The organism is Thiomonas sp. X19 (assembly GCF_900089495.1).
Classification (GTDB): Bacteria; Pseudomonadota; Gammaproteobacteria; order Burkholderiales; family Burkholderiaceae_C; genus Thiomonas_A.
Genome location: NZ_LT605203.1, coordinates 573,296 through 630,966, shown reverse-complemented (window position 1 = coordinate 630,966; position 57,671 = coordinate 573,296). Strand labels below are relative to the sequence as shown.

Below are 57,671 nucleotides of genomic sequence, written 5' to 3'. Positions count from 1 at the left end.
GAGGAAGGTCAGGCGCTTCTGGTTCTCGCGAATGGCGACAAAGATATGGCCGAGCGGCGAGTTCAGCACGATCCACAGCACCGCCGCACCCACGCCGAAACACAGCAGCACGAGGTAGTAGAAGCCGGTCGAGCCCAGTGTCCAACTCACCCCGGGCAGGATGGGAATGGCGTGGCGCGAAAAACCGGTGAGCCCGTCGTACCCGCCCGTCACCGTTTGCCAGCGGATGGCGATGAAGTAGAACAACTGGCCGATGGCAATCGTGATCATGGCGAAATAAATGCCCTTGCGCCGCACCGCAATGGGGGCCAGCACCGTCGCCACCAAGCCGCCGAGCAAGGTCCCGCACAGCAGCGCCAGCGGCACGTTGTGCGTGGCGTACTTGAGCATCAAGCCCACGCCATAGGCACCCAGACCAAAGTAGGCGGCATGGCCGAACGACAAGCCGCCGGTGAAGCCGAGCAGCAGGTTCAGGCCCATTGCCGCCAGGGCGTAGATGAGCACCCGCGAGGCGATGTCGTTGTAGCCGCCGACATAAGGCAGCCATGCTGGCGCGCTCAGCAGCAACACGGCGAGCAGCAAGGTGCCAAGGTGGACATTGCGGCGAACGGCTGGGCCCGATGGCGCGGCTGGCGCGGCTGGCGCCGCCAGTGTGGAAGTCATGTCGTCCTTCATTCCAGCAACCCCTCTTGGCCCATCAAGCCGCGCGGCCGCACCACGAGCATCAGGCCCATGATGAGGTAGATCACCGCCTCGCTGGCGGACGGGAAATAGGCCGTCGTCACGCCGGAGGCAACGCCGATCAGCAAGCCGCCCATCAGCGAGCCGAGCAGCGAGCCGACGCCGCCGACGACGATGGCGACGAAGGCCGGCATCAGCAGGCTGTCACCCATGGTCGGATCCAGCCCGAGTTGGCCGGCAGCGAGAATGCCGGCAACCCCGGCGAAGATGATGCCGATGACAAAGTTGGCGGTGCGCAACAAGTAGATGTTCACACCCAGCGCCGACACCGTTTCCAGATCGGCGTTCCCGGCCCGGATGCGTATGCCCAGGCGGGTGAAGCGCAGCACGGCAAACAGCGCCGCCGTTCCCACCAGCGCCACGCCGACGACGAAAAGGCGGTAGCCGGTCAGGAAAAAGTAGGTCTGGCTGAGCGGGTGGCCGAGCGATTCGGGAATGAGCAGCGGCACGCCAGTGGCGCCCCAGATGGTACGGATCATGTCCTGCATGATCATCGCCAGGCCGAAGGTCAGCAGCAGGGAGTACAACGGATCGCGCTTGTACAGGCGGCGGATCAGGAAGACTTCCACCACCAGACCCAGCACTCCGGCAAGCAAGGGCGCAAGCAGCAACGCGCCCCAGAATCCAAGATAGGGCGCCAGGGTGTAAGCAAAATACGCCGCCAGCGCCATGAAGGCGCCCTGGGCGAAGTTGATGGTGTTGTTCAGCCCCAGGATGAGGGCCAAGCCGAGTGCCAGGAGTGCGTAGAACGCACCCGTGATCAACCCGTTGAACAGGTTGAAGATGAGGACGATATTCAAAGAGAGGCCTCCGATCCGTCAGATGCATAAAAGCCACTGCGCCGGGAGGCGCAGTGGCGGCGGGTGGGGGCGAACTCAGGCGCGCGGCAGCACGCAACCGGTCTCGGAAGGCGGCAAGGCGATTTTCTCGCCCGGGACGATTCCCGTGACATTGAACAAGTTGGGGTACTTGCCGGTCTGGATCACGTGGCCTGGGAACATCCCCAGCATGAGCTGGTGATCCTGCGGCCGGTAGAACACGTTACCCGGTTGCAACGCAATTTCGGGCGGCAGCACCAAGCCCTCCATGGCTTTCACCACCTTGGCCGTTTCAGTCGACTTGGCCTTTTCCGCTGCCAGTTTCAGGGCGTAGGTCGAGGCATAGCCGAACCAGACGCGGGCAGAGGGATATTCGCCATTGTTCGCCGCGGAGAAGCGCTTGACGAAGTCGGCCACATGCGGCGTCTTGGGCTGATTCCAGTACCACTCCATGGTCCACCAGCCGTAGCGCGCGGCTTCCGGCAGGGCTTGCGCCTGTTCCAGCTCGAACAGGGCACCCGCCACGGCGATGTCCTTGTTGATGCCGAACTGCGCGATCTGCTTCATGCAGTTGACCTGGTCGTTCCCGGCCAGCAGCAGACACAGGACCTGCGGCGCCTTGGCCTTCACGTCGATCAGGAAAGAGGAGAAGTCCGTGGTTCCCACCGGCGCCAGCGCCGCACCCACCACGGTGCCCCCCACTTTCTTCAGTTGGGTGGTGTAGTCGGCCTGCTCGGACTGGCCGAAGGCGTAATCGGTGGTGAGGAAGTACCACTTCTTGCCGAACTTCGAGGAGATGGCCTCGAAGTCTCCGGCGGTCAGCATCCAGGTCGTCGAGCAGGTGCGGAACGTGGTGCTCTTGCACTCCTTGCCGGTCAGGCTGTCGACGTGGCCGCCGGTACACAGGAACAGCTTGTTGTGCTGCGCCGCGAACTGCGACACCGCCAGCGACGATGCCGAATTCACCGTGCCCATGAGGAAGTCGACCTTGTCCTGGCTCACCAGCCGCGACACCTTGTCGACGCTGGTGCCGGGGTTGCCGGCGCCGTCTTCGACCAGGAGCTGCAGCGGCCGCCCGAGAATGCCGCCGGATTTGTTGATCTCGGCTTCGGCGAATTTGGCGCCCTTGATCTCGCTATGCCCCAGCGCGGCGAAGGTGCTGGTGATGGGATCGACCATACCGATCTTGATCGGCACTTCGCTCGCGGCCCAACTGGGTTGCGGTCTGGCGAGCAATGCGGCCAACCCAGCCGCTCCGGTGATTTTCAAAAAATCACGGCGGGCGAAATCACCGCCGCTCTTGTCCTCTTCATGCATTGCTGTCTCCTTGTCGCGATCAACATTGTTTGATGCCATTCGGCCCGTCGATGCTAGGTCCGTTCAATACAAATCGGAAGACAGGTAAGTCAGCATAATTGTTACTGAATGTCATCAATCCATTTTTCTGACTTGTTACTGACGTTTCCTGGTCAAGATTCTGGGGTAAGAACAGGAGATTATTGATGCTTTAGTCAATGCAGCTTGAACAAAATTGGCAGGAATCGGGGCACGCTCGGACACACACAGGCACACACAGAGACGCAAGAGCCCTCATGGTTCGTGACAGGCCGCCCAATGCGTCTGTTGGAGTTGCCCTGCCGCAGTTCTGCACGGCCGTGAAGACCGGCGGCAGTCGAGCATGCGGCCTATTTTGGCCATGGCGCGCTCAAGCGAACCTTGAAGCTGGCCCAGCGCTACACGCTACAGCAACTCGCGCAGCCGGTACCACAGCATGCCCAGCACCAGCGCCGGGGTGCGCAGCAGGTCGCCGCCGGGGAAGGGGCGGTGGCGCAGGCGGGTGAAGAGGTCGAAGCGCTCGGCCTGGCCGGCGATGGCTTCGGCCGCCAACTGCCCGGCCAACCCGGTGAGGGCCAGGCCGTGGCCGGAGAAACCTTGCAGGTACGCGATGTCGGGCGCGATGCGGCCGAAGTCGGGGGCACGGTTCATGGTGATGTCGACGAAGCCGCCCCAGGCGTGGGTGACGCCGACGTCGGCGAGTTGCGGGAACACCCGCAGCATGCCCTGGCGCATGGCGGCGGCGAGGTCGCGCGGCGACACGGTGGAGTAGCTGACGCGGCCGCCGAACAACAGGCGGTCGTCGGCCGCGAGGCGGTAATAGTCGAGCACGAACTGGTTGTCGCTGACACAGGCGCGGTTGCGGATGAGCGCCTGGGCACGCTCGCGCCCCAGCGGCGCGGTGGCGATGATGTAGGTGCCCACGGGCATGATGCGGCGCGCAAGCTGCGGCGCCACCGCGCCGAGGTTGGTGTTGCCGGCGAGCAGGATGTGGTCGCAATGCACCTCGCCTTGCGCGGTACGCACCCGCGCCCGGCCTCCGGTGCGCATCGAAGCAGGTAACTGGATCTGGTCCTGCGCACCAGCCGCGGCTTCCCCCTTGCCGGATTCGACCGTGAGAACCTCGCTGCCCTCGTGAAGGATGGCGCCGGCCACGCTGGCGGCACGCGCCAGGCCCAGGGTGTAGTTGAGCGGGTGGAGGTGGCCGCCGAGCGGGTCCATCACCCCGGCGCAATAGCGCTGGCTGTCGATCAGGTCACGGGTGGCGGCGCCGTCCAGCCATTCGAGGTGGTGCGCGTCGTAGCGGGTTTGCATGTGCTCCACCCAATGCTGCAGCGCGCGGGCCTTTTTCGACGTGACGGCGACGGTCAGCGCTCCGGGAGTCCAGTCGCAGTCGATGGCGTATTGGGTGATGCGCGCCTGCATCAGGCGCAAGGCTTCGAGCGACATGTTCCAGGCGGCATGTGCCGCGGTCTGGCCGAGCTGCTGTTCGAACGGCCCCATCTCGCTGGCATAGCCCGCCAGGGCCTGGCCACCGTTGCGGCCAGACGCGCCCCAGCCCGCGCGCATGGCTTCCAGCACCACCACCTTCATGCCGCGCCGCGCCAGATCCAGCGCGGCCGACAAGCCGGCCAGTCCGGCGCCGACGATGCACACATCCGCCCGCACCGTGCCCTCCAGTGGTGCGTGGCTGGGCGCGGCGCGGGCGGTGGCCTGGTAGTAGGAATGCTCGACCAGAGCCTGAGACTGCTGCTGCAGGCGCATCATGACTTGGCCGCCGCGGCAGCATGCCCAGCGGCAGCCAAACGCGCGCAGAGGTAGGTCCAGACGCACACGGCGGCGGCGTTCGAGGTGAGTTCGGCGTGGTCGTAAGGCGGCGCCACTTCGACGCAGTCCATGCCGATCAACGGCAGTGGCAAGACGCAAAGTTCTTCGAGCAGGGTGAGCACTTGGCTGGTGCTCAGGCCGCCGGGTTCGGGCGTGCCGGTGCCGGGGGCGAAGGCTGGGTCGAGACAGTCGATGTCGAGCGTCAGATACACCGGTGCTGCGGCTGCCTGCAGGCGCTGGGCGATGTCACGCACCACGCCGGCCAGCTGCGCCGCGCCGTCGAGCCCGCGCAATGCGCGCGCCGTGAATACGCGCCCGCCGATGGCGTTGACGTACTCGCGCGCCTCGCGCTCACCGGCCGAGCGGATGCCCACCTGCACGAAACCCTGCGGCACGACCAGCCCTTCCTGCACGGCCTCGTAGACCCAGGTGCCGTGTCCGGAAGGCTCGCCGAAATGGTCGGCCCAGATGTCGCAATGGGCGTCGAAATGCAGCACGGCCAGCGGCTGCCCATGCACCTTGCGCGCCGCGCGCAGCAGCGACAAGGTGATGGAGTGATCGCCGCCCAGCCACAGCATGTGCTGGCTGCGCATCAGCGCTTCGGCCTGCGGTTCCAGCGCCGCGCGCATGGCGACCAGACTGGTGTTGGGCAGGTGCAGGTCGCCGTGGTCTTGCAGATCGGCGCTTGGGGATGTTGCAACACCATGCTCGGCGGAGGCGAGATCGAACAAGGGATGGGTGGCGTCGCACAGCATGGCGCTGGCCTGACGGATGGCGGCCGGGCCGAAGCGGGCGCCGGGGCGGTTGGTGGTGGCGCCGTCCCAGGCCACGCCGGCCACGCCGAATGGGGTGGCGCCGCCAGAAGCGGAGGCGGCGCCGAGGAAACGCTGTTGCGCGAGAAATGCGAAGCCGTGTTGCGCCATGATGATTTTGAGTGGGGATGTGAACGAGTTCGGCAACACCGATGCGCGGTTGAATGCACACATTGACTGCACACAAAGCGGACTGGAGAATAGGCCATATTCTGGCAATTCGAAGGGGCCATTTCCGGGAATGGATGCGGGGCCACTTCGGCGCCCATGCGCTTGCGCACGGCTGAGCCAGTTCGCCCAGACTCCCTGCCTGCCAACGCGTCAGCCCTTGCATGAACACCCTCCTCGCTCCGAGCACCGACCACACGCCCGAACGCATCGCGCGCTTTTTCGCGGCTGAATCGGCCCGTTTCCTCGCCAACCATCCGCAGTCGCGCGCGCTGCATGCGCAGGCTGCGCGTCATTTCCTGTTCGGCGTGCCGATGCACTGGATGGCCGACGCGCCTTCGCCCGTGCCGCTGTTCGTCGATCGAGCTCAGGGCGCACGTTTGTGGGATGTGGACGGGCACGAGCTCATCGACTTCTGCCTTGGCGACACCGGCGCGATGTTCGGCCACAGCCCGGAGCCGGTGGTGCGGGCGTTGGCCGAGTTTGGCGGCGACGGTGCCACCACCATGCTGCCGTCCAGCGTGGCGCTGGACGTGGCCGCGCTGCTGGAGCGGCGCTTCGGCTTGCCGATGTGGCAGTTCACCGCCACCGCCAGCGACGCCAACCGCTTCGTGCTGCGTTGGGCGCGCGCCATCGCCCGGCGTCAACACATCGTCGTGTTCAACGGCTGCTATCACGGCACGGTGGACGATGTGTTCGTCGATCTCGCGGCCGATGGCAGCACCCACGCCCGGCCCAGCCTGCTCGGCCAGGTGCACGATCTCGCCGCCTTCACCCGCGTGGTCGAGTTCAACGATCTGCCCGCGCTCGAAACCGCGCTGGCTGCGGGCGACGTGGCCTGCGTCATCACCGAGCCCGTGCTCACGAACATCGGCATGGTGTTGCCCGACCCCGGTTTCATGGAGGCCGTGCGTGCGCTCACGCGTCAGCACGGCGCGCTGCTCGTGCTGGACGAGACCCACACCATCTCCTGCGGCCCCGGCGGTTACACCCGCGCTTGCGGCCTGCAGCCCGACATCCTGGTGCTGGGCAAACCGATTGCCGGCGGCACGCCGGGTGCGGCCTATGGCTTCAGCGCCGAAGTGGGCGCGCGCATGCAGCAGGCCAAGGGCGCGGCGGCTCCGGGGCATTCCGGCATCGGCACCACGCTATCGGCCGGTTTGCTCACCTTGCGCCTGATGCGCGCCATGCTTGCCGAGGTGATGACCGACGCCGCCTATGCCCGCATGTTCGCCACCGCGCAGCGCGTGGCCGATGGCCTGGAGGCGGTGATTGCCAAGCGCGGCCTGCCCTGGTGCGTGACCCGCATCGGCGCGCGTTGCGAATGCCAATTCGCGCCACAGCGGCCGCGCAACGGCAGCGCGGCTCGCGCCGCTTTTCGCGACGCGTTGGAAGCCGCCCTGCAGCTCGCGCTGCTCAATCGCGGCGTGCTGCTCACGCCCTTCCACAATATGGTGCTGGCCTGCCCGGCGCACACCGCAGCCGACGCCGACCACCTCATCGCGGCATTCGACGACGCCTTGGAGGCGCTGGCCGCGGCTTGAAGCGCCCCTGCCTAGGGCCTGATGTAGGCGAAGCCGGCTTTTTCGAGCTGCATGATGCGCACCACGCCGGCCGGCACGATCACGGCTTCGGGCACCAGCACCGGCATGTGACCGATCTTTTTCGCCATGGCTTCCATGGTGTTGTGGCAGGCGTCGAACTCGATGCCTTCGGCGTTCTGGGCGGCGATGCGATCGCCCACCGGGCTGTCTTTCAAGAACATCTTCAGCCCCGGGCCGAAGGCGACGATGATGATGCGCACCTTTTCCTGGCCGAAGTAGTCGAGCACGTTTTGCGCATTGTTGAGTGCAAGGTTCCACAGCGCCGGATTGTCATCGTCGATCTGCAGCACCAGCTTGTATTGGGCAAAAGGCAGGTCGTGGATGAAGGTCGGCTTGTCGAAGTTGAAATCTTTCAGCATCGACGGATTGGCGGCCTGGGCCAGGCCCAGACCGCCAAGGGCCAGGCTCAGCGCCAGCAGTGCGTGGCGCAGCATGCGCGTCCAGTTGTGTGTGTTCATGATTGTCTCCTCGCGAACGGGTGGGTTGGGCCCCTGTTTGTCGTGGCACGCCAGGGGTCCGATGCGTGCAGCAAGCGGCGACAGCCGGAGCGGCTCGAGATCTCTGCCCCGATCGTCCCGGCCCGAATCAAAGTTTGGCGACCGGCAGGCCGCGCCGCACCCACGCGCTCATGCCGCCTGGGTATTCACGCAGGCCCATGATGCGGTCGAGCACGAATCAGGTGCCGGCGGCCGGGCATCCAGCAGTGGCTTGCGCGCCCGCTGCGCCGCCTGCACTTGTGCGGTGCTGGCCAGGAGCTTCGGGCTGGGCGGTTCGGCCTTCCATTGGCTGGAGGTCATGGCGGCGATGGCGTCGGTATCCACCGGGTAGCCAGCGGCGATCCAAGCATGCGTGCCGCCGTCGAGCACCGCAATCTGCCCGGCCGTGGGCAGCAGAAAGTCCACCTGCTTGCCGTCGATGTCACGGTTTTGCTGCAACCCCCAGAAATTGACCGAAAGTGCATCGATGATGTGGCCGCCCACCACATCGAGCCCTTTCTTGCCATTCACCGTGGTGAACTTCGGGTCGTCCGACAAGGTATTGAGCGCCCCCAGGGTCGGCTCGCCGACCCGCCCCCCGTGGGGGTCAAGGAAACTTGGGGCGGCCTGGCGTTTCCTTGAGAGGTTGTCACGAATATCGACGACCTGCACCTCCTTGACATGGGCATTGAGCCATAGCGGCGTCGCCAGCGGGCCGGGCAACACCCCGGCCTGCGCCCATCCGCACAAGCCCAACGCAGCCGCGCCGGCCCAAAGTCGCCACGGCTTGCTCCATCGTTTCATCGCCATGTCCGTATTCATGAATGTGAGCGCATTCTCCGGTAAACATGCAACAAGTCCAACATATTGTTTCGATGGAACCAAACAGTTTTGCCGATGGATTGCGCCGCGTCAAGCCTGGCATACACCCCCATGCATGCCGGCGCGCCGGCGTTGGATCGTCCCAGGGGACGGCGTGGCTGCAGCCGCGTCGCCCCTCAGTTGTTGCGTTGCCTGGGAACGTCCGCGCTCAGGCGCACGGCGGCGCTTGAAGGCGCTTGCGCGCCTGCGCCGCCACACCATCGCGCAGCGCCCAGCGCATCAACGGCACGGCGGTGCGCAGCGCGGCGCGGGTGAGGGCGAGTTGCAGCGGGTGCGGCGCCGGCAGGGCGTAGAGCTGTTGCGCCCAGGGCGGCAGCAGCGCGGTGGCGGCGGTCATCATCAGATGCAGCGGCACGGCGCTGAGCCGTCCGCCCAGTGCCGCCTGCAGGCGCTGCATCGCACTTTCGGTCGCGGACTGGCCAAGCGGCTGGCGCGACATGCCGCGCAGCATGCGCAAAATGGCCTGCGGGCGGGCGCCACCTTCGAGTTCGGGCCGATAGCTCTCCACCTGCGCCAGCAGGCCGGCCCAGTCGCGCGGCACCTCGGTGGCACCGAGGGCCAGCGGCACGCGCGCCATCTCGGCGACATAGGCGTCGCGCTCGCGCAGCGACAGTGCCGCCGGCTCGGTTGATTGCGAGCCGGCGGAGATCGCCGGCATCAGCCAGTCGTGAGCGTTGACGAAGCTGTAGACCTCGGCGACGTGGATGAAGCTGAGCAGATGCGGGTCGTCGGCCGAGTAGCTGCGGCCATCCGGCGCGGTGCCGCGCACCTGGGCGTGGATGGCGCGCACGCGCTCCACCACGCCCTGTGCGGCGGCGCTGGGGCCGTAGGTGGTGGTGGCGATGAACAGCGCGGTGCGATGCAGCCGGCCGCGCAAGTCGTCGCGGAAATCGGAGTAGTCCCACACCGCGGCCAGCGCCAGCGGGTGCAGTGCCTGCAGCAGCAGCGCGCCGATGCCGCCGGTCATCATGGCGATGAAATCGGCATGCACGCGCCAGGCCACCGTGTCGGGGCCGAACCAGCCGGGGTCTCCCACGGGCTGGGTGAAGTCGAGCGCGGCGCGGCTGTCGCCGGCAAGGCTGCGCACTTGCCGCGCCAGCGCCTGGCGCAAGGGGGATGCGAGAGTTTCAAGCATGGGGGTATTGTGACGCTGGGTCTGTCCGGCAGGGGGACCAGATGACGAACGACCCTTACGGCCGCCCGGTTCCTGCCGCCTTCACCCTTGTTGCATCAACTGGCGCGCAGGTCGATGCCGAGCCAGTTGCGCAAACCACGTCCACCCGCCGCAGTGACGCTCACCGCGCGGCTGTCGAGGTGGTGCCGCACCCAGCCCAGTTCCAGGCAGCGGCGGTAGATCGCCACGCCGGTGGGGCCGCTGAGGTGATGGCGGCGCTCGCTCCAGTCGATGCAGGTTTTCGACACGGGCTGACGGCGCAAGACGCGCACGTCCAGGCCGAAGTCTTCCAGCAGGTGGATGCCACTGGGGCTGAAGCGGGCGATGTCGTCGTCGATGCACAGGCCGTCGCGCGCGATCAGCGCGTCGCAGAGTGCCACGCCCAGGCGCCCGGCGAGGTGGCTGTAGCAGGTGCGCCCGGCTTGCAGCAACGGATCGACGCGAGAGGTCGCCACGCGCGCCGGCTCGCCCACCAGCGCGGCGATGCGGGCGATGTCGAGGTCCTGGGTCATCGTGGGTCTCCGGCACATGCGGTTGGCGATGCCGTGATTGTGGTCGCAACACGCGCGGCACACTTCGGCGCGCGCCGAAGCCTGGCGCAACGTATCGGCCGACGATGGCGGCCTGTCCACGTAAACCTCATGCGCCATGCCCCGCAACACCACCACGCACACCACCACGCCCACCAATCGCCGCATCATCCTGTTCATTCTGTGCCTGGCGGTGCTCATCGCCCAGGTGGACACCTCGGTGGTCAATCTGGCGGTGCACGCCATCGGCGTCGGCCTGCACGCGCCGCTGCCGGCGCTGCAGCGGGTGGTGGACGGCTACAACCTGAGCTACGCCGCGCTGCTGATGAGCGGCGGCACCCTGGCCGATCGGCTCGGCCGCCGCCGCGTGCTGCAGGCGGGCGCGGCGGTGTTCGTGCTCGGCTCGCTGCTCGCCGGGCTTGCGCCCAATGTCGCGGCGCTGATCGCCGGGCGCGTGCTCGCCGGCATCGGCGCCGCGTTGCTGCTGCCCGCCAGCCTGGCGCTGATCCGCGTGATCTGGGCCGACCCGCACGAGCGCGCCCACGCCATCGGCGTGTGGGCCGGCACCAACGGCGCGGCGCTGGCCATCGGCCCGACCCTGGGCGGCTGGCTGATCCAGACGGTGGGCTGGCGCAGCGTGTTTTTGCTGATCGTGCCGTTGGGTCTGGCGGTGCTGGGGTGGGCGCCGCGCGCCATTCCCGAATCAAGCGATGCGCAGGGGCGGCGCGTCGATCTGTCGGGTCAGTTGTTCGGCGGGCTTGCGCTGATCGGGCTGACGGTGGCCGCCATCCTGCATCGTCTGATGCTGCCTGCCCTGGGTGTGGCGCTGCTCGCCGCGCTGCTGTTCGTGCACGCCGAGCGGCGCACGGGCGCAGGAGCGATGATCCCCTTGCCGCTGCTGCGCAACCGCCGACTGGCGGCAGTCCATGGTGTGGCGATGGCGATGACCTTCGGCATGTACGGCGTGCTGTTCCTGCTGCCGCTGAACTGGTTGCGCGGTGGCGTGCTCGACGCCACCGGCGCGGGCTTGGCGCTGTTGCCGATGTCGCTGGCCTTCGTCGCGCTGTCGCACCGTTCCGGGCCGTGGAGCGTGCGCTTCGGCACGCGCCGCCTGATGGTGGGCGGCATGGGGCTGATCGGCGCGGGCATCGCCGTGCTGGCGTTGACGCATGCGGGGCAACACCTGTGGCTGGCCGAAGCCGGCTTGTTCCTCACCGGCGTGGGCATGGCCTTGAACACCGGGCCGGTGCTGGCCAGCGCCGTGGCGGCGGTGGAGCCCGCCCGCGCCGGCACCGCCTCGGCGATGATCAACACCGCGCGCATGGTCGGTGCAACCTTGGGAGTGGGCGTGCTGGGCAGCGTGTTCGCGGCGAGCAGCAGCGCGGGCGCGGGGTTCAGCGCGGCCATGGTGCTGGGTGCAGGTGTGGCGCTGGGCGGCGCCTTGCTGGCCTTGGTCGCTCAGGCCTGAGGTTACGAATTCCGGCTTGCGGGGTCCGACCCCAAGAGGAGCCACTGGCATGCAGCGGATGCCGCCGCCCGCTTAAAGCGCCTTGCGATACACCACGAACCCGGACTTCTCGGCGACCTGGTCGTAGAGCCGCATGGCGACGTGATTGGTCGCGTGCGTGAGCCAATACACGCGCTGCGAGCCCGCTGCCGCTGCGCGTTCATACACCGCCTGGATGAGGGCGCGGCCGACTCCCTGGCCGCGCGTCTCTTCCTGGGTGTAGAGGTCTTGTAAGTAACAAGTAGGCGCAATCAGCGTGGTGCTGCGGTGAAACAGGAAGTGCACCAGGCCGAGCAATTGGCCGTCGCGCTCGGCAACCACGGCGTGCATGGGCTCGGCTGGGTCGAGAAAACGCGCCCAGGTGATTTGGGCCATGTCCGGCGGCAGCGCCGTTGGCCCCGTGCGGCCATAGAACGCGTTGTAGCCATCCCAGAGCGGCTTCCACTGGGCGTAGTCGTCACTCACGACGGGGCGTAGCGTGAAGGCTGGGGGCATCGGGAACGCCTCGTGGTTGGAGCAACGGGTGCCGCGACCGGCACCCGGCTTCAGGTCGATGGGGACGACGGGGGCGGCGCATCCAGCGCCGCGCGCAGCGCTTCGCCCACTTGCTGCGGGTTGGCGCGGCCGCCGCTGGTCTTCATCACCTGGCCGACCAGGGCGTTGAGCGCCTTGGCCTTGCCGGCGCGGTATTCCTCGACGTTCTTCGGATTGGCTGCGAGCACGGCGGCGACCGCTGCGGCGATCGCGCCGGTGTCACTCACCTGGCGCAGACCGCGGGCTTCGATGATGGCGTCCACGTCCTTGGCTTCGCCTGCGCCGTCGCAACGAAACCCTGCGTCCCACAGCGCGGCGAACACCTCGCGCGCGGTCTTGCTGCTGAGCGTGCCGTCCTGCAGGCGGGTGATGAGCTGGCCGAGTTGCGCCGCGCTCACGGGCGAGGCGTCCAGCTCCAGCTCGGCGCGGTTCAGATGCGCCGCGAGTTCGCCCATGATCCAGTTGGCCGCCAGCTTGGCTGCATGCGATTCATCGTTGCGGCCCCCCATCGCATGCAGGCAGGCCTCGAAGTACGCGGCATGGGCGCGGCTTTGGGTGAGGTAGGCCGCGTCCTCCGCGGGCAGGGCGTGGTCGCGCATGAAGCGCTCGGCCATCTGCCCCGGCAGCTCGGGCAGACTGGCGCGCACTTGCTCGATCCACGCGGGGGCAATGACCAGCGGCGGCAGGTCGGGGTCGGGGAAGTAGCGGTAGTCGTGCGAATCTTCCTTGGTGCGCATGGTGCGTGTCTCGCCGCGGTCGGGGTCGAACAGGCGGGTTTCCTGGCGCACCGTGCCGCCGTCCTCGAGCAGCTCGATCTGGCGCTGCGCCTCGTAGGTGATGGCGCGTTCGAGAAAGCGGAAGCTGTTGAGGTTCTTGATCTCGCAGCGCGTGCCCAACGCGCCACCCGGGCGCCGCACCGAGACGTTGGCGTCGCAGCGGAACGAACCCTCTTGCAGATTGCCGTCGCAAATGTCCAGCCACATCACCAGCGCATGCAGCGCGCGGGCGTAAGCGGCGGCCTCGGCGGCGCTGCGCATCACCGGCTCGGTCACCACTTCGAGCAGCGGCGTGCCGGCGCGGTTGAGGTCGATGCCGGTGGCGACGCCGCCTTCGAAGGCCAGGCCGTGGATGGACTTGCCGGCGTCTTCCTCCAGATGCGCGCGGGTGAGTTGCACGCTGCGCAGCTCGCCATTGAACAGGAAGGGCACGACCCCGCCCTGCACCACGGGAATCTCGAACTGGCTGATCTGGTAGCCCTTGGGCAGATCGGGGTAGAAGTAGTTCTTGCGCGCGAACACCGATATCGGCGCGATGGTGGCGTTGATGGCCAAACCCAGGCGGATGGCGCGTTCCACCGCGGCGCGATTCGCCACCGGCAGCGCGCCGGGCAGCGCCAGGTCGACCACGCTGGCCTGGGTGTTGGGGGCGGCGCCGAACGCGGTGGGCGCGGGGGAAAACATTTTCGACGCCGTGGACAACTGCACATGCGTTTCCAGGCCGATGACGATTTCCCAGGAGCTGGCGGGGTTGCTGGACATGGTGATGGGCTCAGAGGGTGTGAATGAATCCGGCGTGGCCGAGCAGGGCGCCCAAACGGTTCCAATCAAGGCGCCAAGCACAGCCGTGCCTGACGGCACGGCACGCATTGGCAACGCCGAGTGGGGCCGTTTGGGCGGGATGATCGGGCATGGTGGATTTGTTCACACCCTCTCAGAGGATTGCGGGGCGCGGGCATGCCAGTCGGTGGCGCGCTGGAACTGGTGCGCGGCGTGCAGCAGCCGCTGCTCGCCGAAGTGCGGGCCGATGAGTTGCATGCCGACCGGGCGCCTGGCATGCGCGCCCTGACCGAAACCGACCGGGATGCTCATGCCCGGCAGGCCGGCGAGACTGGCGGGCAGCGTGTAGATGTCGGCCAGGTAATTGGCCAGCGGGTCGGCTTTTTCGCCGAGGTTCCACGCCACGGTGGGCGACACGGGGCCGGCGATCAGATCGCACTGCTGGAACGCGGCGAGAAAATCGTCGGCAATCAGGCGGCGGATTTTTTGCGCCTGCAGGTAGTACGCGTCGTAATAGCCGTGCGACAGCACATAAGCGCCCATCAGGATGCGGCGCTTGACCTCCGGGCCGAAACCCTCGGCGCGGCTGGCGGCGTACATCTCGGCGAGGTCACGATAGTTCTCGGCGCGGTGGCCGTAGCGCACGCCGTCGAAGCGCGAGAGGTTGCTCGACGCCTCGGCCGGGGCGACGATGTAATAAGCCGGAATGGCCAGTTCGGTGCGCGGCAGGCCGATGTCCAGCAATGTGGCGCCCAACCGCTCGAGTTCCGCCAGCGCGGCGCGCACGGCCTGCTCGACTTCGCCCGCCAGGCCGTCGGCGAACCACTCGCGCGGCAGGCCGAGGCGCAAGCCGGCCAGCGGCCGCGCCGCATCCGCGCCCGGCAAGGGCGCGTCCAGCGCCTCGGTGTAGCGGGGAATCTCGCGCCGCACGCTGGTGGCGTCGGCCGAGTCGAAGCCGGCCATCTGCTGCAACAGCGCGGCGCAGTCCCAGGCGGTCTGCGCGATCGGGCCGGCCTGGTCGAGGCTGGAGGCGAAGGCAATCATGCCGTAACGCGAGCATAGGCCGTATGTGGGTTTGATGCCGGTGACGCCGCACATCGCCGCGGGCTGGCGGATGGAGCCGCCGGTGTCGGTGCCGGTGGCCGCAGCCACCAGGCGCGCGGCCACCGCAGCGGCCGAACCACCGGAGGAGCCGCCGGGAATGGCGGCATGGTCCCAGGGGTTGCGTACCGCGCCATAAGCCGAGTTTTCGTTGGACGAGCCCATCGCGAACTCGTCCATATTGGTCTTGCCGATGGTCACCATGCCGGAGTCCCCCAGACGTTGCACCACGGTGGCGTCGAACGGGCTGAGGTAGCCGGCCAGCATCTTGCTGCCGGCGGTGGACGGCATGCCGCGGGTGACGAACACGTCTTTGTGGGCGATGGGCAGGCCGAGCAGGGAGCGGTTGTCGCCGCCTGCGCGAGCGGCATCGGCAGCGCGGGCCTGCGCCAACGCGGGCTCGGCGGCGACATGCAGGAAAGCGCCAAGCTGGGCCTGCGTGTCGATGCGGCGCAACTGCTCCTGCACCAGTTCGACGCTGGACATTTTGGTGGCGGCCAATGCGGCGGCCTGCTCGCGCAGGCTGGCGCTGGCGATGTCGGTGGCGGTGTCGGCGCGGCTCATTCCAGCACCCGTGGCACGATGAACATGCCGTCCTGCGCCGCCGGGGCGTTGGCCAGCACGGTGGCGAGGATGTCGGGCTGCACCGGCAGGTCGTCGCGCAGGCGCAACGGCAATTCCATCGCCGCCGATAGTGGATGCGCCAGCGGCTCGACACCCGTGGTGTCCACCGCGCGCATGCGCTCGACGATGGCGAAAAAGTCGTTGATCTGGGCCAGCATCGACGTTTGCTCCGCGCTGCTCAGGCGCAGGCGGGCGAGCGTGGCGATGCGGTCAATGTCGCTGGGTTGCAGGGGCATGGCGAAGGGGTGCGGCGGGTTTGGCGTGACCAGTGGCGAACATCGAAGCCCAAAGCGCTGCGGCTGGCTCCGTGCTGCGGGAAAACGAACATTCTACGGGGCGGCATCCGTTAACATGGCGGGATTGCCCACGGCAAAAATCCTGCGCCACGTCGGCTTTTTTGTTGCTTTTTTCAAACACACCCAACACCACAACCGCCATGTTCGGACTTTTCCGTCGGTATTTCTCCACCGATCTGGCCATCGATCTCGGTACGGCCAACACGCTCATCTATGTGCGCAGCAAGGGCATCGTGCTCGATGAACCCTCGGTGGTCGCCATCCGCCATGAAGGCGGCCCCAATGGCAAGAAAACCATCCAGGCCGTGGGCCGCGAAGCCAAAGCCATGCTGGGGCGCGTGCCGGGCAATATCGAAGCCATCCGGCCGATGAAAGACGGCGTGATTGCCGACTTCACCGTGACCGAGCAGATGCTCAAGCAATTCATCAAGATGGTGCACGAGACCACGCTGTTCAAGCCGTCGCCACGCATCATCATTTGCGTGCCCTGCGGCTCCACCCAGGTGGAGCGCCGCGCCATCCGCGAATCGGCGCTTGGAGCCGGTGCCAGCGAGGTCTACCTGATCGAAGAGCCGATGGCCGCGGCCATCGGCTCGGGCCTGCCGGTGAGCGAGGCCAGCGGCTCGATGGTGGTGGACATCGGCGGCGGCACCACCGAAGTCGGCGTCATCTCGCTCGGCGGCATGGTCTACAAGGGCAGCGTGCGGGTGGGCGGCGACAAGTTCGACGAGGCCATCCTCAACTACATCCGCCGCAACTACGGCATGCTCATCGGCGAGCCCACGGCCGAGGCCATCAAGAAGGAAATCGGCTCGGCCTTCCCCGGCTCGGAAGTGAGGGAAATGGAAGTCAAGGGCCGCAATCTGAGCGAAGGCGTGCCGCGCAGCTTCACCATTTCCAGCAACGAAATTCTCGAAGCCCTGACCGACCCGCTGAACCAGATCGTCTCGGCGGTGAAGAACGCGCTGGAACAAACCCCGCCCGAACTCGGCGCCGACATCGCCGAACGCGGCATGATGCTCACCGGCGGCGGCGCCCTGCTGCGCGACCTCGACCGCCTTCTGGCCGAGGAAACCGGCCTGCCGGTGCTGGTGGCGGAAGACCCGCTGACCTGCGTGGCGCGTGGCTGTGGCATGGCGCTGGAGCGCATGGACCGGCTCGGCACCATCTTCACCTCGGAGTGAAACCGGCGGCCGTGGAGCGGCCGCCGGGCCTCACGCGCCCATCGCCCACGGCTCGCATCCGCCTGCGCCGCCTGATCCGCTGCCTCGCTGCCCGCTGAACCGGCAACCGTCCTGCAATGGCTTATCAAACCCTGGAGCGAGCCCCGCCGCCGTTTTTCCGGCAGGGTCCTTCCGCGCTCACGCGCCTGGCGTTCTACGCCGCGCTGTCGCTGCTGCTGATGGCGATGGATGCACGCTGGCACCTCGTCACGCCCTTGCGCCAGATCATCGCCACCGCCATCGAGCCTGCGGTGCAGGTGGCGCGCGCCCCGGTGCTGGCGTTGGGCGCCGTGGCGGAGCATTTCGAGTCGTTGCAGGCGGCGCAACGCGATGCCCAAGCCCAGCGCAAGGCGAATGTGCAACTGGCGCTCAAGGCTGAACTCGCCAGCCAGTTGCAAGCCGAAAACGCCAGCCTGCGCGCCCTGCTCAAGCTGCAGCGCAGCGTGCCGATGCGAACCACGGCGGCGGAGATCGTGGCCCAGGCCAGCGACCCGTTTTCGCGCAAGCTGTTCATCAACCGCGGCAGTCTGGCCGGCATCGAGCTGGGCTCGCCGGTGATGGATGAGACCGGACTGCTCGGCCAGGTCACACAGATCGACCCGCTCGGCGCCCAGGTCACGCTGGTGACCGACCGCGATTCCGCCGTGCCGGTGGAAGTCGCGCGCGACGGCGAGCGCGGCGTGCTGGCGGGAGACGCCGACGCCACCAGCGGCGGGCTGGAACTGCGCTGGCAGGCCGCCGACACCACCGTGCGCGCGGGCGACATCCTGGTCACCAGCGGGCTCGACGGCATCTACCCCGCAGGCCTGGCGGTGGCGCGCGTCATCGAAGTGCAGCGCCGACCCGACGCCGCCTTCGCCCGCGTGCTGTGCGCGCCGCTGGCGCATGTCAACGGCGGCCGTCATGTGCTGGTGCTCAAGCCGCTGGCACCTCTGGCGCTGGCGCCCGCGGCCGAAACCGCCAAGACCCGCCGCGCCGCCGCGCGCCCATGAGGCCGGCGCCAGCGTCCATGTCCATCGGCCCTTTCCTCAGACGCCCATCCGGCACCCCAGGCACCGAGAGCACCGGCCGTGGCGAAGTGCTGCTGCTGGCGGTGCGGCCCTGGTTCATCTGGGGTACCTTGCTGGCCGCCTTGCTGGTGGATTTCCTGCCGCTGGGCCGGTTGCCGTGGCTGCCGGACATTCTGGCGCTTGTGCTGGTGTTCTGGGCCGTGCACCAGCCGCGCCGCGTCGGCATCGGCGCGGGTTTCGCCCTCGGCTTGCTGGTGGATGTGCAACAAGGCGCGCTGCTGGGTCAACACGCCTTGGCCTACACCTTGCTGGCGTTTTTCGCCGTGGCGCTGCACCGTCGCCTGCAGTGGTTTTCCCTGCAGCAGCAAGCATTGCAGGTGCTGCCGCTGTTCGTCGCGGCCCAGGTGCTGCAGTTCGTCGTGCGCATGATGGCTGGCGCTTCGTTTCCAGGCTGGGCATTTTTCCTCGCTCCGGTCCTGCAGGCCGCCTTGTGGCCGGTGGTGAGCTGGCTGCTGCTGGCACCACAACGGCGCGCACCCGACACCGACCAGAACAGACCTTTATGAGTGCCCCTAGAAGTCCGCTAGCGGACTCCCCCCGAGGGGCCAAGGAAACTTGGGGGTTGAGAGCCGCGGCTCCAAGCCTGCCAGTGCAGGCTTGGACGGCACGAAGGCCAGCCGACTCTGGCGGCTGGCGGCCCGGCGTTTCCTTGATCTCCATGATTCCACGCCAACGAACTTCGGCGCGACTTGCGGCACCAATCCGGGTGAAACATGTACTTGCCCGTCCTGGACGCTGCGGCTGCGCGCCCGCGTTTTTCCCCACGGGCCATGCGCCATGGCTGAGCTGAAGAACGTCGAACGCGAGTTGTCGCGCTTTCGCCGCCGGCTGCTCATCGCCACCCTGGTGGTGGTGCTCAGCTTTGCCCTGCTCCTCGGCCGCTGGCTGTGGCTGCAGGTCATCCGCCACAGGCAGTATTCGCTGCAGGCGCAGGACAACCGCATTGCCATCGTGCCGCTGGTGCCCACGCGCGGGCTCATTCTCGACCGCAACGGCATTCTGCTGGCCAACAACTTCGCCGCCTACACCCTGGAAATCACGCCCAGCAAGACGCGTGGACTCGACGCCACGATTGCCGCGCTGCGCGCCATCCTGCCCATTTCCGCGTTCGCGGAAAGACGCTTTCGCAACCTGCTGGGCATGAGCCGCAGCTTCGAGCCCACACCCATCCGCGACAAGCTCACCGACGCCGAGGTGGCGCGCTTCGTCGCGCAGCGCTTTCGCTTCCCCGGCGTGGATGTGCGTGCGCGGCTGTTCCGCAACTACCCGCTGGGGGCGCTGGCCAGTCACGCCATCGGCTATATCGGCCGCATCGGCCCCGCCGAGCAGGCCCGGATCGCCGAGGGTGACGACGCGGCCAACTACCAGGGCACCGACCACATCGGCAAAACCGGGGTGGAGCTGCAGTACGAGGAGCAACTGCATGGCGTGACCGGTTTCGATGAAGTCGAGGTCAACTCCGTGGGCAAGCCGGTGCGCAAGCTGCGCAGCTTTCCGGCGGTGCCGGGGAGCACGCTGGTGCTGTCGCTCGACATCCGCCTGCAGAAACTGGCTGAAGACCTGTACGGCCAGCGCACCGGCGCCTGTGTGGTGATGGACCCGCGCAATGGCGAAGTGCTGAGCTTCGTGTCCATGCCGACCTACGACCCCAACCTGTTCGTCGAGGGCATCGACCCCGAGAGTTGGAACGCACTCAACACCGACCCGCGCAAGCCCCTGCTCAACCGCGTGCTGCGCGGCACGTTTCCACCAGGCTCCACCTACAAACCCTATCTGGCGATGGGGGCGCTCACCCTGGGCATCCGCACGCCGAACTATGTGCTGAACGACCCCGGCTATTTCATGCTGGGCAACCACCGCTTCCGCGACGACAAGCCCGGCGGCCATGGTCGGGTGGACATGCACAAAGCCCTGTCGGTGTCGTGCGACGTCTACTTCTACATGGTGGCGAACGACTGGGGGGTGGACGGCATGCACGACTACACCCGCAAGTTCGGCTTCGGCCAGCACACCGGCATCGACCTGCCCGATGAGGCCCGGGGCCTCCTGCCGTCGAAGGCCTGGAAGCGCCGCGCCTACAAATTGCCGGCGCAGCAGCGCTGGTTCCCGGGGGAAACCATCAGCCTGGGCATCGGCCAGGGCTACAACAGCTTCACCCCGATTCAGATGGCGAATGCCCTGGCGACCATGGCCAACCATGGCACGCGCCTGAAGCCGCGCGTGGTGAAGCTGGTGGAGGACATGAAAACGCGGCGCTTCGCACCCACCGCGGTGGAGGTGGCCGAGCGCATCAACCTGCCGGATGCGATGTGGCAAGTGGTGCACGACGGCATGGTGGGCGTGAACACCGAAAAGGACGGCACGGGTTACGCCGTGTTCAAGGATGCCCCTTACACCAGCGCCGGCAAGACCGGTACGGCGCAGGTGTTCACCGTGGCGCAGAACCAGAAATACAACGCCGCCGATCTGTCGCGGCATCTGCTGGACCACGCGCTCTACATCGTCTATGCCCCGGCGGAGAACCCCACGGTGTGTGTGGCGCTGATCGTCGAGCACGCCGGCTGGGGGGCGGAAGCCGCAGCGCCCATCGCGCGCAAGCTGGTGGACTATCACTTGCTGGGGCTGTACCCGACGGAGGCCGAGATCGAGCAGATTTCCGGCGCCAAGCCGAAGCCGGTGCAGTTCCAGTTCGCCGGCGGCAAGAACGGCGTGCCCGCGGTGCCGGGCGCCAAGCCCCAGGCGCCCACGGCGGCGGCCTCTGCGGCTGCGGGCGCAGGCGTCGCCAGCACGCGGCCGGCGGCGGCAGCGACGCGGGTTGCGAAGCCATCGCCAGGCGCGCCCGGACGCCCGGGCCAGAACCCGGCCCACGCTCCTGCATCGCCGTCCTCGACCCAAGCCCAGGACGATGTGATCCAGCCCTGGCCTGCGCCGGCCGCGTCAACCGCGGCATCGCCTGCGGCATCACCCGCCGCCCACACCCAGCGCACCGCGTTCGACGCGCAGTGCGGCGGACGCTATCCGCGTCCAAGCTGTCAGCCGGGCCCCCTGTTCACACGCTTCGGCGCGCGGCACGACAACCCCGATGCCGACGAGGGAACGCGCCTGTGAGCACAGTCCGATCGACCACAGCCCCATTCGGGGGCGCCGAGCGAAGCCCCTGCCGTCCGCAGCACGGGCAGGCCCTGGCCCTGCAGCGAGGAGTGCACCGATGAACGCCGTCTTCAATCGCCCGCCCTTGTGGCGCCGGCTGCAGCCTTACATCACGGGTTTCGACGGCCCTTTGCTCACCGGGCTGCTCACGCTGGTGGCCATCGGCTGCGTCGTGCTGTTTTCCGCGCTGCAGGGGCAGAACATCAGCTTTGCCGACCAGCTGCGCAATCTGGCCGTGGCCTTCGTCGTGCTGTTCGTCGTCGCCCAGGTTCCGCCGCAGCGGCTGATGCAGATCGCGGTGCCGCTCTACACCTTCGGCGTCGCGCTGCTGATCGCCACCGCCATGTTCGGCCTGGTGCGCAAGGGAGCGCGGCGCTGGCTCAACGTCGGGGTGGTGATCCAGCCGTCCGAAATCATGAAAATCGCCATGCCGCTGATGCTGGCGTGGTACTTCCAGAAACGCGAGGGTTTCATCCGTCTGAGGGACTATGCCTTCGCCGGCCTGCTGCTCGCCATCCCGGTCGGGCTCATCATGAAGCAGCCCGACCTCGGCACCGCCATGCTGGTGCTGTCCACCGGGTTTTTCGTCATCTTTTTCGCCGGCCTGTCGTGGCGCGTGCTGGCGCTGCTGGCGCTTGCCGCGGCGGGCACCGCGCCGGTGCTGTGGCACTTCATGCACGACTACCAGCGCCAGCGCGTGCTCATGCTGCTCGACCCGCAGGCCGACCCGCTGGGCACCGGGTTCAACATCCTGCAGTCGATGATCGCCATCGGCTCGGGCGGGGTCTGGGGCCAGGGCTATCTGCATGGCACCCAGGCGCACCTGAACTTCGTGCCCGAATCGCATACCGACTTCGTCTTCGCCGTGCTGGCCGAGGAATGGGGCCTGGCCGGGAACATCGCGCTGTTGCTGGCCTATCTGTTTTTCATCGTCCGCGGGCTGATGATCGCCGCCGCCGCGCCCACGCTGTTCTCGCGCCTGCTGGCCGGCTCCATCACCATGATTTTCTTCACCTACGCCTTCGTCAACATGGGCATGGTGTCGGGCATCCTGCCGGTGGTCGGCGTGCCCCTGCCTTTCGTCAGCTACGGTGGCACCGCGCTGGTCACGCTCATGCTGGGCACCGGCATTCTGCTGTCCATCGCCAAGTCGAAGCGGCTGGTGCAGAGCTGATGCCGCTGCGCCGTCCCAGGCGTGCCGCCGTCCAGCGCGGCGGCTCGCCCTGGGCTTGGTGCATCAAGGCGTGCTGGAACTCTCGGCCCGATCCGCCGCCTGGCGCGACCACAGTGGCTTGAGCTGCGGCAGCAACCGGGCGTATTGGGCCCGAATGCGCCCCATCTCTTGCTCCTGCCCGGCGATCAGACCCTGTTCCTGCTGGACGAGCAATTTGTTTTCCTCGAACTTGTTGCGCAGCTCCTGCGGGTAGTTGCCATCCGGGTAGAACAACGCTTCTTGCTTCAGGGTCTTGAGGGTGCCGGCCAGACGTTGCAGACGCTGCCGTGCCGAGACGATGAGCGACTGCGGCGTTTGCAGGTCGTTGCGCTGGGCCTGATCAAAGGCGGCACGGTCGGGAAAGCGCGTCAGCAAGGCCCGCTGCTCGCGCTGCTTGCGGCGTTGCTGCTCCTGCGCTTCGCGTTGCTGGCGGGCTTGTGCGTCCTGCTCGGCCTGCTGCTGCGGCGTGAGGATGAGGCGGCGCACGCTGCCGTCAGGGTTCAGCTCCTTGCCGCCATAGCGCAAACAGTCGGTGCTGAGATGGTCGGTCGTGACCATCACACCGCTGGGGGTGCGGCAGACGAAGATCTCGGCCCAGGCCGGCGTCGGCAACAGGGCCGGGAACAGGAGCAGCCAGAGGGCGCCGCGGAATCGCATCGAAGACTCACCTCGTGTATCAATCAGGCCTGCGCATTGTGAACCCTGCCGGGCGCTGCGCCTGCCGCGCCATGCGGGTCAAACGCAACCGGCGCACCCATGGTGCACAGGAACGCCAGCACCAGAGTCTAGGGCAGCATGCTTTCTACAATCGTCGGCATGAACCCGAGCCCCTTGCGCGTCACGTCCTTCAACCTCAACGGCATCCGCTCCGCCGGCAGCAAGGGGGTTGACGCCTGGCTGCGGCACCAGGCCTGTCCCGACTGGCTGTGCGTGCAGGAGCTCAAGGCGCTGGAGGCGGACATGACGCCCGAGCTGCGCGTGCTCGGCGGGCTGCAGGGCGCCTTTCACCACGCACAAAAGCCGGGCTATAGCGGCGCCGGGATGTATTTCCGGCACACGCCCGATGACCTGCGCATCGGCTTCGGCAGCTCCGAGTTCGACGCCGAGGGCCGCTATGTGGAAGCGCGCTACCGCCTGCCGGACGGCATGCGCCTGGCCCTGGTCTCGGTCTACTTCCCATCGGGCTCCAGTTCCGAGGACCGGCAACTGGCGAAGTTTCGCTTTCTTGCCGAATTCGAGGAGCACATGAAGGCGCTGCAGGCCCAGGGAGAAGTCATTCTGTGCGGCGATGTGAACATCGCCCACAAGGAAATCGACCTGAAAAACTGGAAGGGCAACCTCAAGAACAGCGGCTTTCTGCCCGAGGAGCGCGCCTGGATGACCCATGTGCTCGACGATCTGGGCTGGGTCGACGTGTTCCGCACCCTCAACCCGCTGCCCGAGCAATACACCTGGTGGAGCAACCGCGGCCAGGCGCGGGCCAAGAACGTGGGGTGGCGCATCGACTATCACCTCGCCACACCCGGCGTGGCGCGGCTGGCGCAGCGCGGCAGCGAATCCATCTACACCGCCGAGCGCTTTTCCGATCATGCCCCTCTGAGCATCGACTACGCCCTGGCGCTCTGACAAACGAGCGCGTCGCGCAATCAGGCCGGCAACTGCAACGGCAGTTGGTCGAGCCGGTCGAAATAGGCCGCGGCGGGGGTGGCGCGGATGGGTTCGCCGTGGTTGTAGCCGTAGGTGGCCAGCACCACGGGACAGCCGGCGCCGCCGGCAGCCAGGGCGTCGTTCTGCGAGTCGCCCACCATCAGGGTGTGGGCGGGGGCGATGCCGATCTGCCTGCAGGTTTCGATCAGCGGCATGGGGTCGGGCTTTTTGCGCGGGAAGGCGTCGCCGCCATTCACGGCAACGAAAAAGTGCAGCAGCCCCTTGATGCGCAGCAGCTCGCGCGCGTAGTGGGTCGGCTTGTTGGTGATGCACGCCAGCACCAGGCCGGCGTCGGCCAGGCGCTGCAGGCCTTCGGCGATGCCGGGGAAGGTGTTGGAGTGCTTGCCGTTGACCTCGGCGTAATGGTGCTGGTAGCGCTCGATGGCTTGGGGGTAGACGGCGTCGGCCTGCGCGTCGCTCAGGAAAATGCGCAGGTTTTGCGCCACCAGATATTCCGAGCCCTTGCCGATGCGCACTTCCACCTGCGCGCGCGTGACTTCGGGCAGCTCGAACTCGGGCAGCATGCGGTTGAGCGTGGCATGGAAGTCGCCCAGGGTGTCGACCATGGTGCCGTCGAGGTCGACGATGGCGGCGCGGATGGCCACACCATGCACCGACACCCCGGCCGTGCGCACGGCGCTGCTCATGCCGCCACGGCCGCCAGGTTGGCGCGCATGGCGTCGATCACGGCCTTGTAGTCGGGCTTGCCGAAAATGGCGCTGCCGGCGACGAAGGTATCCACCCCCGCGGCGGCGGCGGCGGCGATGTTGTCGGGCTTGATGCCGCCGTCGATTTCGAGCAGCACGTCGCGTCCGGTCTTGGCCTTGTAGGCGTCGAGCTTGGCGCGCACCACGCGGGCTTTGTCGAGCGAGCTGGCGATGAAGCTCTGGCCACCGAAACCGGGGTTCACGCTCATCAGCAGCACGAGGTCGACCTTGTCCATCACGTAGTCGAGCACGTCCAGCGACGTGGCGGGGTTGAACACCAGGCCCGCCTTGACGCCGCCGTCGCGGATCATCTGCAGGGTGCGGTCGACGTGCTTGCTCGCCTCCGGGTGGAAGGAGACGATGTCGGCGCCGGCCTTGACGAACATCTGCGCCAAGGCATCCACCGGCTCGACCATGAGGTGCACGTCGAGCGTGACCGGCGTGCCGTCGGCGCGCTTGCAGTGCGGCTTGACGGCCTCGGCCACCAGCGGGCCGATCGTCAGGTTGGGAACATAATGGTTGTCCATCACGTCGAAGTGGATGAAATCGGCGCCGGCGGCAATGACGTTGCGCACTTCCTCGCCCAGGCGGGCGAAGTCGGCCGAGAGAATACTGGGGGCGATACGGTAGGTTTTCATCGTGGCCGATTGTAAAAGCCCCGCGATTTCGCCGGCAGCCCGGCTGTCTACAATCGGCAGCACCATGGATCCTTATCAATTTTCAGTGACGGTGAAGCCCGAATTTCTGGCCGACCAATCCGACCCGAAGCAAGGCGTCTGGTCCTACAGCTACACCGTGAACATTCGCAACACCGGCAGCATTCCCGCCCAGCTCATCGCGCGCCACTGGATCATCATGGACGGCGCCGGCCATGTGGACGAAGTGCAGGGCCTGGGCGTGGTCGGCCACCAGCCCCTGCTCAAGCCGGGCGAGACCTTCGAGTACACCAGCTGGACGCGGCTGAACACCGCCGCCGGCAGCATGCGCGGCAGCTATTTCTGCGTCGCCGAAGACGGCACCCGGTTCGACGCGCCCATCCCCGAATTCGTCCTCATGCCGCCCGGCGTGACCTTGCACTGAATTGGCGACACGGCATGGCAGCCAGCCCCGGTAGCAGCGCCCATGACCAGCTCAGGGCTCTGCTGCGCCAGGCCCAGTCGCAACTTGCTGCCAGCCGACCCGAGCGCCACCTCTGGCTCATCGCCCTGCTCGACTGGGTGCGCGACGGCCCGCAGCCCCACCTGCTGCTGCCGCTGCTGTCCGCCGAGCAACTGGCCACGCAGCCCGCCGCCGTGTGGCGGGTGCAGGCCCTGCTCGACATGCTGGACGCCGACCCGGCAACGCGGGCCGAGGTGTCGGCGGTGCTGCAGCGCTTCGTGCTGCACAACGACGCCACCGCCTTGCTGGCCGATTTCGGCTTCACCCCGCGCCCGGCTTTCTGGTCCGAATTCGCCGAGCGCCTGCGCGTCAAGCTGCTGCCGGCCACACCCGACACCAACGATCTGGCAGCGCTGTTCAGCCTGATGTTCGGCGCGCCGAACGATGCGGTCTGGCTGCAAGCCCTGCCCGATGCGCTGCTGCAGCGACTGACCGCCCTGTTCGTCCGGCAGCACGCGCAGCGTGCCGCCCTGGCGACGGTGGACGAGACCGCCGAAGCCGCGACCCTGGACGAGGCCGGCGAAGCGCCATCCGCACGCGCGCCGGCGCTCGCGCCCGATACCCCCGCGCTGCCCGACACCGGCCAGCACTGGCGCGGCGAAATCGTCGAGGCCATCACCTACAGCGTCAGCCAGATTCGCGCCGCGGGCTTCTCGCCGCAACTGCGCCGCCGCATGCGCGCCGCAAGCGACGCGGTGCAAGACATCGTCACCCCGTTTCGCCAGCTGGCGAGCGCCTGGGAGGCCTTGCAGCCGCAGTTGCTGGCAGCAGCAGAAGCTGGAGCGAGCGCTGCCGTTCACACCAGCCCATTCGCCGCGCCCGAAGGCGAGGAGGCGCCCCACGACAAGGCCACCTTGCTGCAGGCGCTGACCTATTTCCGCACCTTGCTCGACGCCTGCGCCCAGGCCGTGCGCACCGTGCCCGAGCACCTGGAAGACCATGGCGTGTCGGTCGCCATCGTGTTCGACGCCTGGCAACTCGGCCGCCGCATCGCACGGGTGGAAACCCTGCTGGCCTGCCTGCTCGGGCCCGATGTGGAACGCGAACACGCCCGCATGCTGGCCGACTTCGCCCGCATCTGCCGCGAGCGCCGCAGCATTCGCGCCCTGTTGGCGCGCAACTTCTCGCTGCTGTCGCGCAAGATCGCCGAGCGCCACGCCGAAACCGGCGAACACTACATCACCCGCAACGGCCGCGAATACGCCGGCATGCTGTGGGCCGCGGCCGGCGGCGGCCTGGTGATGGGCTTCACCACCTGGGGCAAGCTCGGCATCCTCAGCCTGCACTTGCCGCTCTTTCCCGCCGGCTTCTGGATTGGCATGAACTACGCGGCAAGCTTCGTCATCGTCGCCTTGCTGCACTGGACCATCGCCACCAAGCAGCCGGCCATGACCGCGCCCGCCATGGCCGACAAGCTCGCCGACCTGTCCGACCGCGCCGCGGTGGAAGGCTTCGTCGGCGAAGTCGCAGCCCTCATCCGCTCGCAGGCAGCGGGCATTCTCGGCAACGTCGCGCTGGTGTTCCCCACGGCTCTGGTGCTCGGCCTCGGCATGGCCTGGTTCAGCGGGCGCCCGTTGCTGGACGCGGCGCATGCCGAACATGAAATCCGCTCGCTCTCCCTGCTCGGGCCCACGCCGCTGTTCGCCGTGTTCACCGGCGTGTTGTTGTTCGCCTCCAGCGTCATTGCCGGTTGGGCCGAAAACGCCTTCGTGCTGCACCGGCTGGACAGCGCCATCCACTGGAACCCGCGCATCCGCGCCGTGCTCGGGCCGGAGCGCGCGACGCGCTGGGCGGCGTGGTGGCGCCGCAATATCAGCGTCATGGCGAGTAATGTCTCGCTCGGCTTTCTGCTGGGCCTGGTGCCGGCGCTGCTCGCCGGGTTCGGCATCGACATGCAGGTGCGCCACGTCACCCTGTCCGCGGGGCTCATGGGCGCGTCCATCGCCACGCTGGGTTTGGACGTGCTGCACCACGGCTGGTTCTGGTGGTCGGTGGCGGGTGTTGCGGCCAACGGCGTGCTCAATGTGGTCACCAGCTTCTACCTCGCCTTCCGCCTGGCGCTGCGCTCGCGTGGCATCAGTGTGCAAGACCGCCGCCTGCTGAACGCCGCGTTGCGCCGACAGTTGCGGCACCATCCGCTGTCCTTCGTCTGGCCGCCACGCGCGACGCCCGCCACCCGTTCCGAGACCGTGTGATGCGCGGGTTTGCCGCCGACTCCTGCCGCGCCGACATGCCCTGTGCCTTCACCCGTCTCGGCCGAGCGCTCGCGCGCTTCGCGTGGCCTGCGCTCGCGGCCTTGCTGCTGGCGAGCTGCGCCTCGCCACCGGCGGTCGCACCGGTTTCCCCGGCGCCGCAAGTCCCAGCCATCCCCGCGCCGCCAGCGGCCCTGTCTCCCAGCGCCGCCGCCCCGCTCACCGGCGCCGGCTTGCGCCTGCAGGCCGCCAGCTTCGCCGACCTGCCGGGCTGGCAGGCGGACGACTTCGCCGATGTCTGGGCCGCCTGGCAGCGCGATTGCCGCGCCCCGGTGCCGCAACTGGCGGCGGCTTGTGCCGCGTCCGCCCAGGTGCCAGCCAGCGACACGGCGGCCCAGCGCCGCTTTTTCGAGCAGTGGTTCCAGCCCTGGCAGGCCAGTGGTGCTGCCGGGCAGGACAGCGGGCTGGTCACCGGCTATTACGAGCCGGTGCTCAAAGGCTCGCTCACGCCGGGCTGGCCTTATGTCGTGCCCATCTACGGCCTGCCGGCCGACCTCGTGCCCCGGACCGACGCGGCCGATGGCGTGACCCGTGGCCGGGTGGTGTGGGCGGGCGGGCGCAAGGAGGTGCTGCCGTACTGGAGCCGCGCGCAGATCAGCGCCGATCCGCAGGCCCAGGCCGTGCTCGGCCGCAAGGTGGTGGCGTGGCTGGAAAGCCCGGTGGACGCACTGTTCCTGCAAGTGCAGGGCTCGGGCCTGGTTGAGCTGCCAGACGGGCGCATGCTGCGCCTGAGCTACGGCGGCGACAACGGCTGGCCCTACAAATCGGTGGGCCGCTGGCTGTTGGACCAGGGCGAGCTGCGCGGCACCGTCACCATGCAGATCATCCGCGCCTGGGCGCAAATGCACCCGACGCGCGTGCCGCAAATGCTCGACGCCAACCCGCGCGTGGTGTTCTTCAACGCCACGCTGCTCCGCCCCCAAGCACCTGCAAATCCCATGCCAACAAGTTTGGCGCTGCGCGACCCGGCTGCAAGCGCTGCGGACCCAACCGCACGCGGCCCAACCGGCGCCTTGGGCGTGCCGCTCACCGCGCTGCGCAGCGTCGCGGTGGACAAGCGCCTGCTGACCTTGGGCACGCCGCTGTGGCTCGCCACCACCGTGGCCGGCCAGCCCTTCGCGCGCCTGGTGTTCGCGCAGGACGTGGGCAGCGCCATCACCGGCCCCTTGCGTGCCGACCTGTTCTTCGGCACGGGCGATGCCGCCGGCGACGCCGCCGGACGCCAGCAATCGCCCGGACGCATGTGGGTGCTGCTGCCGCGCGGTGTGCCGCCATAGCACTGCGGCGTACGGCCGCAGCACCGTGCGGCGTTCACCGCCCGTCACATCCATATCTGGCCGATCTGGTGTAATCAAGATGAGCCTTCGCGCCGCGTGCGCGTCCACCGCAGGAGAACACCCGATGCGACCCCGCCAGCACCCGCCATCCACCCGCCCGCAAACCCCGTCGTACATGACGGCGGCGTGGCATCTCCGCACTGTGGCTCTGCTCGGTGCCGGCCTGGCCACGCTGCTGCTCGCCGGCTGTGAAACCGCGGTGTCGCTCAACGGCCCGGCGCCGGTGGTGCAAGTGCCCATGTCGCCGCCCGTCAACACCCCGCCAGTGCCACGCAACACCTACAGCCCGCCGCCCACGGCCAGTGTGCGGCCGCCCGCCGCGCAGGCCCAGCCGCTGCAACCCACGCCGGGCATCGCCGTGCAACCGCTGGCCCCCGAGTCCGCGCCTTCGGCCCCGGCAGCGTCATCCGCATATTCCGCCACCTATCCGGCAGCTTCGGCACCACCCGGCCAGCCCGCGCCCGGCTCCGTCTATCCGCCGGCGTATCCGTCCTCCAACCCACCCAGCCAGGGCAGTGCGGCCCAAGCTCCTGCCGCCCCGGTGTTCACCCCGCAGTCAGGCCCGCTGCCGGCCAACGCCGTGCGCTACGTCTGCAACGACGGCACCTCTTTCGTCGCGACCTTCGGCGATGTCAGCGTCAACCTGTCCACCGCGCTCGGCACCGTCAAGCTCGAACAAACCGTCGCCGCCGACGGCGCCCGCTACAAGAACGGCGACTTGCAAGTCTGGTTCAAAGGCCGCCAAGCCACCGTCAACAACCTCACCCAGGCGGGGAGCACGACCTTGTGCGTGGAACAGCGGTGAAGTGTTCGTCCCCGTCCACTTCGTTCCGCTGGGCGCGCAAAAACTTGCGTTTGGTTTGATCGCTGGCAGCATTGCCGACAGGCCCAACCTCATGGATTTGCTTTCTGATGCCCGTCTTTCTGTGCCCAGCGCGCCGTGACAGGCCTGGAAGTAGGCCGTGGCGTTCGGTTCGCGGGCGCCGGATGCCTCTTGCTGAGGGTCGATGTCTGTGGCGCTCGGGTTCTGGCTTCGAGCACTATGGCGCGGTAGCGCGCAGCCATGCCGGCAAAGATCCAGAAGTTGGTCATGAGGTTGCCGTCAACAAACCGGCTGCCGTAGATGTTCACCAAGGCGATGGCGACCACGGCGAGCCACAGACCGAATCCGTAAACCTTGGAATCCTGGCCGTCATCCAGCTTTTCGACCGATCGCCCGAGGCGATAAAGCCCGAGCATGAGCAAGATCATGGCGATGGGCGCCAGAACGCCGTCTTCCGTGGCGCAAAGCACATAGTAGTTATTGGCATCTTCATGGGCGTATGCGGGCGCGTAGGTTCCGATGTCGCGCTCGAAATGGTTCAGGCCGATGCCCCAGGGGTTGCGTTCGATAAGTTTTGCCGCGCCGCCCCAGATGATGAAGCGCCCATCGCTGCTGGCGGCGATCTGCTTGTTCAGTGAGACAGCGGCCACACCAGGCGGAGGAGCCTTGGTTTGCAGCGTCATGTCGATGCGCGTGATGGCGGCATGCGGTAGCCAGAGGTTGTAGTTGAACAAGGCAATGACGATGACCACCGCGAGCAAGGCACTGCGGCGGAAGGTCAGAATCAGGGCCAGGGCCGCGAGAATGCCGTAGGACTGTCTGGAGTAGGTGAAGAAGTTGACGAAGATGCCGAAGGCCAGGCAGGCCAAGGCCAACCAGCGAACTGTACGGCTCGAACGGTCGTAGAGGGCGGTGACCCCCATCAGGGTCAGATAGATGGTGTAGAACGCCGAGGAGCGGTTCGCATCGCCTGTGTTCCAACTGAAGGGAGCCGCAACCCGGCGATCCGCATTGAAATTGAAGCCGTAATCCATGGCCTGGCGCAGGCCAAGGTAGGCGTCGAAAAACGTCGTGAACAGGATGACAAAAAACAGAAATTTGATGGTTTTTGTGTCCTGCACCGCGTAGTAGGCCAGGAAGTAAAACAACATGTAGATGAGGCAGTTTTTGAGCACCTGGAGATCGGCCAAGGTGGTTGTTGCGTCGTACACCTGGCCAATCAGGAAGCCCCAGGCCAGCACCAGAAAAAAGAAAATGAATTCTTTTTTGAGCGGCGCCGGCCCTGGGTTCTGGGCCTTGTTGCGGACAACCAGTAGCAGGATGCTGAAAAACAGCAGATTGGTGACGTTCAGCCCGGTGCCCGAAAAATCCGGGAAATGGGACTGATTCGGGATGTAGAAAATGGCGGCAGCGAGTAACAGCCTCAGTGCCCGCGGCGTGGCTTGAACGGCAGTTTGGCTTTCGGCTTTCATCGCGGTCCATGGTGACCCGTCGGACGAACATGAGCTTGCGCCCTACGGATTTGGTGACGTACTGGTCGGTCAGCGCGTGCGTCGAAGAGGCGCCGTGCCACATCTCGTAGTTCAGGGTCAGCCACAAAAGTTCGCTGAACGGAACGACGACCTATGCAGAGGGTCCCCTGTCGGCTCCAACGCACGGCCAGCTTGATGCAGCAGCACTCCTCCCGGATCAACGCTCCACCTCACGTTCCTGCTCAGCCGCCAGTGCTCGTCCCGTGCCCCCGGGTGCCGGCCGCACAACGTCCTCAACCTGCCGGCCGCAGGCTTCAGATTTGTCGATTTATGGATTGATCTCTGAACAATTCCGCAAGGCACCCGGGCCAACCCCATGAATCGAGGGTTCCAAGTCACACTCCAACGAATACGATGATGGACCCAATGGTGAAAAATCGGCAGGGTTGCAAGCTCGATCTGAACTTCTGCCCACCTGACTGCGATGATCAAACCCCATCCAACCACGGTCTTGATGTATCACGCAGTATCCGCTGTAGGCGATGGCTTTTCACGAGCCGATGCGCACTATTCGGTCGGCCCAACCCAGTTTCTGGAACAACTCCAGATCGTCCGTGACGCCGGACGACGACCCCAGAGCGTGCAGTCGCTGCTGCTGCGCCCGGAAGCGTCCGCTGTAGCCTTCACCTTCGACGACGGCGACGTCAGTAATGCCTGGGCAGCGCAGGCATTGCACGATGCAGGTGGCTCCGGTGACTTTTTCGTCAATACGCAAACCATCGGCAAGACTGGGCATCTGAGCTGGCAGGCCTTGCGCGACATGACTGCGGCGGGCATGTCGATCCAGTCGCACGCACACAGCCATCGTTACCTGGACGAACTCACCCTAGCCGAGGTCGAGCAGGAATTGCACACCTCCAAGGCCATGCTGGAAGACAAGCTCGGCTGCCCGGTCGAACTGTTCGCGCCACCCGGCGGACGCATGCCGGCCGGCATGCACCTCACCACCACGCGCCTGGGTTACAAGGCCATCTGCTCGTCGCGCGTAGCCCTGTGGCATGACTTGCGGTCCGATGACATTCCACGCCTGGCGGTGTTGCGCGGCACCACGCCAGCGCAATTTGCGAAATGGCTCGCACAAGACCGCCTGGAACTGCTGCGCCAGCGGCTGCGCTACGGCGCCCTGATTTCCAGCAAGCAGTTGCTCGGCAATACCAATTACGAGCGCGTGCGACGCGGCCTGCTGCGCCTGGCCTCGGGCGGGCGCTGAGATGGCGGCATGGCTGCTCTGGGTCAGCATCGCCCTGCTGCTCTACACCTACTGCGGCTATCCAGCCCTTGTGGCTTTGTGGGCGCGCTTGGCACCATGGCCCGTGGCGGCATCGCCTCACTACCAACCGCGGCTGGCGATGATCGTGGTGGCGCGCAACGAGGTGGCGCGCATTCAGGCCAAGATCGCAACCTGTCTGGCGCAGGATTACCCGCCTGACCGGTTGCGGGTGCTCATCGTCTCCGACGGCTCGACCGATGGCATGGACGATGTCGTGCGCGGCTTCGCCTCGCCGCGGGTCGGCTTGCTTGCTTTTCCGCTGACGCGCGGCAAAGCCGCATGCCTGAACGACGCCATCGCCAGCTGCGATGAAGAGGTTCTGGTGCTGACCGATGCGCGCCAGCGCCTCAACCCCGAAGCGGTACGCCATCTGACGGCCAATCTCGCCGATCCGCAGGTCGGCGCCGTCAGCGGCGAATTGGTCTTCGTCGCCGAAGATGCCAACGCCTTCGCCAGCGGCGTCAGCGCCTATTGGCGCTATGAAAAATTCATCCGCCGCAGCCAAGCGGCCATCCACTCGGTGCCCGGCGTCACCGGGGCGCTGTATGCGCTGCGCAAAAGCTGTTTCAGGCCCATACCACCCAGCACCATCCTCGACGACGTGGCCATCCCCATGCAGGCGGCGATGCAGGGCAGGCGCGTGGTGTTCGAAAGCCGCGCCCTGGCCTACGACACCCCCTCGACCGAAGCCCGGCAGGAACGCCGCCGCAAGGTGCGCACCCTGGCCGGCAATTTCCAGTTGCTTCTGCTCTATCCGCAACTGCTGCTGCCCTGGCGCAACCCCATCTTCATCCAGTTCGTGTCCCACAAGCTGCTGCGCCTGCTGGCGCCATGGGCCATGTCGCTGGCCCTGCTGAGCAATGTCGCGCTGGCCTTGCATTCCACGTTTTACGCCATGCTGCTGGCCCTGCAACTGGCGTTCTATGCGCTGCCGCTGCTCGGCGCGCTGGTGCCGGCATGCCGCAACTGCGGCCTGGTGAAATTGGCGACGACCTTCATCGCACTCAATGGCTACGCCATGCTCGGGTTTTTCGAGTTTCTCACCAACCGCAACGCCCACCTCTGGCGCTCAGGCCCAGCAACGACACCCGAACGGCCGCAGGCCTGATTCCCGAAACGAGAAAGCGAACACGACGATGCGGGTGGTGTACTTCGTTTCCCTGTTTCCATGCTGGTCGGAAACGTTCATCGTGCGCGAAATCCGCGCCTTGATCGACCTCGGCATGGATGTCCGCATCGTCTCGCTCAAGCCGCCCAGTGAAGCCCTGATGCAGTCCGATGCCCAGACGCTGCTGGACAGGGTGATCTACCCGCCCGGCAAGGCGCACGCCATGCTGCTGGCGGGAGCCGAACTCCTGCGCCACCCCTTGCGCTCCTGCGCCGAGCTAGGGCAAATCGTGCGGGGCTTGCGGCGTCAGCCGCAGGCCCTGGTCAAGACCATGGTGACCTGGTGGCGCACCCTGGCGATGCTGCGCGCCGTCAGTCGCCTGCAGCCCGGCCACCTGCACGCCCATTGGGCGACCTATCCCTCGACGGCTGCCATGTTCGCCGCGGGGCGGCTGGGGCTTCCCTTCAGCTTCACCGCCCATGCACACGACATCTTTCTGGAAGATCAATTGCTGGCGCCTAAATTGGCGCACGCCAGGTTCAGCGTGACCATCTCTCAGTACAACCGCACTTTTCTTGCCGACCGTGTCTCGCTCGTCCTGCTCGACCGAATGCGCGTCATTCATTGCGGGGTTTCCCCCCAGGACTATGCCTTCAAGCCGCAGGACCGACAGCCTGGGCTGATCCTGGCAGTCGGCAGGCTGGACCCGATCAAAGGTTTCGAGCATTTGATCGATGCTTGCGGCCTACTGGCCGAACGCGGCGTCGAATTCACCTGCCGCATCGTCGGCGAAGGCCCGCTGCGCGAGTCCCTCTCCCGGCAAATCGCCAGGGTTGGCTTGCAGCACAAGGTGCAACTACTGGGCGCGCGCAAACAGGAGGAAGTGCGCGCATTGCTGAGCAGGGCAGCAGTGTTCGCGCTGCCCTGCGTGATCACGCCGCAGGGCGACCGCGACGGCATTCCCGTGGCGCTGATGGAGGCCATGGCCTGCGGCACGCCCGTGGTGTCCACGCGCGTCTCGGGCATCCCGGAACTGGTGACGGACAAGATCTGCGGCCTGCTGGCCGAACCCGGCGATGCGGCCGATCTAGCCCGCTGCATCGAACACCAGCTCGGCCACACGGCTGAAGTCAAAACCCGCGTCTTGGAGGGACGGCGCAAGGTCGAGGCCGAATTCGCCATTGCCACCGAGGCTGCCAAATTGCATGCCGCCATCGCCTCAGGGTGCGTGCCGAGCAAGGTCGCGGCGCGAGTCGACCGTGGGTAAAAGCGCCCCCAATCGTCCGCCAGCGGACGCCCCCCGAGGGGGCAAGCCAACCTTGGGGCGGCCCGGCGGTTGGCTTGAAAGCGCCCCCAATCGTCCGCCAGCGGGCGCCCCCGGAGATCCGCTCGAGAAGCCGCGCAGGATCCGTGTGCTCATCGTCACCGATGAAATGGAGGTCGGCGGGACGCAGCGTCAGATCGTGCAGATGGTGCTGGGGCTCGACCGCTCGCGTTTCGAACCCACGGTTCTGTATTTTCGCAACCGCTCGTTTTTTGTCGACCAGCTCGAGCAGGCCGGCGTGCCCGTTCTGCTTGCCGCCAAGCATGCGCGCATCGACCCGGGGTTCGTCCGCCGTCTGCGCCAGACCGTGGCAGCAGGCGCGTTCGATGTGATGCATTGCTTCGCCCTCACCGGCGAACTGTGGGGTGCCGTGGTCCACGCCCTAATCCCCGCCCGGCGCAAGCCCGTGCTGCTGAGCTCCATCCGCAATACCTACGACTGGGAGCGCCCGCTGCACCGCCGCATCAAGCAATGGGTGATGCGGCGCTCATGGCAGGTCGTGGCCAACTCCGAGGCAGGCGCGCTAAGCGCTCGGCACAGCATGAAACTGCCGCCCGGGCTCATCCGCGTGATCTACAACGGCGTGACCGTGCCCGAGCTTGCGCCTCAAACCGACGCGACCGTGCGCACTCAGCTCGGCATCGAACTGAACACGCCCTTGATCCTGTTCGTCGGCCGCCTCGTCGAACAAAAAGACGTGGCCACGCTGATCCGTGCCATGGCTCGGCTGCGGAACACCCATGCACGACTCATCATCGCCGGAGATGGTCCGCTGCGCCCGGCGCTCGAGCAACAAACCGGGTTGCTGGGGCTGAGCGAGCAAGTCCACTTCCTGGGTCAGCGCCATGACGCTGCAGCACTGATGTCGGCAGCCAACCTGGTGGTGCTGCCCTCCCTGGTTGAGGGGCTGTCAAACGTCATTCTCGAGGGCATGATGTGCGGACGTCCAGTGATTGCGTCGCATACCGGGGGGAATGTCGAATTGGTCGAACACGAGCGCACGGGCCTGCTGTTCCATGTCGGCGATGACGCCGCGCTGGCCGCCTGCATCCAGCGCCTCATCGACAACCCCGAACAAGCTGTCAACCTGGGCCGTGCGGCACGCGACAAGGCGCTGCGTTGCTTCAGCATGCCGGCGATGGTGGCCGCGTTTGCAACCCTCTACGAGGAAGCGGCAACCCTGCGGTGCGCGCCTCGTCCCTGAACCTTTAACTCTCACCGCCTCCATCCATGTCTGCCATCCTCGGCGATTTTCTGGTTCTCATCGGCCCCGAACGGCCACCCGCCGGAATGGCCGATTTGTCCGACCCCGCGCTGTGGCCCCCGGCCGCCAGCGACTCCCCAGTGCGACAGGCGATGCCAGTCCCCCATGTTCATGTCTGGGCGCGCGGCGACACCCGCATCATTGGTGATGGCGCAGCTGGCGGACTGGGGCTGGCCCTGGAGCCCCCGCGGGGCAGCGCGCGAGCGGCAGCCATCGACCCGCGCGGCGCGGTGGTCGCCGCCTGGGTGCGCGATGGCCGCTTCGCGCACGAACATCTCAGCGGTCGTTACAGCTACGTGCTGTGGTCGGTCGACGGCAAACGCGCACTGGCCTGCACCGACGCGTTCCGCACCTGCCCGGTGTTTCATGCGCAAGTGGGCGCCGGTCTGCTCATCGCCAGCGACTTGCGGCTCATCCTGCGCTCCGGTCTGCTGGCTCCCCGCGTATCGCTGCAGGCGGTGTACCAATACCTCAACTTCAGCTATGTACCCGCACCTTTGACCGCCATCGAAGGTGCTGCCAAGCTGCCCGCCGGAACCTGCCTGGAATGGAATGGTGCGCGGGTTCGACTGCGCCGCCAATGGGATGCCCGCTATCCGGAGGACATGGCGGCGCCGCAGGCGCAGCGCATTGAGCAGTTGCGTGAAACCATTCTGCACACCGTGCGCGATTACCGCAGTGCCGACGCGCAGGGCTGGGGCACGTTTCTCAGCGGCGGGACCGACAGCTCCAGCATCTCGGGCATTCTGTCGCAAGCGCACGATGCCCCAGTGAACAGCTTTTCCATCGGGTTCCAGGAAGACGGCTACGACGAGTTGCCCTACTCACGCATCGCCAGTCAGCATTTCGGCCTGAAAGCCCACGAGTATCGCGTGAGTGAAGACGACGCCGTTGCCGCCCTGCCCAAACTGGTGGGCGCGTACGACGAGCCCTTCGGCAACTCCTCCGCCATTCCCACCTTCTACTGCACCACGTTGGCCGCACAAAATGGCGTCACGCTGATGGTCGCCGGTGACGGCGGCGACGAAATCTTCGGCGGCAACGAGCGCTATCGCAAGGACCAGATCTTCCATCGCTTCCACACGGCGCCTGCTTCCGTGCGGGCATTTGGCAAAACCCTGGCTGGTGTGCTCAAGGGAGTGGACTCGCGCTTCGCCAACCGCATCAAGAACTTCGTTCACCGCGCCACACTGCCCAACCCCGACCGTTTCTACAGCGACGACGCCTTCGCCTCCAAACATTTCGAGGCGATGCTCAGCCCCGCGTTCCGCGCCGCTGTCCGAGCCGATGACGCGCTGGACGTGCAGCGCCGCATCTACGCCGACGCTCAAGCGCATGCGGAACTGCATCGGCTGATGTACCTCGACCTGAAAATGACCATCGCCGACAACGATGTGGTCAAGGTGGCGCGCGCCGCCAAGCTGGCCGGCGTGGAAGTGGCGTTCCCCTACCTGGACCGTCGCCTCGTCGATTTCACCGGCCGCCTGCCGGCTTCGGACAAGGTCCGCGGCCTGGACAAGCGCCATCTGTTCAAACTGGCGATGAACGACATCCTGCCGGAAGCGATCCGCAAGAAGAAAAAGCAGGGCTTCGGCTTGCCCACCAGCGTGTGGCTGCAGCGCGGCGGAAGCTATGCCAAGCTGCTCACTGGCATCGTGCTGTCCGATCGCGCGGCCGCCCGCGGTTACTTCAACCCCGATTTCATTCGCGGCTTGATCGAGCGCCACCAAAACGGCGCGTGGGACCACGCGGCCGATCTTCACATGCTGGCCGTACTTGAACTGTGGCACCGCGAGTACATCGACCCCATCACCGAGCGCCAAAACATGGCCCCGGCCCAGCAGCCGCAAGCTGCGCCGCGGGCCATGGCGGCCTGAGCACGAGCCGAGCCAGACATCATGTGCGGAATCGCAGGACTCTACGGACTGGGCGACCGGCTGGATGCCGATCCGGCCGTGATCGACGCCATGTGCCAGCGCATCGAGCACCGCGGGCCGGACGACCGCGGCGTGTTCCGCCACCCGATCGGCCATATCGGCATGCAGCGCCTGAGCATCATCGACATCGCCACCGGCCATCAACCCATCCACAACGAGGATCGCACGGTGTGGATCGTGTTCAACGGCGAGATCTACAACTTTCGCGATCTGCGCCGCGAGCTTGAATCCGCGGGGCATATCTTCACCACCCACACCGACACCGAATGCATCGTGCACGGCTACGAGCAGTGGGGCGAAGGCGTGTTCGAGCGCCTGCGCGGCATGTTCGGCGTGGCGATTCTGGATATCGCCCAAAACAAACTTGTGCTCGGTCGCGACCGCCTCGGCAAGAAGCCGCTCTACTACACCACCCTGGCTGACGGCACGCTGGCCTTCGGCTCCGAACTCAAATGTCTGGCTGTGGTGCCGGGCTTTCGCGCCAAGGTCTCCTCTCAAGCGACGCACGACTATTTCGCGCTGGGCTATGTGCCGGCGCCCGCAAGCATTTACGAAGGCGTCTACAAGCTCCCCCCTGCGCATGTGCTCGTCGCGCAGCATGGTCAAGTCAGCTTGCGCCGCTATTGGCAACTGGTGTTCGGGCCGAAGTGGACCGATGACGAACCCACCCTGCAGCGCCGCCTGCTGGAGCAGCTCGAAGACGCGGTGCGCGTGCGTCTGGTGAGCGATGTGCCCTTCGGGGCGTTTCTGAGCGGCGGGCTCGATTCCAGCGTGGTCGCCGCGCTGATGGCGCGCAATATGGCGCAGCCGGTGAAGACCTTCTCCATCGGCTTTCGCGAGGAGCGCTTCAACGAACTGCCCGCGGCCCGCGCCGTGGCCCGGCACATTGGCGCCGACCACACCGAACTCGTCGTCGAGGCCGACGCCGTGTCCACGCTGAAAGACCTGGTCTGGTACTTCGACGAGCCCTTCGGCGACTCCTCCTCGGTCCCCACCCACCTCGTCTCCAAGCTGGCTGCGGGACACGTGAAAATGGTGCTCTCCGGCGATGGCGGGGACGAACTCTTCGCCGGCTACGAACGCTACGCGAAATACCAGAAGCTGCTCACACTGCGTCGATCCTCACTTGGCCTGGGCGGGCCTTTGCTGCGCACCGCTGCAGCCGTCGCACCCGGCACGCTGGGCGTGCGCCTGAGCCGCATCGCGACGCGCATGGCATTGCCCTACCCCGACGACTACATCTCCAGCGTGGCGCTGGCCAACAGTGACGACCTGCGCCTCATCCTCGCCCCCGAGTTCCAGCGGGCCGACCCCTATTCCAGCATCCGCCGGCATTTTCTCGATGCGAACATCCCCGATCCGATGGAACGCATCCTGAACGGGGACATGGCCACGTATCTCAGCGACGACATTCTGGTCAAGGTCGACCGCATGACCATGGCCAATTCGCTCGAAGCCCGCGCCCCACTGCTCGACCATGTACTGCTCGAATTCGCCGCGCGGCTGCCGTTCGACCTCAAGCTGCGCGACGGCAAGGGCAAGTACCTGTTCCGGCGCGTGGCGGAAGAACTCCTGCCCGCCAGCGTGCTGAACAAACCCAAGCAAGGCTTCGCCATTCCCATCGCCCACTGGCTGCGCCACGATTTGCGCGAACTCATGCGCGACACCATCAACTCACGGCGCTTCAGTGAACGCGGCGTGTTCAACGTCGAAGGTGTAAACCTATGCATGGACCGGCACTTGGCCGGCACGCACGACAACAGCGAGATTCTGTGGCTGACCCTGACCTACGAAATGTGGGCGCAGCGCTTCCTTGACCAGGCTGACGGACTTTCCGGTGTCGCGTTGCAGTCCCCGGCCGCCAGCCTCATTCCAGCCTGACCAACCCCACCTGATCGATGATGAAAGCCGCTAGCCCCGCCATCGCCACCGACATACAGGCCACGCCGCGTGCGCTGAAGTATCTGCTGATGTTCACCATTTTCTACATCCCGAACCAGCGCATGTTTCCGGACTTCACGCTGACCGGGCTGAACATCACCAATCTGCTGTTTGTCGCCATTCTGATTCTCATTATGAGAAACAAAGTTAAGGCGCAAACCCGTGCTCCCCTCAAAAAGCAGTTTGTGTTCTTTTTCTTGGTTCTGACCTGGGGATTTCTGATCGGGCAGGTCCATGACATATCAACCGTCTTCGCCGATTTTCAGGTTTTGAAAAACGCAGTGTTGTACATGCTGCTGTACTTTCTAGCCTATTACGCGGTGCAAGATACCAAGACCATACGGCTGCTGTTTTTCACAATCCTGTTTACGACTTTTTTCGATACCTACCTGGGCCTACGCCAGGTGCTCGACTATGGCTTCAATTACAACGAAATGCGCCGTGTGGCAGCCCCCTTCAGCTGGAACTCAACGGACGCGAATCGTTCGTCGGCTTTCTTCACCATCTACCTCACGCTGATGGGAGTCACTGCGCTTTACTACCGATCAAGCCGCACGGTGCGCTGGATCGCTCTCGGCTGTCTGGCCTTCGGTATTTTCGTAAATTTCTTTACTTACTCCAGACAATCCTATGGCATCTTGGCCGTTTTGATTCTGATACTGGCCTTCCGACGCAACGTGCTTCTAGGAGGCTGTCGGACTTGAACCCGAGCGAATCCGATTGATCAGTGCGACGCGTTTTTTTTGACAGCGGCGCGCTGATCGAACGCTCTCGATGGTTGGCGAGACACTGTGAGGGCACATGGGGCGGCCTGGGGACTCGGTTTTGGCGTGGTCGGGGCGCACTATTGCCCTCACGCGGCTCGCAGGACGTGCATGCGCTTGATGTTCCAAGCCATGGTCACCAAGCTCCATTCGCCTTGTGCCTTGGCCAGCCCGCGCATGCTCATCTGGCGCCAACCCATCACTTGCTTGATGATGCCGAACACCGGCTCCACTGTCTGCTTGCGCAGGCCGTACAGGGCTCGGCCTGCTTGCGTGCCCAGGCGGTGTGCCATCTGCACGAGCGGATCCGTCGTCTGGGGCTCGGGCACATCGGGTGCAAAGCGCCCCATCACCGGCGTGTGATGCGACTCCCGCTTGAGCGCCAGCAGCGGCTCGATACCCGCGTCGTTGCACGCGATCACGTTGGCTTGGCTGAAGAAGCCGTTGTCCGTGATGAGCGTGTGCACCTCGCCCAGCACCGCGGGTAACGCTTGGATCTGCTGCAGCGTAGGCACAACTTCGCGCTTGTCGTTGGATGCCTGGCTCACATGCTGGGTGATCACCATCATCGTCGCGATGTCCACGCCGGCTTGTGCGTTGTAGCTTTGCTCGAAGCCCCCACCCGACACGGGCATGATGCGCGACTCTTCATCCGTGAGGTTGACCTGATCGCTGCTCCGGGGGCCGGCCTCTGGCGGCTCAGGGTCCTTGCCGCGCGGCTTCTTGCCCGCCTCGCGCTGGGCTTGGCGCTTGGCGGTCTTGGCCTCGTACTCCTGCTGCTCGACCTGATGGCGTTCGCTGGCGCGCTGCTCGATCTTGGCCTTGGCCTGCGCGATTGCGCTCAAGCGATCTGCACGCAGGGCGATCTCCGCCGGCACATCCATGCCGTCGGGTACCGTCGCGCGGTCGCTGTTCTCTGCCAGCGCCAGCAGCGTTTGTACTTCCTGGCGCAGCTGCGCCTCGATCTTGTTGGCATGAGCCCACGACAAGGCCTTGTGCTTGCTGGCGTTGGCGTCGATCTTGGTGCCATCCAGCGCGATGTGTCCGAGCTTGAGCAGCTTCATCTCGCGCGCCAGAACCAGCACCTGCACGAACAGTGCCTCCACCTCCTTCAAGAAGCGGCGGCGGAACGTCGCCAGCGTGTCGTGATCGGGGTGGGTATTGGCCGCAACAAAGCGGAACGCCACCGAGTCGTAGGTCGCCCGCTCGATCTTGCGGCTGGAGTGCACGCCGTTGGCGTAGCCGTAGATCAGCAGGCCCAGCAGCACCGCCGGATGGTGCGCCGCCGAGCCCCGGCCTGCGTACTGTCGGGCCAGATCGCCCAGATCAAGCTGCTCGATGACTTCGACCACGAAGCGCGCCAAGTGATCAGTGGGCAGCCATTCGTCCACCGACGGTGGCAACAGATATGCGGTGTCTCGGTCAACAGGGACGAAGCGGCTCATCGGCTCGGGCTCTCGGTTGTGCAGCAGCAATTGTCTCGGATAGCGTCTTCATCCGGAAGACCGCAAAGTCCGACAGTCTCCTAGGCTTGATCATTGTCGTCGCACTGTTCAATTACCATGCTTGGCTGCCTGATTCAGTTATCGCTCGAATCGATATGACCATGCAGACCAGAGACTCTATGCCCGGTGTCGTTTCAGCACCACTGAACAAAGAATTGGACGAAAGCACTGTAAGTCGATTCGTTATATGGGGAGGAGCTGCAGAGATAATCATGAGCAATCCCTGGGGCATAGGATTAAATCATTTTACTAGAACCATTGGCACTTACGTACCAACCGAGGCCAATTTCGACGCGCACAGCTATTACGTGCTCTGCACAACCGAAGATGGTATTTTTGCTCCGATTGCATTAATTTCTCTATTTTTTAGTTTGTACTTATTAGGGAGATCGATCGAGAAATTGGATGCCTCTCAAGATTCAAAACTTTATGGCATCAGCCTTTCACTGGCAACGATTGCGGTTGCAATGGTCAATTTTTATGGGAGCCGATTCGTTGATGGCAATCTCATGTCCAATTTCTGGATTTTTGTTGGCTTGGTAGCTCGCTATCGTAGTTTGATGCTTGAAGCCAGAATGCAGGCTTCGCAAACTTCTGAATCTGGATCAAAAAAATCTGTGCCACAGATTCGGGTTCCGCGCCTCCCAGTACGGCCAATCTCGGCGCAACATGCCCTTTGAATGCTCTTGGCTCGCTTTCATCATGCGTTGCGTCCTAGCCAAATTGAAAAAGCCCACCGTCCGTTCATCGAGGTGGGCTTGCGAGGGCTGCCGTGAGGCAGCATGTTCTTGGACGCTCAAGGAAACGCAGGGCCGCTCCCGAGTTGTCTTGACCCTTCGGGGGGAGTCCGCTGGCGGACTGCTGGGGGCGCTCAGAAGGCTCCGATAGTCCAGGGTCCAGAGCGCACGGCACCAGCCAAGTTGGTCGAGAAGGCCGCCAGGGTCTGCCCTTTGCCAATCAGCGGGGAACCCGCGGCGGGAACCGCGTTGAGATAGCTGTACGGGGCTGCGCTTGGATTGCCCAGCGCGCCCAGGTTGGTCAGCATCGGATTGCCGAACATGCCCTGCGCATCGTTCCCGGATGCGGCCTGCCACTGCGCGAACGTGTCATTCGCCACCTGATTGAACCCCAGGTTGAAGGTGTTGGCATAGCCCGCGTTCCAGTAGGCATTGTTGTTGATGCTCACGCCCGGATCGGCCCCAGTGCCCTGATACCAGATCACCGGCTCGGTCTTGTCGAAGCCGACAATGAGGTTGTTGACGACTTGGCTGTTGTAGTTGTTGGCGCCGTTGTCCCACAGATACAGCCCGATCGCGTATGTGCCGGGCGGCGTCGTCGGTGGCATCACGATGGTGTTGTTGGCGATCAATGTATTTTTCAGCCCATGCTGGCTGCTGCTGGTGAGCATGGCGTTGCCTTCCCAGTACTCGGCAATGCCCACTCGGAACCCCACGATCAGATTGTTGTAGATCTGCGTGTTGGCCAGATTGGCGGTGCAGGGGTTGGCCCCGGAGGAGCCGCATTCATCGCCGATGGATATGCCGGAGTTGAACTTATACATCGTGCTCCATGGGTAGACATTGGGATCGTAGGGATGAATCCAGTCGCTCTGGTTGTAGCCGCTGAAGTACAGGATGTTCTGGCGTGCAATATCGTTGGGCTGGTTGTCGAAGTACATATTGGCCGACCAGTTGTCCATCGACACGTTTTGCTCAAACACCGTGCCCCCGGTTTGCACGCCCGGGGCGCTGCCGTAGGAGATGATGCCTTCGCCACCGTTGTCGTAGACCACATTGCCACGGGCCAAGCCGTTGAGGCTGTTGGTGAACACCAGGCCACCGCTCCAGCCACCACTGGACGAGGCGAAGCCGTTGTTGCCGCGTGGCCAGTTGAGCATGGCGTTTTGGTAGACGCGGTTGTAAAGGGCCTGGTTGTTGGCGTTGTTGGCGCCGTCGCCACCGATCGCCATGAAGTTGATGCCGGCCTTGTCGTTGAACTGTGCGTTGCAGTTGCTGACGAGGATGTTGCTGCCGTAGCCCCAGATGCCGCCGGCACCCGAGCCTTGCGCTGTCAAGCCATTGAAGATGAGATAGTTCTTGTTGAACCAATAGATCGGATTCTGGTTGGACTGGGCCGGGATGACGATATTGGCCGCTGCCGGCGTGGTGCCACCGAAGTCCACGCTCAGCACCCCGGAGGTGTAGGCCCAAAGCCCCGAGCCTGGCGTCACGAGGCTGGCGTCGGTGGGCGGGGGCGACGAGGTGGCCTGGTACGCCGCCGATAGCGCCGGCCTGAGCGGCACACTGTTCACCACGACCGCATCGGGTGTCACGCCAAGCGGCGCCTGCCAGACCGAGCCGGAAACCTGCCTCCAGGCGCTTGTTGCGATGACGGGAGAAGCGTCAATGATGACGGGTCCATTGCCGTAGGAGCCGAAGGTGATGGGCTTGCCGGCCACGCCACTGGCGCCGTTGATCAGGTTGAGGGTGCCGTGGTAGGTCCCGGCCGCGATCAATACGGTATCGCCCGCTTGCACAATATCGGCCGCATGTTGGGGTGTGGCAAAGGCCGTCGCCATCGATGTGCCGTTGTTGCCGTCGCTGCCCGTCGGGCTGACGTAGTAGGTCTTGCCGGTTGTGGACGGCGGTGTCACCGGCGCCGTCGGCGTCCATACTTGCCAGGGCAGCTTGATCGAGGAGAAGACTGAAGGAATTGAAGGCTGCGAGTTTGCTGCTACAGACTGTGCAGCCTCAGCGCCCCCTCCACCTCCGCAAGCCGATAAAGCTAACGTTGAAACGATGGCAAAACCTGCCAGCAATGAGGCCACACCTCTTCTTAAATGTAAGTTGAACATGTTCTTGACACCGCCTAGTTCTTCAAGGAATCGGGCCTAATCAGTACTCGCAGGAGCAGGCTGAGCATCGGTAAGATGCAAGCATCCTGCTCACTGCGACACGCGATAAGCACTTGGTTGGCCCCCCTTGGATGCCGGCATAAACCGAACACTCAGAAGCTGATCTGGCCCGGTTAGGCGCGGGCTATTTGAGCCAATGACAGGGAGCCCGGTCGAAAATTGCGTTCTACAAAAGCAATTTCCACCCACTTAGGGGATTGCCAGTCATTGAATTTTGGCGCGATCCTAGCATGAGATTCATGGCGACCACCTAAATCCCGCCCACCCCGGCCACAGACTCCGGCGTTCTGCACTGTGTCGGCGTGCGTGCTGCACCGCAGTTCAAGTTCATTGAGGCGCCATGGCACTTCAAGCGCTGCACCGCGACCATCTGTCTGAGCCTGGTCGACCAGGTCGCCTTCGCCGACTCCTGCCGTCACGTCGTGCTTGACAACCTCAAGGAAGGCGTGCTCAAACCCGATCTGTACGAGCCGCAGTTCGGCACTGTTATAGATTCTGCCCTTAAATAGATTGAACTTTAGGGTGGTGTGCGAGTTCATGGACAACGACGATGCAAGACGGCTGACGTCAGCCGAGCAACACGAGCGGCGCCGGCAGGTCGTTCGGGCGCACCAACGCGGGCGCACGCGCACGCAGATTGCCGCCGACGTGGGGCTGAGCTACACGGCGGTGAGCAAGACCATTGACCGTTATGAAGCCGGGGGGATGGCTGCGCTGGCGCCCCAGCGCAGAGGCCGTCGGCAGGGGCAGCAGCGTGTGCTCAGTGCGGAGCAAGAAGCGCGCCTGCAACAGATGATCTGTGACCACCGTCCCGAGCAACTCAAGATGGACTTTGCCCTGTGGAGCCGAGCGGCCGTGATGCAACTCATCGAACGCGAATGCGGCATGGCCTTGCAGGTGCGCTCCGTGGGCAAGTCTCTGGCGCGCTGGGGGTTCACGCCGCAAAAGCCCATCCGCCGCGCCTATGAGCAGTCCCCTGCTGCGGTGCTGGCCTGGCTGGATACGCAGTACCCAGCCCTTGCCGAACGTGCCAAAGCCGAGAAGGGTGAAATCCATTGGGGTGACGAGACGGCACTGGTCAACACCGATGTGCGTGGCCGCAGCTTTGCGCCCAAGGGCCGCACGCCGGTGGCGAGGGCCGTGGGCGGCACGCGCCAGAAGCTGTCCATGATCGCCAGCATCACCAACCAGGGCAAGGCGCGCTGGATGATCATCGACGAGGCGTTCAACCACGAGCGCCTCATCGCCTTCTTCGAAGCGCTGGTGAAGGATGCCGGCTGCAAGGTCTTCCTCATCCTGGACAACCTGAGTGTGCATCACGGCAAGCCGGTGAAGGAATGGGTGGCCCGGCACAAGGAGGCCATCGAGCTGTTCGACCTGCCCAGCTATAGCCCGGAACTCATACATGGGTGCCCCCGGCTTGCAAGGCTTTCGCGCATGACGGTTTGAAGGGGTCGATTGCAGCCATACATCCGGCCTTTGCTGCGGCATGGTGCCGCTGGCCCTGATGGAATTCGCGGATCGGTATCTCATCAATCCATCGGGCTTGAATGCTCGTTGAGTTCGCCAGATTTGACCAATCCCGGTCTGACCTATCTTGCCATCACTGCTTGATCGCCTGAAGCAATCGGTGGGGAAACTCCTCAAAGCGTTGGCGGAAACCTGTGCTGCGGGTGGCGTCAAGGGCGCTCGTCAGAGCTGCGCAGCAACCCCTTGACGCTGCACATGCATACGCTTGTGTAGGGAGGTGGACCACAGCCCGCTGGGGGCCACCTCCCTGCAGACCCCGCGCGACCATCGTGGTGCGCCATGCTGCTCATCCTTGCTGCGGTGTGGGCACGAAGCCAGCCTGATAACTGCGCTTGTGCGCCAGCAGCGCCCAGATCGTGCGCGCGTTCTTGTTAGCTAGCGCCACGGCGGCAACGTTGGCATGGCACCTGGCGAGCAACTTCTGCAGCCAACTCCCCACAGGAGCCTTACGCTGCCTGGCAAAAATCACCGAGCGCGCACCATGAATGAGCAGGGTGCGCAGGTAACTGTCGCCCCGCTTGCTCATGCCCAGCAGCACGTTCTTGCCGCCACTGGAATGCTGGCGGGGAACCAGGCCCAGCCAGGCAGCGAGTTGCCGCCCCGAGCTGAAGGCGCGGGCGTCACCGATGCTCGCCACCAGGGCGCTGGCGGTGATGGGGCCGATGCCGGGGATGGCCTGTAGCCTGCGGCAGTCGTCTTGCTCTTGCGCCCAGCGCTCGATCTGCGCCTCCAGGTCATGGACCTGGGCGTCCACCACCTTGAAGTGCTCCAGCAGCCTGCCGATGAGCTCGATGAACATCCCGGGCAGCTTCTGGCGCGCCTCATCCACCAGCAGCGGCACGCGCTGGCGAATGTGGGCGATTCCCTGCGGCAAAACCAGCCCGTACTCGGCCAGCAACCCGCGGATGCGATTGGCGTGTGCGGTGCGTTCTTCGACAAATCCCTGGCGCGCACGGTGCAAGGCCAGGATCGCCTGTTGCTCGGGCGTCTTCACCGGCACGAAACGCATGCTCGGGCGCGCCACGGCTTCGCCAATGGCTTGCGCATCGGCCGCGTCGTTCTTGTTGGTCTTCACATAGGGTTTGACGAACTGCGGCGCCATCAGCCGGACCTCATGCCCCAGCGCCCGCAACTGCCGCGCCCAGTGGTGGGCGCTGCCACAGGCTTCCATGCCGACCAGGCATGCCGGAAGGTTGGCGAAGTACGCCGTCACCTGATCGCGCCGAAGCTGCTTCTTCAGCACGGTCTTGCCCTGCGCATCCACACCGTGGACGACCAAGACGCTCTTTGCCAAATCCAGGCCAATCGTCGTAAGAGATCGTTAATAAATTAAGTGTGCACTTCTACCTGAATCCGTGAGCTCGGGCATGCGGAATTTTCATAAGTTGTTGATGCATAATGGTTTATTCGATAAAATGACCCCTTTGTCTTCTCACCCAGCGGGTGAACGTTCCGGGGTATGGCATGGGGTTTGGATTTCGCGTCAAGCAACTCGACTATGACCTGACGCCGGTGGCCGGTCTGGCCCTTGTCGGTCATCACCTCAAGCGCCTCGATCCTCTGTTCAAACGCCTGGATGCCCAGTGGCCTTGCCGCGGCGGACTGCCGCCCAGCACACTGATGCGCAGCTATGTTGGCTTGCTCGCGCAGAGCAAGAGCGACTTCGATGCCATCGAAGGCTTTCGAGGCGATCGTTTCTTCCAGGAGGCGCTGGGTCTGGTGGGTGTGCCGTCCTCGCCCACCCTGCGCCAGCGCCTGGATGCGCAGGCCGCCCTGTGGTTTGACTTCACCTCCCAGGCGATTGAAGCGCTGCTGCGCAAGAGCCAACCGGACTATGGTCTTTTGCCTTGCGGTCATGTGCCGCTGGACATCGACACCTTCGCGATGGACAACTCGGGCACAGCCAAGGATGGGGTGAGCCGCACCTACGCGGGGGTCGATGGCTACTGCCCGCTGGCGGCCTACCTGGGCACGCATGGGTTTTGCCTGGAGTTCGCCCTACGTCCGGGCGCGCAGCACTCGGCTTCGGAGACGACCTACAACCTCGAGACGGCCGTGCCCATGGCGCAGCGCCTGTCGACCGCAGGCCCCAAGGCGCCGATTCTCGTGCGCATGGATGCGGGGTTTTGCTCGGCCGCCTTGATGGCCGACATGCAGCGCTGCAACAGGCCAGGACTGCCCCGGGTCGATGTTCTGATCAAGTGGAATCCCCGCAAGACCGATCCTCTGGAGGTCTTGCGACGGCAGGAACTGGAAGGGGGTTTGTTGTGGCAGCATCCGCGCGCAGGCAAGCGCGTGGCGGTTTGGGAGGTGGCCGTGCAGGTCGAAGGCATCGCCCATCGCCTGCGCCGCATTGTGCGCATCACGGAGCGCACCGTCGATGCCCGTGGCCAGCAGTTTTTGGTCCCCGAGATCATCTTGGAGGGCTGGACGACAAGCTTGCCCAAGGCCATCAGCGCCGAGGCGATCATCGACCTGTACGCCGGGCACGCTACGCACGAGCAGTTCCATGCGGAATTCAAAACCGACATGGATCTGGAGCGACTGCCCTCGGGGAAGTTCGACACGAACGATCTTGTCTGCCAGCTTGCGGCCCTGACGATGAACGTGCTGCGCCTCATGGGGCAGCAAGGGCTGCTGGGGCCGCATGCACCGGTGCGCCATGCGGCCAGGCGACGGCGTCTGAAGACTGTGATCCAGGAACTTGTCATCCGCGCAGCACGCGTGATCAACCATGGCGGGCGGCTGTGGTTGGGACTGGGCGCCAACGACAAGGCAGCCCGTGCCTTTTGCGATCTGCATGCGCAGTTCGCCGCCAGCGGCTGAAGACGCAGTCCAAGCTTTCCCAGCACCCCAAGACGCTGGCCACAAGGGCTCAGCGGGGGAACGGCTGCGCGCAACCCACCCGAAATGACCGATCAAGGGGGCCGATCGTTCGCGCACAGCCCCACAGCCCCCTTCGACACGGCGCTCGAACCGTGAACCTGCGGGAAATCGGGAAAATCGGGCCGTCACAATCAGCTTTCAAGTCGATGGATTATCGGAAGTCACGGATTCAGGTTATTGGATGCGCGCGCACAACGCCCGCAGGGATGCGATGGCTGCAGGCTGGGCGGCACAGAACAACTATGAGATCCTCGAGGCCAAGTCGGGCTGGTTTCCTCCACTTGGTCTGATGTGGTCGACCAGCAAGTACCAAGTCGTTGTCCGTGTCCTCATCTACGACCGCGCGGCACACACGATTCGCGACGGATGGCTGATATTTTGAAGCTATTGGTTTGTTCTCCTCGATGCGGAGGCCATTGCCATCCGCTGGGAGGCAACATCATGACCGTTGCCGAGACCGATGACATCGAGCATCGCAAGCGCCGCAAATGAAGGACTTGGCGCTCTCGAAATCAGTGCTCGAAACCCACCTCGGTGCGTAGACTGCCGCCTCAGTTGATGAGCCGGTGCCGCAGTGCGGGCAGGCTGGTGCGGACTTCGGCAATCCTCGTGGTGTCGACGGCGGCCACCACGACGCCCTCGCCCTCGGCCTGCATCGCCAGCACGTCGCCCCAGGGGTCGACGATCATGCTGTGGCCCCAGGTGCGGCGGCCGTTTTCATGGCGCCCGCCCTGGGCGCTGGCCACGACATAGGCCAGGTTTTCGATGGCGCGGGCGCGCAGCAGCACCTCCCAGTGCTTTTCGCCGGTGGTGTGGGTGAACGCGGAGGGGACGAGGAAGACGTCGCAATGACGAACGGCCCCCACGGGCGCTGAAAGCTGGCGGTACAGCTCCGGGAAGCGCAGGTCGTAGCAGATGGACAGGCCCACGCGCAAGCCGTCGCAGTCGAAGGCGACGGGTTCGCTGCCGGGGGCGATGCTGTCGGCTTCGGCGTAGCGCTCGGCGCCGCGCTCGAAGGCGAACAGGTGCATCTTGTCGTAGCGCGCCACTTGCTGGCCCTGGGGGTTGAACACCAGGGTGGTGTTGAGCACGCGCCCTGGATCGGGGCAGGCCAGGGGCATGGAGCCGCCGGCCAGCCACAGGCCGTGGCGCCGCGCGGCGTCTTGCAAAAAGTGCTGGATGGGGCCGTTGCCGGGCTGCTCGCGCAGCCGCACCTTGTCGCCCTCGGCGGCGCCCATGAGGCAGAAGTATTCGGGCAGCACGGCGAGTTGCGCGCCGCGCCGCGCGGCTTCTTCGAGCAGGGCGTCGGCGCGCTGGAGGTTGGTGTCGACCCGGGTGGACGAGACCATCTGGATGGAGGCGATCTGCATGGCTTGTTCCTCGTTCGAAGCTGCGTTTGGACTGCGTTCTGAACTGCGTTTGCGGCGTCAGGGTGATGCTGCGCGCGCCGCCGCGCTGGCGGCTGCGGCCGGGGTGCTTGCTGCGGCGGGTTTGTCCTTGTCGCCATCGACCTCGCGCACATCGGGCTTGGCCCAGGTGCCGGTGACGCGGTAGCCGTAGGTGAAGGCTTTCATCAGCGGCTTGCGCGCAATCAGCTGGGCGATGAAGGTGCCCAGGCCGATGGCGGGGTTGATCAAAGCATAGGCCAGCGAGGCCGAGCCGGCGTTGATCTCGGGTACGACGATCACATACAGGTCCTGGGTTTCCTGCGCGAGGTTGGCGCTGCCGTCGATGAACACGGTGGCGGCCACGCCGCTCATCTTGAAGTCGTGGGTGGTGGCGATGCCGTCCTGCACCTGCACGTCGGTGCCAACCTTGTCGAAGACGAAGCCGGACTCGAACAAGTCGCTGAAGTTGAACAGCAGCCGGCGCGGCAGGCTTTGCAGGCTGAGCACGCCCAACAGCTTGGCGATGCCGGGGTCGGCCTTGAGGAACTGGCCCTTGCCAAGGTCGAGGCTGAACTGGCCCGACAAGGTTGGGTAGTCGGGCGACAGGGGCGACCCGATCCACGTCACCGTGCCCTGCATCGTGCCCTTGCCGCCCTTGAGCAGGCCGGGCTTGCCCAGCCGCGCCAGCAGCGAGCCGGCGTCCTGAATGGCGAGCTTGAAGCCGATGGAGGTGCGCCGCGGCGCCAGGTTGCCCGCCGCAGCCGCCGTTGCGGTCGCCGCTCCGGTCGCGGCCCAGTCACCAACGCCGGTGAGGGTGGCGTCGGGCGAGTCGAGCGCGAAGTGGTCGAGGCGCCATTCCTTCACGCCGCCCTGGTCGCGGTTGGTGGCCTGCACTTCCAGCCGGCTGAAGGCGTGGCCGTGGAGGTCGACGTTGTCGGCCACCACATTCAGCGCCGGCATGTTGCGCGGCTGCCGCTCCAGCATGCGTTCGACATCCGGATCGACACTCTTCGGCAGACTCAAATGCGTGAGGCGGGCGGTGATGCTGCCGGGCGCGTCGCCCTGGCCCATCTGCCAGGCCACCGCGCCCGCCATCTGTCGGCTGGCGAGATTGGCCTGCCACAGCGAGCCGCTGCGCGTGGCGCCCAGCACCACGTTGTCGAACACGCGGCCCGACACGGTGAGGCGGCCCACTCGCAGGGCCAGGGTTTGCGGCAAGTAGCCCGACACATCGGTGCCCGAAACCTGGCCGCCGAAAGCAGCTTGCGCACTGCCCGAGGCGGAGAGAGCCCGCTGCCAGGCATCCACATCCAGCAGTGGCAGCACCACGCTGGCCTGCACCCCGCTGGCTGGCTGCGCCAGTTCAGCCTGGGGACCGAGGGCGATGCCGCCGCTTTGCAGCACCGCGCCCTGTGGCGTGATGTTGCGCACGAAACGCGCGCGCAAATCGCCGCCGAGGTCGATGCGCCAGAGGCTCTGCACCGTGTCCGTCGCGGCGGCGGCCGTGTCGATGCTCTGGCTGAAATGGAGGGTGTCGGTCGCGTCGGCCGGCTTGCCCAGCGGTGGCGGCAGGTCGATGGCCATGCCCACCAGGCTGCTCTGCAACTGCACCTGCGGCTGCAAACCCTGCGGGGTGTGCGCCATATGGATCTGGGCGGTGTAGCGCGCCTGCCCCTGCAGGTGGTGCAGCAGGTCGGACCATTGCGCCAGCCGTGGCGCGGCCTGCAAGGCCTGCGAGGTGGTGGTTCCGTTGGCGACGAGGGCCAGCGCCTGGCCACCGCCCTGGCCACCGCTCAACTGCAGCGGACCACCGAGAAAGTTCTGCGCGGTGAGCTGCAGCTTGAAGCCGCTGTCGGTGAAGTTCACCTGTCCACGCACGCCATCGAACGACGGCAGGCTGGGCAGGTAATCCACCTGGTCGCCCTGCAGCTGGAGCTGGCCGCTCACGCTGGACTGTTTCATGTCGTGGAAGGGCAATTGCAGCGCCAGATCGAGCTGCACGGGGCCGCTGGCCTGCACCCGGCTGAGCGCATGGCCGAGCATGGCGTCGAGCGGGCTTTCGCGCACATAGCGCAGCGCGTCCGCGGCCTGGGCCTGGGCCTGGCCGCTGGCGCTGAGCACCGGCTTGGCAAAGTCGGGCAGGCTCAGGTTCACCTGCTTCAGGCTGGCGCCATAGACCCGGGCCGAAGCGCCCTTGGCCTGCAGGCTGTGGCCGGTGAATTCCAGCAGGCCGTTGATGTGGCTGAACACGGGCCATTGGGCGTTGGCGCGCACGTTGTCGGCCCGCGCCTGCTCGCCCTTGGGCAGGATGTGGAGTGGCGCGGCGTTGAACACGCCGTTGTCGATGCGCGCCTTGACGCTGAAGCTGCCGGGGCTGCCCGGCTTGTTGAAGGGAAAGTCGGCCAGCGGGCCGTGCACGACGAAGCGCACGTCACGCGAACTGCCGCCGGCGATGGCCGTGCGCAGAAAATCGCGCGTCGCCTCGGGAATGCCCAGCGGCAGGTAAGTGGGCACGGCACGGGCGTCGGCGCGGGTCAGTTGCGCGTTCAGGTCGAGCAGGCCGGGGCCATGCGCCTGGGTGGCGTAGCGAAAGCTGGCGCTGCCGGCGGCGTCCGGCGTTGCCAGTTGCAGGCGCGCGGTCTGCACGGTCCATTGCCCGTCGGGCTGGCGGCTCCAGCTCAGCCGGGTGGCGAGTTGCTGTACGCTGAAACGCGGCGCCTCGAAAACGGTGGGCAGGGCGATGCTGCCTCGCTGCAGGCGCAAATCGGCCTGGCCGCCGTTCTGGTCGGCCTGGACGCTGCCGCTCAAACCCTCCACGCCGGGCAAGCCGCGTGGCAGGCCACTGGTCCGGGCGGCAACGGCACCCGCGGTGGCACCCTCAGCGCCCCCCTCGGCGATGGGCTGGCCCCGCGCCGCGTCCGTTGCGGGCACCTGCCCCGGGCTGTTCCAACCCAGCCCGCTGAAGCTGGCTTGCAGCGTGTAGCTCGCCGGCAGCGCGCTTGCCGCGGCGCCAGGCTGGTCTTGCCAGTTGAGCTTGAGTCGATCGATGCGGCCGCGCGGCTGCAGTTGCTCCAGGCGCGCATGCCATGCGGCTGGCAATGGCAGGTGCTGCGCCACGGCGGACAGCGCCGCGAGTTCCAGCGCCCCGGTGCTGAGGCTGCCGCTGGCGCCCTCGCCGGGCGGATGCTGCAGCCGCAGGCTGGCGTTCACCGCGGGGAAGCGCTGGCCTTGCGCGGTGGTGAACCGCAGCCCGGTCACGCCGAGTTGCAGCCCGCCTGCCAACGGCTTGCCGCTGACGCGCCCGCGCACCTCCGCCAGCGCCAGCGTTGGCAGCGCCGGGTCGGGTTGGGCCTGGGCGTTGCGCAAAGCCACGTCGGCCGTGACCTGCCCCAGGTTGAATTGCTGGCCGACGTCGACCCAGGCGCGCAGCGCCCCGGTGCCGCCTTGCACCTGCAGCGGCAGCGGCAGGTAGCGCGCCAACTGGCCGAGATCGACGCGCGGCAAGTCGGCCCAGAGCGTGCCTTGCCAGCGCGCCAGGTCACCGGTGTGGCGCAGGAAAAAGGGCTGGCGGAAATCGGCCTTGACATCGAAAGGCGCTGCAAGCCCCGGCGGCGGCGTGGCCGTGAGCGCGGCACGGTGGTGCAGCAGGCCGTTGTTCAGTTCCAGGTTGACGTCACGCAGCAACAGGGGCGGGGCGCCGCGCGCCTGATCCGTCCAGGTGATCTGGCTGTGCTGGATCAGGATCTGGTCCTGCTTGAACAACCAGTCGGCGAAGCGCTGGCCAGCGCCGCTGCCCGAGGCGTTCAGGCTGAAGCGGATGCCGCCGACGTCGAGATGGCTCGCGTCCGGCCGGGTGATGCTGAGTTGCGCGCCGCGAATGACCAGCTGATCAAAACTCAGCTGCAGCCGCGGCAGGCTTTTCCACGAGGGCAGCGCCTCCACCGAGGCGAACTGCAAGGCGGGCCGGCCTTGGGGATCGTCGATCACCAGATTGCGCAGCGACAGCGTCGGCAGCAGCCCGGTCCACTGGCTTTGCACCGCGCCGATATGCACCGGCAGGCCGAGCGCGCGGCTGCTGGCCTGTTCCATCCACGGGATGAACTCCTGCGCATTGGGCAGCACCGCGTAGCGCAGGGTCAGCAGCCCGACGGCCAGCAGCAGATAGCTGATGACCACCAGGGCAATGGCGGCTTCCAGCAGGCGGGTGGCCAGTTTGAGGGAGATGTGCAGGGCGGACACGGGCCGTTCTCGATTCGGGTGGCGTCGCCATCGTGACGTGGATCGCGCACCACGATGGCCCATGGTAGTGAACGCGCCAGCCCAGGCTGCGCGCACTGGTTTGTCGCCGCGTTGTCACGTCGGGTTGATGTCGTGCGACATCCACGCAACATGGCTGCGCCGGCGCAAGACCCAACTGCAGCAATGGGCGCGCGGCTGCAATATGCTGCGGCCCATCAAGCAATTCGCTTGGCTTGGGCTCTGCGGTCCAACCCGTTCATGCAACTCGACGCGTTCTCCCGTTTTCACCGCCGCCACGCCACCCGCCTGGACGATGTGCTCGCCCTGTGGCCGGCCGGCTTGCCGAACCGCGCCGAGATCGACGCCGCCATTGGCGCCCTCCAGCCGCATCAACCCCTGGCCGCCACGCTGCGCCGCGTGCGCAACGCGCTGATGCTGCGGCTCATCGAACAGGACGTGCTTCACGACGCGCCGCTTGCGCAGGTGTGCCGCTGCATCAGCGACATGGCCGAAAGCGCCATCGCCCACGCCCTGCAGCACGCCAGCGCCGAACTCGAACCCCGCCACGGCACGCCGCGCACGCCCGAGGGCGCTGTGGCGCAGTGCCTGGTGGTGGGCATGGGCAAGCTGGGCGGGGCCGAACTCAATGTCTCGTCGGACATCGACCTGGTGTTCGTCTACGACCTCGCCGGCGAGTCCGACGGCCCGGTGCCGCTGTCGAATTTCGACTATTTCTCGCAACTCGTGCGCCGCGTCGTGCCGCTGCTGTCGGACCCGACGGCCGACGGCTTCGTCTTCCGCGTCGACACCCGCCTGCGGCCCAATGGCGACAGCGGCCCGCCGGTGGTCAGCCTGGCCATGCTGGAAGAGTATTTTCAGGTGCAGGGGCGCGAGTGGGAACGCTTCGCCTGGCTCAAGAGCCGCGTGGTCTCGCCGGTTGCGAGCAGCCAGGCGCAAGTGGCCTCGCAAGCGCTCGAAGCCGTGGTCGAGCCCTTCGTGTGGCGCCGCTACCTGGACTTCGCCATGCTCGAAGCCCTGCGCAGCCTGCACCGGCAGATTCGCGTCGAGGCCACCAAACGCGCCGCCGCGCGCCCCGACAAGGCCAACGACGTCAAGCTGGGGCGCGGCGGCATCCGCGAAATCGAATTCATCGTGCAACTGCTGCAGGTGGTGCGCGGCGGCCGATTGCCACAGATACGCTGCCGCAACACCCTGCAGGCGCTGCCACTGCTGGTGGAGGCCGGGCTGCTGCCGGCGGACACCGGCGTGCGTCTTGCCGAGAGCTACACTTTCCTGCGCCGGCTGGAGCATCGCATCCAGTACCTGGACGACGCCCAGACCCACAGCCTGCCGACCGACGACACCGACCTCGACCACCTCGCCCAGGCCATGGGTCCGGCCTTGCTGGCCGCTCATCCCCAGGTCAAACGCCCGACCTGCGGAC

Annotated in this window: 46 protein-coding genes and 1 pseudogene (2 of these 47 running past the window's edge); 24 read left to right on the top strand and 23 right to left on the bottom strand. The window is 66.0% G+C overall.

Going from position 1 to position 57,671, the window contains the following annotated elements; translation table 11 throughout:
* The 5 genes from THIX_RS02990 to speB form a co-directional block, all read right to left on the bottom strand.
* Positions 1 to 663, bottom strand: partial view of a branched-chain amino acid ABC transporter permease gene (locus tag THIX_RS02990; protein ID WP_112488102.1) — the 5' portion only. 339 nt of this gene lie to the left of the window's left edge; only the first 663 of its 1,002 coding nucleotides appear in the window; it begins with the start codon at positions 661 to 663; its stop codon lies off the left edge, out of view.
* 8 nt (positions 664 to 671) lie between these two features.
* Positions 672 to 1,541: a branched-chain amino acid ABC transporter permease gene (locus THIX_RS02985; RefSeq protein WP_112484813.1), complete on the bottom strand. Its 870-nt coding sequence runs from the start codon at positions 1,539 to 1,541 to the stop codon at positions 672 to 674.
* Between the two features lie 75 nt (positions 1,542 to 1,616).
* Positions 1,617 to 2,876, bottom strand: coding sequence for an ABC transporter substrate-binding protein (locus THIX_RS02980; protein ID WP_112488101.1), 1,260 nt, complete (start codon positions 2,874 to 2,876; stop codon positions 1,617 to 1,619).
* Positions 2,877 to 3,299: 423 nt separating this feature from the next.
* Entirely contained in the window at positions 3,300 to 4,661 is a 1,362-nt protein-coding gene (locus THIX_RS02975; protein ID WP_112484811.1) for an FAD-binding oxidoreductase, read from the bottom strand.
* Positions 4,658 to 5,644, bottom strand: coding sequence for an agmatinase (speB, locus tag THIX_RS02970; protein WP_112488100.1), 987 nt, complete (start codon positions 5,642 to 5,644; stop codon positions 4,658 to 4,660). The genes THIX_RS02975 and speB overlap by 4 nt, the downstream gene beginning before the upstream one ends.
* 221 nt (positions 5,645 to 5,865) lie before the next feature.
* Here speB and THIX_RS02965 point away from each other — a divergent pair, with 221 nt between their 5' ends.
* Entirely contained in the window at positions 5,866 to 7,245 is a 1,380-nt protein-coding gene (locus tag THIX_RS02965) for an aspartate aminotransferase family protein (RefSeq protein ID WP_112484809.1), read from the top strand.
* An 11-nt stretch (positions 7,246 to 7,256) separates the two neighbouring features.
* On the opposite strand, the gene THIX_RS02960 is transcribed toward THIX_RS02965, so the two are convergent.
* From THIX_RS02960 to THIX_RS02945, 4 genes are all read right to left on the bottom strand, one after another.
* Positions 7,257 to 7,763: a hypothetical protein gene (locus THIX_RS02960; protein WP_112484808.1), complete on the bottom strand. Its 507-nt coding sequence runs from the start codon at positions 7,761 to 7,763 to the stop codon at positions 7,257 to 7,259.
* A gap of 168 nt (positions 7,764 to 7,931) precedes the next feature.
* The gene (locus tag THIX_RS02955; RefSeq protein ID WP_233224364.1) at positions 7,932 to 8,591 is read right to left on the bottom strand and encodes a hypothetical protein; all 660 of its coding nucleotides are present in this window, start codon (positions 8,589 to 8,591) and stop codon (positions 7,932 to 7,934) included.
* 220 nt (positions 8,592 to 8,811) lie between these two features.
* On the bottom strand, positions 8,812 to 9,798 hold the full coding sequence (locus THIX_RS02950; RefSeq protein ID WP_112484807.1) for an oxygenase MpaB family protein: 987 nt from the start codon (positions 9,796 to 9,798) through the stop codon (positions 8,812 to 8,814).
* Positions 9,799 to 9,893: 95 nt separating this feature from the next.
* Entirely contained in the window at positions 9,894 to 10,349 is a 456-nt protein-coding gene (locus THIX_RS02945; protein ID WP_233224363.1) for a hypothetical protein, read from the bottom strand.
* Positions 10,350 to 10,485: 136 nt separating this feature from the next.
* Here THIX_RS02945 and THIX_RS02940 point away from each other — a divergent pair, with 136 nt between their 5' ends.
* Entirely contained in the window at positions 10,486 to 11,835 is a 1,350-nt protein-coding gene (locus tag THIX_RS02940) for an MFS transporter (protein ID WP_112484806.1), read from the top strand.
* Between the two features lie 72 nt (positions 11,836 to 11,907).
* Here the strand turns inward: THIX_RS02940 and THIX_RS02935 are convergent, their stop codons facing one another.
* The 4 genes from THIX_RS02935 to gatC all read right to left on the bottom strand — a co-directional run bounded on the left by THIX_RS02935 (position 11,908) and on the right by gatC (position 15,925).
* The gene (locus THIX_RS02935; protein WP_112484805.1) at positions 11,908 to 12,369 is read right to left on the bottom strand and encodes a GNAT family N-acetyltransferase; all 462 of its coding nucleotides are present in this window, start codon (positions 12,367 to 12,369) and stop codon (positions 11,908 to 11,910) included.
* Positions 12,370 to 12,419: 50 nt separating this feature from the next.
* The gene (gene gatB / locus THIX_RS02930; RefSeq protein ID WP_112488098.1) at positions 12,420 to 13,946 is read right to left on the bottom strand and encodes an Asp-tRNA(Asn)/Glu-tRNA(Gln) amidotransferase subunit GatB; all 1,527 of its coding nucleotides are present in this window, start codon (positions 13,944 to 13,946) and stop codon (positions 12,420 to 12,422) included.
* A gap of 162 nt (positions 13,947 to 14,108) precedes the next feature.
* Positions 14,109 to 15,629 (bottom strand): Asp-tRNA(Asn)/Glu-tRNA(Gln) amidotransferase subunit GatA, encoded by a 1,521-nt coding sequence (gene gatA / locus THIX_RS02925; protein WP_371412869.1) that lies wholly within the window; start codon positions 15,627 to 15,629, stop codon positions 14,109 to 14,111.
* Positions 15,626 to 15,925: an Asp-tRNA(Asn)/Glu-tRNA(Gln) amidotransferase subunit GatC gene (gatC, locus tag THIX_RS02920; protein WP_112484804.1), complete on the bottom strand. Its 300-nt coding sequence runs from the start codon at positions 15,923 to 15,925 to the stop codon at positions 15,626 to 15,628. Before gatC ends, gatA begins: the two co-directional genes overlap by 4 nt.
* A gap of 200 nt (positions 15,926 to 16,125) precedes the next feature.
* Between gatC and THIX_RS02915 the strand changes: the two genes are divergently transcribed.
* The 5 genes from THIX_RS02915 (at position 16,126) to rodA (ending at position 22,602) form a co-directional block, all read left to right on the top strand.
* Entirely contained in the window at positions 16,126 to 17,169 is a 1,044-nt protein-coding gene (locus THIX_RS02915; protein ID WP_112484803.1) for a rod shape-determining protein, read from the top strand.
* 116 nt (positions 17,170 to 17,285) lie between these two features.
* Positions 17,286 to 18,200 carry a rod shape-determining protein MreC gene (mreC, locus tag THIX_RS02910; RefSeq protein ID WP_112484801.1) on the top strand — a complete coding sequence of 305 codons (915 nt, stop codon included), beginning with the start codon at positions 17,286 to 17,288 and terminating at the stop codon, positions 18,198 to 18,200.
* A gap of 17 nt (positions 18,201 to 18,217) precedes the next feature.
* A complete protein-coding gene (mreD, locus tag THIX_RS02905) occupies positions 18,218 to 18,784 on the top strand; it encodes a rod shape-determining protein MreD (RefSeq protein WP_112484798.1) in 567 nt (188 codons plus the stop codon).
* 271 nt (positions 18,785 to 19,055) lie between these two features.
* Entirely contained in the window at positions 19,056 to 21,386 is a 2,331-nt protein-coding gene (mrdA, locus tag THIX_RS02900) for a penicillin-binding protein 2 (RefSeq protein WP_112484796.1), read from the top strand.
* Positions 21,387 to 21,486: 100 nt separating this feature from the next.
* The gene (gene rodA, locus THIX_RS02895) at positions 21,487 to 22,602 is read left to right on the top strand and encodes a rod shape-determining protein RodA (protein WP_112484794.1); all 1,116 of its coding nucleotides are present in this window, start codon (positions 21,487 to 21,489) and stop codon (positions 22,600 to 22,602) included.
* 63 nt (positions 22,603 to 22,665) lie between these two features.
* Here rodA and THIX_RS02890 read toward each other — a convergent pair whose 3' ends face one another.
* Positions 22,666 to 23,298: a hypothetical protein gene (locus THIX_RS02890; protein WP_112484792.1), complete on the bottom strand. Its 633-nt coding sequence runs from the start codon at positions 23,296 to 23,298 to the stop codon at positions 22,666 to 22,668.
* 159 nt (positions 23,299 to 23,457) lie between these two features.
* Here THIX_RS02890 and THIX_RS02885 point away from each other — a divergent pair, with 159 nt between their 5' ends.
* Positions 23,458 to 24,267 carry an exodeoxyribonuclease III gene (locus THIX_RS02885; protein ID WP_112484790.1) on the top strand — a complete coding sequence of 270 codons (810 nt, stop codon included), beginning with the start codon at positions 23,458 to 23,460 and terminating at the stop codon, positions 24,265 to 24,267.
* Positions 24,268 to 24,287: 20 nt separating this feature from the next.
* Here THIX_RS02885 and gph read toward each other — a convergent pair whose 3' ends face one another.
* On the bottom strand, positions 24,288 to 24,995 hold the full coding sequence (gph, locus tag THIX_RS02880; protein ID WP_112484788.1) for a phosphoglycolate phosphatase: 708 nt from the start codon (positions 24,993 to 24,995) through the stop codon (positions 24,288 to 24,290).
* Positions 24,992 to 25,693 (bottom strand): ribulose-phosphate 3-epimerase, encoded by a 702-nt coding sequence (gene rpe, locus THIX_RS02875; protein WP_112488096.1) that lies wholly within the window; start codon positions 25,691 to 25,693, stop codon positions 24,992 to 24,994. The genes gph and rpe overlap by 4 nt, the downstream gene beginning before the upstream one ends.
* Positions 25,694 to 25,757: 64 nt before the next feature.
* Here rpe and apaG point away from each other — a divergent pair, with 64 nt between their 5' ends.
* The 4 genes from apaG to THIX_RS02855 all read left to right on the top strand — a co-directional run bounded on the left by apaG (position 25,758) and on the right by THIX_RS02855 (position 30,607).
* Positions 25,758 to 26,135 (top strand): Co2+/Mg2+ efflux protein ApaG, encoded by a 378-nt coding sequence (gene apaG, locus THIX_RS02870; protein ID WP_112484786.1) that lies wholly within the window; start codon positions 25,758 to 25,760, stop codon positions 26,133 to 26,135.
* Positions 26,136 to 26,149: 14 nt separating this feature from the next.
* Complete coding sequence (locus THIX_RS02865) at positions 26,150 to 28,408, top strand: site-specific recombinase (protein WP_112484783.1); 2,259 nt, start codon at positions 26,150 to 26,152, stop codon at positions 28,406 to 28,408.
* The gene (locus THIX_RS02860; protein WP_233224362.1) at positions 28,408 to 29,742 is read left to right on the top strand and encodes a murein transglycosylase A; all 1,335 of its coding nucleotides are present in this window, start codon (positions 28,408 to 28,410) and stop codon (positions 29,740 to 29,742) included. The genes THIX_RS02865 and THIX_RS02860 overlap by 1 nt, the downstream gene beginning before the upstream one ends.
* Positions 29,743 to 29,866: 124 nt before the next feature.
* Positions 29,867 to 30,607, top strand: coding sequence for an MliC family protein (locus tag THIX_RS02855; RefSeq protein WP_158540786.1), 741 nt, complete (start codon positions 29,867 to 29,869; stop codon positions 30,605 to 30,607).
* 89 nt (positions 30,608 to 30,696) lie between these two features.
* On the opposite strand, the gene THIX_RS02850 is transcribed toward THIX_RS02855, so the two are convergent.
* The gene (locus tag THIX_RS02850) at positions 30,697 to 32,097 is read right to left on the bottom strand and encodes an O-antigen ligase (RefSeq protein WP_112484779.1); all 1,401 of its coding nucleotides are present in this window, start codon (positions 32,095 to 32,097) and stop codon (positions 30,697 to 30,699) included.
* Positions 32,098 to 32,581: 484 nt separating this feature from the next.
* On the opposite strand from THIX_RS02850, the gene THIX_RS02845 reads away from it, so the two are divergent.
* The 7 genes from THIX_RS02845 to THIX_RS02815 all read left to right on the top strand — a co-directional run bounded on the left by THIX_RS02845 (position 32,582) and on the right by THIX_RS02815 (position 41,705).
* Complete coding sequence (locus THIX_RS02845; protein ID WP_112484778.1) at positions 32,582 to 33,367, top strand: polysaccharide deacetylase family protein; 786 nt, start codon at positions 32,582 to 32,584, stop codon at positions 33,365 to 33,367.
* Between the two features lies 1 nt (position 33,368).
* Entirely contained in the window at positions 33,369 to 34,535 is a 1,167-nt protein-coding gene (locus tag THIX_RS02840; protein WP_112484776.1) for a glycosyltransferase family 2 protein, read from the top strand.
* 82 nt (positions 34,536 to 34,617) lie between these two features.
* Complete coding sequence (locus THIX_RS02835) at positions 34,618 to 35,802, top strand: glycosyltransferase (protein WP_158540785.1); 1,185 nt, start codon at positions 34,618 to 34,620, stop codon at positions 35,800 to 35,802.
* A 145-nt stretch (positions 35,803 to 35,947) separates the two neighbouring features.
* Positions 35,948 to 37,063 carry a glycosyltransferase gene (locus THIX_RS02830; protein ID WP_158540784.1) on the top strand — a complete coding sequence of 372 codons (1,116 nt, stop codon included), beginning with the start codon at positions 35,948 to 35,950 and terminating at the stop codon, positions 37,061 to 37,063.
* Positions 37,064 to 37,089: 26 nt separating this feature from the next.
* The gene (locus tag THIX_RS02825) at positions 37,090 to 39,000 is read left to right on the top strand and encodes an asparagine synthetase B (protein ID WP_112484770.1); all 1,911 of its coding nucleotides are present in this window, start codon (positions 37,090 to 37,092) and stop codon (positions 38,998 to 39,000) included.
* Between the two features lie 21 nt (positions 39,001 to 39,021).
* Positions 39,022 to 40,941 (top strand): asparagine synthase (glutamine-hydrolyzing), encoded by a 1,920-nt coding sequence (asnB, locus tag THIX_RS02820; protein ID WP_112484769.1) that lies wholly within the window; start codon positions 39,022 to 39,024, stop codon positions 40,939 to 40,941.
* 17 nt (positions 40,942 to 40,958) lie between these two features.
* The gene (locus THIX_RS02815) at positions 40,959 to 41,705 is read left to right on the top strand and encodes a hypothetical protein (RefSeq protein WP_112484767.1); all 747 of its coding nucleotides are present in this window, start codon (positions 40,959 to 40,961) and stop codon (positions 41,703 to 41,705) included.
* Between the two features lie 149 nt (positions 41,706 to 41,854).
* Here THIX_RS02815 and THIX_RS02810 read toward each other — a convergent pair whose 3' ends face one another.
* A complete protein-coding gene (locus THIX_RS02810; RefSeq protein WP_112484377.1) occupies positions 41,855 to 43,210 on the bottom strand; it encodes an IS1182-like element ISThsp16 family transposase in 1,356 nt (451 codons plus the stop codon).
* Positions 43,211 to 43,296: 86 nt separating this feature from the next.
* Here THIX_RS02810 and THIX_RS22865 point away from each other — a divergent pair, with 86 nt between their 5' ends.
* Positions 43,297 to 43,950 carry an O-antigen ligase gene (locus tag THIX_RS22865; RefSeq protein ID WP_158540783.1) on the top strand — a complete coding sequence of 218 codons (654 nt, stop codon included), beginning with the start codon at positions 43,297 to 43,299 and terminating at the stop codon, positions 43,948 to 43,950.
* Between the two features lie 191 nt (positions 43,951 to 44,141).
* Here THIX_RS22865 and THIX_RS02805 read toward each other — a convergent pair whose 3' ends face one another.
* Together THIX_RS02805 and THIX_RS22860 are read right to left on the bottom strand one after the other, a co-directional pair.
* A complete protein-coding gene (locus THIX_RS02805) occupies positions 44,142 to 45,923 on the bottom strand; it encodes a hypothetical protein (protein ID WP_112484765.1) in 1,782 nt (593 codons plus the stop codon).
* Between the two features lie 374 nt (positions 45,924 to 46,297).
* Positions 46,298 to 46,723: a hypothetical protein gene (locus THIX_RS22860; RefSeq protein ID WP_146748436.1), complete on the bottom strand. Its 426-nt coding sequence runs from the start codon at positions 46,721 to 46,723 to the stop codon at positions 46,298 to 46,300.
* Between THIX_RS22860 and THIX_RS02795 the strand changes: the two are divergent.
* Positions 46,722 to 47,585, top strand: a pseudogene (locus THIX_RS02795) (IS630 family transposase); the annotation flags it as partial. The gene THIX_RS22860 and the pseudogene THIX_RS02795 sit on opposite strands and share 2 nt — an antisense overlap.
* Before the next feature lie 415 nt (positions 47,586 to 48,000).
* Here the strand turns inward: THIX_RS02795 and THIX_RS02790 are convergent.
* A complete protein-coding gene (locus THIX_RS02790; protein WP_112484762.1) occupies positions 48,001 to 49,020 on the bottom strand; it encodes an IS110-like element ISCARN36 family transposase in 1,020 nt (339 codons plus the stop codon).
* Between the two features lie 158 nt (positions 49,021 to 49,178).
* On the opposite strand from THIX_RS02790, the gene THIX_RS02785 reads away from it, so the two are divergent.
* On the top strand, positions 49,179 to 50,540 hold the full coding sequence (locus THIX_RS02785; RefSeq protein ID WP_086558171.1) for an IS1380-like element ISCARN34 family transposase: 1,362 nt from the start codon (positions 49,179 to 49,181) through the stop codon (positions 50,538 to 50,540).
* Between the two features lie 241 nt (positions 50,541 to 50,781).
* On the top strand, positions 50,782 to 50,982 hold the full coding sequence (locus tag THIX_RS02780; protein WP_112484760.1) for a hypothetical protein: 201 nt from the start codon (positions 50,782 to 50,784) through the stop codon (positions 50,980 to 50,982).
* Between the two features lie 169 nt (positions 50,983 to 51,151).
* Here THIX_RS02780 and THIX_RS02775 read toward each other — a convergent pair whose 3' ends face one another.
* Both THIX_RS02775 and THIX_RS02770 read right to left on the bottom strand, forming a co-directional pair.
* Entirely contained in the window at positions 51,152 to 51,970 is an 819-nt protein-coding gene (locus THIX_RS02775; RefSeq protein WP_112484759.1) for a carbon-nitrogen hydrolase family protein, read from the bottom strand.
* A 57-nt stretch (positions 51,971 to 52,027) separates the two neighbouring features.
* Positions 52,028 to 56,227, bottom strand: a complete 4,200-nt coding sequence (locus THIX_RS02770; RefSeq protein WP_112484758.1) for a YhdP family protein — start codon at positions 56,225 to 56,227, stop codon at positions 52,028 to 52,030.
* A 258-nt stretch (positions 56,228 to 56,485) separates the two neighbouring features.
* Between THIX_RS02770 and glnE the strand changes: the two genes are divergently transcribed.
* On the top strand, positions 56,486 to 57,671 hold the start of the coding sequence (gene glnE, locus THIX_RS02765; protein ID WP_112488094.1) for a bifunctional [glutamate--ammonia ligase]-adenylyl-L-tyrosine phosphorylase/[glutamate--ammonia-ligase] adenylyltransferase. Its footprint extends 1,589 nt past the window's final position; the window shows 1,186 of its 2,775 coding nt (coding positions 1-1,186); it begins with the start codon at positions 56,486 to 56,488; the stop codon falls past the right edge of the window.

What these genes read in the sequence shown, in the direction of transcription:
- THIX_RS02980 (WP_112488101.1), bottom strand. Translation starts at nt 2,876, where the DNA reads ATGCATGAAGAGGACAAGAGCGGCGGTGATTTCGCCCGCCGTGATTTT.
- THIX_RS02975 (WP_112484811.1), bottom strand. Translation starts at nt 4,661, where the DNA reads ATGATGCGCCTGCAGCAGCAGTCTCAGGCTCTGGTCGAGCATTCCTAC.
- speB (WP_112488100.1), bottom strand. Translation starts at nt 5,644, where the DNA reads ATGGCGCAACACGGCTTCGCATTTCTCGCGCAACAGCGTTTCCTCGGC.
- THIX_RS02965 (WP_112484809.1), top strand. Translation starts at nt 5,866, where the DNA reads ATGAACACCCTCCTCGCTCCGAGCACCGACCACACGCCCGAACGCATC.
- THIX_RS02960 (WP_112484808.1), bottom strand. Translation starts at nt 7,763, where the DNA reads ATGAACACACACAACTGGACGCGCATGCTGCGCCACGCACTGCTGGCG.
- THIX_RS02955 (WP_233224364.1), bottom strand. Translation starts at nt 8,591, where the DNA reads ATGGCGATGAAACGATGGAGCAAGCCGTGGCGACTTTGGGCCGGCGCG.
- THIX_RS02950 (WP_112484807.1), bottom strand. Translation starts at nt 9,798, where the DNA reads ATGCTTGAAACTCTCGCATCCCCCTTGCGCCAGGCGCTGGCGCGGCAA.
- THIX_RS02945 (WP_233224363.1), bottom strand. Translation starts at nt 10,349, where the DNA reads ATGACCCAGGACCTCGACATCGCCCGCATCGCCGCGCTGGTGGGCGAG.
- THIX_RS02940 (WP_112484806.1), top strand. Translation starts at nt 10,486, where the DNA reads ATGCCCCGCAACACCACCACGCACACCACCACGCCCACCAATCGCCGC.
- THIX_RS02935 (WP_112484805.1), bottom strand. Translation starts at nt 12,369, where the DNA reads ATGCCCCCAGCCTTCACGCTACGCCCCGTCGTGAGTGACGACTACGCC.
- gatB (WP_112488098.1), bottom strand. Translation starts at nt 13,946, where the DNA reads ATGTCCAGCAACCCCGCCAGCTCCTGGGAAATCGTCATCGGCCTGGAA.
- gatA (WP_371412869.1), bottom strand. Translation starts at nt 15,629, where the DNA reads ATGAGCCGCGCCGACACCGCCACCGACATCGCCAGCGCCAGCCTGCGC.
- gatC (WP_112484804.1), bottom strand. Translation starts at nt 15,925, where the DNA reads ATGCCCCTGCAACCCAGCGACATTGACCGCATCGCCACGCTCGCCCGC.
- THIX_RS02915 (WP_112484803.1), top strand. Translation starts at nt 16,126, where the DNA reads ATGTTCGGACTTTTCCGTCGGTATTTCTCCACCGATCTGGCCATCGAT.
- mreC (WP_112484801.1), top strand. Translation starts at nt 17,286, where the DNA reads ATGGCTTATCAAACCCTGGAGCGAGCCCCGCCGCCGTTTTTCCGGCAG.
- mreD (WP_112484798.1), top strand. Translation starts at nt 18,218, where the DNA reads ATGTCCATCGGCCCTTTCCTCAGACGCCCATCCGGCACCCCAGGCACC.
- mrdA (WP_112484796.1), top strand. Translation starts at nt 19,056, where the DNA reads ATGGCTGAGCTGAAGAACGTCGAACGCGAGTTGTCGCGCTTTCGCCGC.
- rodA (WP_112484794.1), top strand. Translation starts at nt 21,487, where the DNA reads ATGAACGCCGTCTTCAATCGCCCGCCCTTGTGGCGCCGGCTGCAGCCT.
- THIX_RS02890 (WP_112484792.1), bottom strand. Translation starts at nt 23,298, where the DNA reads ATGCGATTCCGCGGCGCCCTCTGGCTGCTCCTGTTCCCGGCCCTGTTG.
- THIX_RS02885 (WP_112484790.1), top strand. Translation starts at nt 23,458, where the DNA reads ATGAACCCGAGCCCCTTGCGCGTCACGTCCTTCAACCTCAACGGCATC.
- gph (WP_112484788.1), bottom strand. Translation starts at nt 24,995, where the DNA reads ATGAGCAGCGCCGTGCGCACGGCCGGGGTGTCGGTGCATGGTGTGGCC.
- rpe (WP_112488096.1), bottom strand. Translation starts at nt 25,693, where the DNA reads ATGAAAACCTACCGTATCGCCCCCAGTATTCTCTCGGCCGACTTCGCC.
- apaG (WP_112484786.1), top strand. Translation starts at nt 25,758, where the DNA reads ATGGATCCTTATCAATTTTCAGTGACGGTGAAGCCCGAATTTCTGGCC.
- THIX_RS02865 (WP_112484783.1), top strand. Translation starts at nt 26,150, where the DNA reads ATGGCAGCCAGCCCCGGTAGCAGCGCCCATGACCAGCTCAGGGCTCTG.
- THIX_RS02860 (WP_233224362.1), top strand. Translation starts at nt 28,408, where the DNA reads ATGCGCGGGTTTGCCGCCGACTCCTGCCGCGCCGACATGCCCTGTGCC.
- THIX_RS02855 (WP_158540786.1), top strand. Translation starts at nt 29,867, where the DNA reads ATGCGACCCCGCCAGCACCCGCCATCCACCCGCCCGCAAACCCCGTCG.
- THIX_RS02850 (WP_112484779.1), bottom strand. Translation starts at nt 32,097, where the DNA reads ATGAAAGCCGAAAGCCAAACTGCCGTTCAAGCCACGCCGCGGGCACTG.
- THIX_RS02845 (WP_112484778.1), top strand. Translation starts at nt 32,582, where the DNA reads ATGATCAAACCCCATCCAACCACGGTCTTGATGTATCACGCAGTATCC.
- THIX_RS02840 (WP_112484776.1), top strand. Translation starts at nt 33,369, where the DNA reads ATGGCGGCATGGCTGCTCTGGGTCAGCATCGCCCTGCTGCTCTACACC.
- THIX_RS02825 (WP_112484770.1), top strand. Translation starts at nt 37,090, where the DNA reads ATGTCTGCCATCCTCGGCGATTTTCTGGTTCTCATCGGCCCCGAACGG.
- asnB (WP_112484769.1), top strand. Translation starts at nt 39,022, where the DNA reads ATGTGCGGAATCGCAGGACTCTACGGACTGGGCGACCGGCTGGATGCC.
- THIX_RS02815 (WP_112484767.1), top strand. Translation starts at nt 40,959, where the DNA reads ATGATGAAAGCCGCTAGCCCCGCCATCGCCACCGACATACAGGCCACG.
- THIX_RS02810 (WP_112484377.1), bottom strand. Translation starts at nt 43,210, where the DNA reads ATGAGCCGCTTCGTCCCTGTTGACCGAGACACCGCATATCTGTTGCCA.
- THIX_RS22860 (WP_146748436.1), bottom strand. Translation starts at nt 46,723, where the DNA reads ATGAACTCGCACACCACCCTAAAGTTCAATCTATTTAAGGGCAGAATC.
- THIX_RS02785 (WP_086558171.1), top strand. Translation starts at nt 49,179, where the DNA reads ATGGGGTTTGGATTTCGCGTCAAGCAACTCGACTATGACCTGACGCCG.
- THIX_RS02780 (WP_112484760.1), top strand. Translation starts at nt 50,782, where the DNA reads ATGCGCGCGCACAACGCCCGCAGGGATGCGATGGCTGCAGGCTGGGCG.
- THIX_RS02775 (WP_112484759.1), bottom strand. Translation starts at nt 51,970, where the DNA reads ATGCAGATCGCCTCCATCCAGATGGTCTCGTCCACCCGGGTCGACACC.